The following is a 56,899-nucleotide window of genomic DNA, read 5'->3' as shown; positions in this document are numbered from 1 at the left end:
CTTGATGACCTTGGCGTCCACGCCCGGCATGACGATCATCGCCTTGCGCTCGGCGCCGAGGGCTTTGAGCATCTCGACCATCGTCTTGGTCTTGTAATCCTCGCTCGCGATCTTGTCGACCACGACCAGGTTGTTCTCCTGCACCTTGGAAGAGAGCGCCGACTTGATGGCCAGCCGCTTGACCTTCCGGTTGAGGGTGTAGCTGTAGTCGCGGGGCTTGGGGCCGAGCGCGATACCGCCGTGGCGCCACTGCGGAGCGCGGGTGGAACCCTGGCGCGCATGGCCGGTGCCCTTCTGTCTCCAGGGTTTCTTGCCACCGCCGCTGACCTCAGTGCGGGTCAGGGTGGACTGGGTGCCCTGGCGCTGGTTGGCAAGATAGTTCTTTACCGCATCGTGGAGAACGGACTTGTTGGGCTCGATCCCAAAGATGGCGTCCGAGAGGGTGATCTCGCCGACGCTCTTGCCGGTCATATCCACTACCTGTAAATTTGGCATAGTGCTTCCTCCTTCCCTTACGCCTTCACGCTGTCGGTGATGTACACCAGTCCGCCTTTCGGACCGGGCACAGCGCCTCTGATCGCGATCAGGTTATTTTCCGCATCCACCTTGGCCACCGTGAGGTTCTGGACCGTCACTCTTTCGGCGCCCATGTGGCCCGGAAGCTTCTTGCCCTTGAACACTCTCGACGGGCTGGAGGTCGCGCCGTTGGAACCCGCGTGCCGCGCAACAGGACCGGAACCGTGGGTTTCCTTGAGCCGGTGGTTGCCGTAACGCTTGATGGTGCCCGCGTAGCCTTTGCCCTTGGAAGTGCCGATCACATCGATTGCGTTGCCGCACTCGAAGGTATCCGCCTTGATCAGGTCGCCGACATTCAGCGCGGAGCAGTCATCGAGCCTGAATTCCTTGAGGTGTTTTTTCGCCGCAACATCCGCTTTCGCGAAATGGCCCTTCTGCGGCTTGTTGACTCTCTTGTCCGAAACGTCGCCATAACCGATCTGCACGGCTTCGTAGCCGTCGTTTTCGGTTGTTTTCTTGGAAACGACGATACACGGACCCGCCTCGATCACCGTGACGGGGATGACATTTCCCTTCTCGTCAAAGATCTGGGTCATGCCGACTTTTTTGCCGATGATACATTTTTGCATGGGTTTGGTTTACCTCCTTCGGTTATTGGTTGGCAGTGTGCCAACTTGACCTGCCGCCCCTCCTGAGCGGGCGGCGATGAGCGGCTGGACCTTAGAGCTTGATCTCGATGTCCACGCCGGCGGGGAGCTCAAGACTGGTCAGCGCTTCCACCGTCTTGTTGGACGGGCGCAGGATGTCTATGAGTCTCTTGTGGGTTCTCATCTCAAACTGTTCGCGGCTGTCCTTGTACTTGTGGACCGCGCGCAGAATGGTCACGATCTCCTTCTCGGTCGGCAGGGGAATCGGGCCGGATACCCTTGCCCCGGTGCGCTTCGCGGTCTCCACGATCTTCTGCGCAGACGCATCCACCAGAGAGGAATCATAACCTTTCAGTCTGATTCTGATTTTTTCCTTGACTGCCACTTGCCATCGCCTCCTAATTCTTTGTCGTGAGGCTCCTTTTAAATTCCGAACACGCCGCCGTGTGTTCAGTCGCTTTGCATAGAAAAACCGGATAAACCCTTCGCACGGGAGCCGAACCCTTCTGGGCGCGGCCCGCGCAGGTTTAGCCGGACTTCATGCCTGTCCCACCGCAGGCCAAAGAGCCTGTCGGACGGACCACGACACAACCTGTCGGTATTTAAAGTCGCCCGGTTTGAAATCGGACATACTCGGCGGAAATTACCCGCAAACTGCGGCAACCTCCCGCTTCAACGCATATCTTGTGCAGTCACGCTTAAATAATATACCATACCAAAGGAAAGAATACAAGTTTTTTCAAAATATTTTTCTTGAAACCCGTAATTTTATGAAAAAACGCCGTCCCGGGGGTGTTTTTTGTCCCCGGAACGGTCATTTTGCTGCAATATACGGCCTGTTTTCAGCATTCCCAGTCGCAGACCACCCGCTCGGTGATCACGGTATGGATGTATTCCTTCATCTTTAAATGCTCCGGGTGGTCCTGGTAGAAATCGAGCGCCGCCCGGTCCCGCAGCTCGGTATACAGGCAGAGGTCGTACCCGGCGGGGTTAAAATTGATCCCCACCTCGGCGCGCTGCAGCCCCTCCACCTTCCCCGTCAGGGCCTCGAGCCCCGACTTGATCTTCTCCGCGGCCTCCTGCCGCTCCCGCCCGCTGTCAAAAGCGCGCAGCTTCCACATCACAATATGCTTGACCATATGCTTCCTCCCTTTCTTCCCTTATCTTGGGGCGGCCGGCTCCGGTTTAATCCCGGTTCCGGCGCCAATATTTGCGGTCCAGGCTGCGGTACTGCACCGCCTCGGCGACGTGCCGGCGCTCGATTTTCTCGCTGCCGTCCAGGTCGGCGATGGTGCGGGACACCTTGAGAACCCGATCGTATGCCCGCGCCGAGAGGCCCATCCGCTCAAAGGCCCGGCGCAGGACCTCCCGCGCCTCGCCGCTCATCTGGCAAACCTCCCGTACCATGCCGGGGGCCAGATGTGCGTTGCAGTCGGCCCCGGTCCATTCCCGGCGGGCCAGCTGGCGCTCCCGCGCGGCGATCACCCGCGCGCGGATGTCGGCCGAGCACTCCGACTCGGCCCCCGCTGACAGGGTGTCGAACTCCACCGGCATGACCTCGACGTGCAGGTCGATCCGGTCCAGCAGCGGCCCGGAGACCCGCCCGATGTAGCTGTCGATCTTCTTCTCACCGCAGATACACTCCTTGGCCGGATGTCCATAGTACCCGCAGGGACAGGGGTTCATCGCCGCCACCAGCATGATCGTGCTCGGGTAGCGCAGCCGCGCGTTTGCCCGGGAAATGGTCACCGCGCCGTCCTCGATGGGCTGGCGCAGCACCTCCATCGCCGCGCGGGAAAACTCGGGCAGCTCATCCAAAAAGAGCACTCCGCCGTGGGCCAGGGAGACCTCGCCCGGGCGCGGGATGGGCCCGCCGCCCGAGAGCCCCGCCGGGCTGACGGTGTGGTGCGGCGCGCGGAACGGCCTCGTGCGCAGCAGCGGGGTATCCGGCGGCAGCAGCCCCGCCACCGAGTGGACCTTGGTGATCTCGATCGCCTCGGCGAAGGAGGGCGGAGGCAGGATGGACGGGATCCGTTTGGCGATCATGCTCTTCCCGGAACCCGGGGTGCCGATCATCAAAAGATTGTGCCCGCCCGCCGCCGCGATCTCGGCGGCCCGCCGCGCCATCGCCTGGCCCTTGACGTCCTTAAAGTCCGGCAGGAGCTGCGCCGGCGCCTGTGAAAGTTCGAGCGGCGGCGCGGGCTCGATCGGCTTTCGCCCGGCAAAGTGGTCGAGCAGCTGCATGACGCTTTGCACCGGGTAGATGTCGATCCCTCCGGCAATGGAGCCCTCCCGGGCGTTGGCCGCCGGAAGATACACCCCGCGCAGGCCCTGCTCCTTCGCCTTGAGCACCATCGGCAGTATGCCGGGCACCGGGCGCACCTCGCCCGAGAGGGAGAGCTCCCCCAGAAAGGCGAAGCCCTCGAAGGAGCCGGGCAGCTCCCCCAGCGCGCCGAGCAGTCCTATTAATATAGGAAGGTCGTAGAGGGTGCCGCCCTTGCGCAGGTCGGCCGGGGCGAGATTGACCACCACCCGGCCGGGGCGCAGCTCCAGCCCGCAGTTGCCCATCGCGGCCTTGACCCGGTCCCGCGCCTCCTTGACCGCCGCATCCGGCAGCCCGACGATTTCAAAGGCGGGCATCCCCCGGTGGTGGTCCACCTCCACGGTGACCGGGAACGCATCGATCCCCATCAGGCCCAGGCTCATGGTCTTTGCAAACATCCGCTCGTCCTCCCCAGCTGTCGAATCCTGTCGCCTTATTGTACCATGAACGGCGCGCAAATGGTATACCCTCCCACAGATATCCCGGCCCGCTTGCGGCTAGGACTCCGTCTCCTCCGCCTCGCAGCGGGGGACCGGACAGCGCCCGAGCAGGAAGAGCAGCAGCCCCACCGCCGGCAGCAGCGCCGCGGCCAATGCGAGATAGGCGCTGCCGATCCCGTGCCGCCCGCCCAGCGCCCCGGCGGCGGGGGAGGCGCCCATCATCAGCACGCTGAAGGTCATCGAGCCGATCGAGATCAAGGTGGCCCGCTGATCGGAGGGGATCATGGAATTGAGCTCCCGGTCGTTGACGGTGGCCAGCGCCTCGCTCCACATTGCGCTCAGGAAACCGCCCGCCACCCCGAGCAGGAGGCCATTTCCCGCGGCGAACAGCAGCCCCAGCGCCGTCCCGGCGCCGCAAAGCGCCAGGGTCTGCCGGTAGCTAATACGCTTTGCCAGCAGGACCGCCGCCTTCGCCCCCGCCATCCCGCCGAGGCTGACGCCCAGCAGCAACAGCCCCAGCAGATAGGAGGAGGCCCCCTGCTCGGTCAGCTGCTGCTGCAAAAAGAAGCCGCAGAGAATGCTCCCCGTCTCGACCGCCGACCCCGCCAGCATGCACAAAAAGGCGCGCGGGGTGCGGCGCAAAAAGCGCAGGGAGTCCTTTGTCTGCCGGGCCAGCAGCCTTGGCAGCTGACGCAGCCCCAGGCGGGGCCGCTCGCGCTGGCGCTCGGTGACTGCGGGCTCGCGCAGCGCCAGCGCTGCCAGCGCGCCGCAAAGCCCCAGCAAAACGTCGAGCCGGTAGCACCAGCGCCAGCCGATGAGGAGCGCCACGCCGCTGAGCAGGATCCCGCCGCCCTGTGCCAGGCGAAAAAGCAGATTTTGATTGGAGCACACCCGCAGATACCGACCCGCCTCGCGTTCCTGCAGCAGGGAATCGTAGGTGATCGCCTCCCGGGTGCCGGAGGCAAGGTTATACTCCATCGCGCAGAGCCCCAGCGACAGGCAGACGCCGAAGATGTTGGTGCTCATCAGCATGCCCAGCGCCGCCGCCCCGCTCATCAGCCGGCTGCAGACCAGGGTGCGCTTTCGCCCGAGCAGGTCGGCGAGCATGCCGCTGGGCACCTCGCAGCAGAAGCTGACCACATGGAAAAAGCCCTCGGCGATCCCGACCTCCAGCAGGGAAAACCCCCGCATGAGGAGGAAAATGACCCATACCCCCTCGCCCAGCGAGAAGCCGCTCAGGAGCTCATATAAATAGAGGCATTTGATCTGTTTGTTGAGATTCATCGCGTTTCCTTCCCGTCTTTCAAATATTTGTGAAAGCCGGGGCAGGAACGCCCTGCCGGCAAAACAAAAGGCCGCAGCGACGCTGCGGCCCAAAATTCCGATTGGAATTGCCGTCACCGTCTCAAAAAAGGCGCACCTGTCCCGTCGACGGCAAAAACGTTTCCTTTCTGGATCCGGACACAAACCATCTTCCAGCCCACCGCGGCGCGCCTCCCTTCCTTATAATAAAACCAATTATATCGGAATCGGGCGGGCATTGTCAAGCGCGGCGGCGGCAAACCGGACAAAAATTTGGATTATCCATTTCCAAATTCAGCAAAAAATGATAGAATAAAGGAGTAAGCTAACTCTTAACCACTATAACCGGAGGTGCTCGAGATGAGTGATTCTCATAAGCTGTATCAAACCTGGTGCGAGAAGGTGGACGATCCCGCGCTCAAAGCTGATCTGCTGGCCGTCGCAAACGATGAGCCGGAGATTGGCGACCGCTTCTACCGCACCCTGTCCTTTGGCACGGCCGGGCTGCGCGGCGTGCTCGGCGCCGGCACCAACCGGATGAACGTCTACACCGTGGGCGCGGCCACCCAGGGGCTCTGCCAGTGGCTGGGCAAGAAATATGGGGACGCCGCGGTCGCCATCGCCTACGACAGCCGGAACAACTCCACCCTGTTTGCGCAGCGTTCGGCAGAAATTTTGGCTGCCAACGGGATCAAGGTACATATCTTCGACGAGCTCATGCCCACCCCGGCGCTCTCCTTCGCCATTCTCCACCTGCACTGCCAGGCGGGGATCGTCGTCACCGCCAGCCACAACCCCGCCAAGTACAACGGCTACAAGGTCTATGGGCCCGAGGCTTACCAGCTCTCGCCCGAGGAGGCGGATGAGGTCCTGCGCGAGATCGAAACGGTGGACTATTTCGGCGGGATCAAGACCATCCCCTTCGAGGAGGGGCTGCGCACGGGAGTGATCCAGTACATCGGCAAGGATACGGTGGACGCCTACATCGACGCGGTGCTCAGCGAGCAGGTGGACAAGGACATCTGCCGCCAGTCGCCCATCAGCGTGGTTTACACCCCCTTAAACGGCGCGGGCAACCACTGCGTGCGCAAAATTTTGGACAGGATCGGGGTGGAAACGGTCGCGGTGGTGCCCGAACAGGAGCAGCCCGACGGCGACTTCCCGACCTGCCCCTACCCGAACCCCGAGGAGGCCACGGCGATGGAGCTGGGGCTGCGCCTCTGCGAGCGGCTGGGCTATGACATCCTGCTCGCCACCGACCCGGACTCCGACCGCGCGGGGGTGGCGGTGCGCCACCAGGGCAGGATCGTGCGCCTGAGCGGCAACGAGATCGGGGTGCTCATGCTCCAGTACATCGTGGAGCGCCGCCGCGAAACGGGCACCCTGCCAAAGGACCCGATCGTGGTCAAGTCGGTGGTCTCAACCAAGCTGTGCGACCGGCTGGCAGGGGAGCTCGGCGTGCAGGTGATCGACGTGCTGACCGGCTTCAAGTACATCGGCGAGCTGGTGGCCGAGCTCGAGCAGAAGGGCGAGGCGGACCGGTTCTTATTGGGCTTCGAGGAGAGCTCGGGCTATCTCACCGGGCCGCACGCGCGGGACAAGGACGCGGTCAACGCGGCGATGATCATCTGCGAGATGACCGCCTACTACAAGTCCAAGGGCAAGACCCTGCTCGACGTGCTCGACGGGATCTACAGCGTCTGCGGGCGGTACCTCAACGTGGTGGACAGCTACACCTTCGAGGGCGAGGACGGCAGCGTGAAGATGGCCGGGATGCTGCGCGCCCTGCGCGCCGGGGCGCCGAGCGAGATCGGCGGCCATGCGGTCGCGGCCACCGGGGACTATCTGAGCGGCAAGCGGGTGCTGGCGGACGGCGGGGAGGAGACGATCACCCTGCCCGAATCGGACATCCTCGAATACACCCTCGAAAACGGGGCCAGCGTGATCGTGCGCCCCTCGGGGACCGAGCCGAAGATCAAGGTCTACTATTCGCTGAGCGCCGCCACGTTGGAGCAGGCGCAGCAGCTCTATGAGCAGGTTTCGGCCGGTGTCAAGGCGCTTTTGGGCGTCTGAGTGGATTTCCTGAAACTTCTGCTTGCATTTTAAAATGAACTGTGCTATGATTAGTCGTACTACCGATATGGACGAGGTCAAGCTCCTCGTCGGCTGAAAGAGGTGAAAGATATGAAGAAGGGTATTCATCCGAAGTACGAGCCCACCACCATCACCTGCGCTTGCGGCGAGGTCATTGAGACCCGTTCCACCAAGAAGGACATCCGCGTGGAAATTTGTTCCAAGTGCCATCCGTTCTTCACCGGGCGGCAGAAGCTGGTCGACACCGGCGGACGTGTGGATCGTTTCAACAAGCGCTTCAACCTGGGCAAATAAGAATGATAAAATGGCGCGGAGGTTTCCGCGCCATTTTTGTTTTGCTGTCAAATTCATTCGGAGGAGGCGGGTTTTTGTGGATTACCGGACCATCCGGCAGGAGGCCAGCGATGAATTTACCGAGCGGCGCTCCCGCTTCATCGGCACCGCGAGACCGGTGCAGCATGAGGCGGAGGCGACCGAATGGATCGCCGGTCTTCGCCAGAAGTATTGGGACGCTTCCCACAACGTCTATGCCTATATTCTGCGTGAGGGGAACCTGCGCCGCTATTCGGACGACGGCGAGCCGCAGGGCACCGCCGGGCTGCCGGTACTCGACGTGCTGCAAAAGGAGGGGCTCTGTGACCTCTGTGTGGTGGTCACCCGCTATTTCGGTGGGATTCTACTGGGCGGGGGCGGGCTGGTGCGCGCCTACTCCCACTCGGCCAAGCTGGCGGTGGACGCCGCCGGGATCAAGACCATGCGCCCGTGCGCCGTGCTGGAGCTGGACTGCGACTACTCCCTCTACGGTAAGATCAGCTACCTGCTGCCCCAGTTCGGGGTAAAGACCCTCGGCAGCGACTTCGGCGCGGCGGTCCATCTGCGGCTGCTGATCGCCGCCGGGCGCAAGGAGGGCTTTGTAAAACAGCTCCAGGAGCTCAGTTCGGACACGGTGCACCCCTATCTCGTCGAGGAATGCTTCGCCGAGCTGGACTGAGATTCCCTTGACAAAAAAGCTGGAAGAGTTATGATAATACTGCCGCGATCGGAAACGCGGCAGTATTTCTGTTGATAGACCAATCGACGAGGAGAGGATCCTATTGCAGCGAGCCCCAAAACAGCCTGACCGCCACTCACTCCGGCAGCTCCAGCGGCGCACCGTGCTGCTGTGCTTTCTGGCTTACACCGTATCATACCTCTGCCGCACCAATCTCTCGGTGGTGCTCACCCCGCTGGGCCAGGACCTGGGCGCCAGCCGATCGATGCTCGGGATGGCCGGGACCGTCTTTTTCTGGACCTACGCGCTCGGTCAGCTGATCAGCGGCGGGTTCGCCCAGCGGCTCAACGCCAAGAACATGGTCTTTTTGGGGCTGCTCTGCTCGCTTTGCTGCAACCTGCTCATCGGGCTTTGCCGCAGCTACTTGCTTCTGACGGTGCTCTGGGGGCTCAACGGCTTCGCTCTTTCAATGATCTGGTCCTCCATCGTGCGCATCTGCTCGAGCTGGTTCACCTCCGGGCAGTACGGGCAAGTCTCGGTCATTATCTCGCTGCCGACCACCGTGGGGTACGTCCTCTCCTGGGGAATCACCGGACTGCTGATTAGCTTTGTCAGCTGGCGCTGGGCCTTCTTCCTGCCGGCCGCCTGCACGCTAATCTTTTTAATCTTCTGGATGTTCATGGTGCGCAATTTCCCCGAGGAGTTAGACCACTCCCTCGAAGAGCTGTGCACGGAGGAGGCCGAAACCGGCGGTCCCGGGGCGCCCGCCGCGGAGGCGCCCGCCAAGCCGGCAGTGGGGCTCTTAAAAATCCTGCTCAGCTTCACCATGGTCATCACCGCTATCATCTGCATGGTGCAGGGCGCTGTCAAGGAGTCGATCAATCTCTGGACACCGACCATTCTCGGCGACCTCGCGGGCGAGGGGGCAGGGGGGCTGGTGTCGATGTCCTCCATCCTGGTGCCGGTCATCGGCACGGTGGGGATCCTGCTCTCCTCTTGGATCGACAAGAAGTCGAAGGGCCGCTCGAACATCTCGCTCTTCCTGCTTTCGGCGCTGCTCCTGGCGCTCAGCCTCGGGCTGATCGTGCTGCAGCGCAGCTTCTTCGGATCGGTCGGGGTGATCAGCGCGATCATGGCGGTGCTCTATTGCATCAATGTCATCACCACTGCGATCGTCCCGCTCAAATTTGCCCACACCGGACGCAGCGCCCAGCTCTCGGGAATCCTCAACTTCCTCACCTATCTGGGCGCGGCCCTGGGCAGTATGTTCACCGGGATTTTCAGCGACGCCTTCGGCTGGAACGGCGCCTTCTTCCTCTGGGCCGGGCTATGCCTGCTCGCCTTCGCGGCGGTGGTCTTCTCTTTGTTCGAGCGAAAAAAAGTATAGCCAAAAGGACCGGAGCATGTGCTCCGGTCCTTTTGCTTATAATTCCAATTGGTCAATGACCTCTTTGAGCGCCCGGGCCGACTTCTCGAGCGCCTGCTGCTCGCCTTCATCGAGCGGCACATCGAGGGTCTGCTCGATCCCCCGCCGTCCGACGATGCTCGGCAGCCCGAGGCAGAGGCCGTCCAGCCCATAGTGCCCGCTGACCAGCCCCGAAACAGTGAGCACCGAATGCTCGTCGCGCAGGATGGCCTCGGCGATCCGCAGCACCGCCAGCGCAATGGCATAGTAGGTCGCCCCCTTCTTCTGGATGACCTCGTAGGCGCTGTTCTTGACCTCGTCGTAAATCTCCTTCATGCAGGCCATGTCCCCGCATTTCTGGCAGCTGCGGCAGAAGTCGGCGATGTCCACCCCCGAAACATTGGCGCTGCTCCAGACAGGCAGCTCGGTATCCCCGTGCTCGCCGATGATGAAGGCGTGCACGTTGCGGCTGTCCACCTCCAGGTGCTCGCTGAGCAGATACTTGAGCCGGGCGGTGTCCAGCACGGTGCCCGGGCCGATCACCCGCTCGGGCGGGAAGCCGGAAAGTTTCAGCGCCACATAGGTCAGCACGTCCACGGGATTGGCCACCACCAGCAAGATACATTCCCGGTTATAGCGCACGATCTGCGGAATGATCGAGCCGAAGATGCGGGTGTTTTTCTGTACCAGGTCGAGCCGGGTCTCGTTCGGGCCCTGGTTGGCCCCGGCGGTGATGATCACCAGCGCACAATCGACGAGGTCGCAGTAGTCCCCCGCCCAGACGTTCACCGGGCGCACGAACGGGTCGCAGTGGCTCAGGTCCATCGCCTCGCCCTCGGCCTTCTCGCGGTTTTGATCGATGAGCACCATCTCGGAAAAGAGCCCGCTGCGCAGCAGCGCAAAGGCGGTGGTCGCCCCGACGAACCCGGTGCCGATGATGGCGCATTTCTGGATATTCAGCATAACGGCAAAGCCCCCTTTTTCGGTTAGTTTTTCCGAAAAGGGGGGCTTTATGTTTATCGGCCCCCGTTCAATGCGATAAAGTGGGAGAAGGCCCGCAAGGCTGAAGCCCCGCTCTATCATCCCCCTGTCAAGAGGGTGACGATATATTTTTTACCCCAAGCAGGAACTCGCTCAACGTCCTGTTCATCCTGGCGCCCGAGTTATAGGGCATCTCCCCCGCGGCAAAACCGACATTGGCGCCGTAGTTCTGGATCCCGATCACCCGGCTCTGCAAATCCAGAATCGGCGCGCCGCTCTGCCCGTGGGAGATGTCGAGCCGGTAGAGCAGGTCGTCCTCCCGCACCAGCGAAAGCATCCCGTGCGCGAGCAGCGGGCTTTGCATGGCGCCGTCATACCCGGCGATGAGCGCCTCTGTGCCGGCGAGGGCCGAATCGGGATACGTCTCCCAATCGGCCAGCTGCAGCGGCTGCACCTCCTCAAAGGGCTCAAAAAACGCGATCACCCCGTAGTCGGAGCGCCAATCCCGGTCCTGCTTCCACCGCTCGGGCAGATAGAAGCCCGCGTTGTCCTCCCGTAATTCACGGCTGCCGAAGGGCGCCCCCTCCGCATTGAGTCCCGGGTAGACGGTGACCGACGCCACCTGCCCGCCCCGCCCGTAGCTGGTGTCATAGAGGCAATGTCCCGCCGTGGCGAGCAGCCCGGGGCCGTAGAGAAAGCCGGTCCCATCGCCGGTGGTTCCGTTTTGGTAGGTGATCTTCAGTTTGCAGATGGCGTTGTAGGGGGCCGCCGTGGTGTCCGCCACCGGCACACGGTCATCCTCCCCGAAGACGGTGCCCTCCTGTGCGGCGGCACCCTGGGAAAGAAAAAGAAAGGACAGAAGAAATGAGAAAATCAAAACCAGTTTTTGCATGGCTTCCTCCCGTTTTTCTCCATCATACCGGAAATTGCCGCCCGCTTACAAGCGGTAAATCCTGGGGGCAAAAAAATTGGCCCCGGAGTGGTAATCCGGAGCCCAGAGCAGAGAATTTGGTTTATCCAGCGGTTTTGGATCAGCAAAGTTTGGGCTGCCGGCGCTGCGGCAGCGCCCAGAAAAGGGAGCCGGCCGCGATCGGCAGATAGAAGGTCACCAGCCTCCAGAGCAGCACGGCCAGCGCCACGCTGCCCGCACTCGGGAAAAAGAGGCCAAAGAGGACGAAGAAGCTGCCCTCCGCCCCACCCGACGCGCCCGGAAGGGGCACGAATGAGGAGACCATCAACACAAAGGCGCTCGCGCAGATCACGGTAAAGGCCGAGACCTCCCGCGCGCCCAGCGCGAGACAAACGAAGTAGGAAGCCGCGAAGAAGGCGGTCAGCTGCAGCACGGTCATCACGACTAAGCCCAGCAGGATCCAGCCGCTGCGGCGCAGCAGGCGAAAGCTCTTGGTGAAGCCTTCGATTTCCCGGGAAAGCTTCTCCGTCATCTCCTGCGGGCGCTTGCAAAGGCGAGCCTTGCACAGCAGCCGGATGAGCGCCATCCCGAGCGCCTTTGCCGCCCTCGGGAAGAAGCAGATGCATACGAGCCCCACCACCACGGCAAAGTTGACGCAGAAGCCCACCAGCACCAAGACGGAAAACCCGCTCACCCGGCTGGCGAAGTAGGAGAAGCGAAAGAGAAGAGTAATTAAGGAGTAAACGCTCAGCACCGTCTGATAGACGATGAACTTGCACAGCAGCGCCGACGAGGCCTCGCCCAGCGGCATGCCGCAGCGCGCGAGCCGCCAGGCCTGGACCGGCTGTCCGCCGCTGGCGAACGGGGTGATGCAGTTGAAGAGCTGCCCGATCATCGAAACGCTGACGCTGTCCGACAGCCGCTGACCAGGATAAACCCGCTTGGCGGTCAGGTGGAGCGCCAGGCTCTCGAAGAGCCAGTAAAACAGCATGCAGCCCAGCGCCCCCCACAAAAAGACGGGGTGCACCCGGCGCAGAGCGCCGAAGATGGCCGCCGGGGTATCCACCAGGAAGAGGCACCCGACCACCACTGCCGCCGTGACCAGCAGCACCAGAAGGTTAAAGATGTTTTTGCGCTTCATAGGCTTTTCCCGCCCGGTGGGGCAGGCTCCTTTTCTGTTTCATGGTCTGCCGCTCGTAGACCGTTTCATAAAACTCGTTCCACATCCGCGCCACGCTCTCGCGGCTGTAGTATATATGCCCCTGATGGGACATCTCCCGCGCTGCCTGTAGTGCTGCGGGGGATTGGCGCAGCCGCTCGATCTCGCGCACGAAATCGTCGTTGTCGTGGCCCTTGAGATAGAAGTCGAAGAGAATGTTCTCATACAAGCTCAAGTCCCGCACCAGAATGGGGGTCGAGCAGTTCATCGCCTCCAGGATGGTCATGGGGAAGAGCTCGCCGTAGGAGGGGAGGAACATCACGTCGCTCAGGTTATACAGCCCGTTCATCTGCCCGCGCTCGACGAGCCCGAGCAGCCGCACATTTTCGGGCAGGTTCTTCGCCGCCTCGCGTATTTCCTTGTAGCCGTCCGAGATCGCCCCGAAGGCGAAGTCCCCGGCCCAGAGGAAGGTGACCTGCGGCAGCCTTTTTGCCACCTCGAGGAAGTCGAAGAAGCCCTTGCGCTTTTGCAGCTGCCCCACGCAGAGGACCACAAAGGCGTCGTTGTCGATGTCGTATTCCCGGCGAAGGCGCCCGCGCTCCTCCCCCGCCACCGGGTAAAACTCCTCGCTGCTGACAAAATTGGGGATATAGCGGATCTTTTCCTTCGGGATCCCGTATGCGGCCAGCTTTTCCACAAAGTCGGGATTGACCGTCACCAGATAGTCCATACTCTTGTAAAAGCGGATGACATAGCGGTAAAAGACCGCCTTGCAGAGCCCCGGGAGCTTAATGCTGCTCTCCAGCGTCTCGGGCAGGAAGTGCACATATCCCACCGCCGCGCCATGCAGCTTGACAAACGGCAGGGACAGGAAATAACCCAGGTTGATGGTGTGGAAATGCGTGATATCGTACCGGCCGCTTTGGTTTTCGCTGACCTGGAAGCGGCCGGCCAGCTCCCCGCTCACCAGCGAGACCTGTTCCTCATAGGCGGAGAGCACCCCCTGCCCTTTGATGGTGTCCGCCCGCGAACGCATATTGATCCGGATCAACGTCCTCACCCTCTCTTAGGTTTCCTCACTGTTTTTATCCTATCACGGAAAGCTCTAATTTTTCTTAAAACAATCCGTCAATTTTCTTACAATGTGGTTTAACTGTATTAACCGAACTAACTGTATTAATTCGATTAATACAGTTATACCATAGGTTTTTTCAATTTGCAAGCAAAACAAGGTGGAAATTTTTTAAAATTTTCCCGTGCATTTGTGAACAATGTGTGAAGTCCCGTTTGCAAAGCAAGGGGCGATTGATTATAATGGATTTATCTTTTACGGGAAGGGGGCTCGGCGATGGAACACGGTCAACCACTTGTGACGGTGATCATACCACTTTATAACGGGGCGCGCACCATTGTGGAGACCCTGCGCTCGGCCTGTGCGCAGACGGTGCGGGAGCTGGAAATCCTGGTGATCGACGACGGCTCGTCCGACGGCGGCCCGGCGCTGGTTGAAGACTTCTCCCGCGACGACGCGCGGGTGCGGCTGCTGCGCAATGAGAAGAACCTCGGCGTGGGGCGCACGCGCAACCGCGGTATGCGGGAAGCGCGGGGGGAGTATCTTGCCTTTTTGGACAGCGACGACCTTTGGAAGCCGCAGAAGCTGCAGCGTCAGCTGGCGCTGCTCGAAGAGACCGGAGCGGACCTGTGCTTCGCCGCCTATGCTTTCATCGACGAAGCCGGGAAGGAAACCGGGCGGGAATACCGGGTGCCGCAGTCGGTCGACTACGACGGGCTGCTGGGCGAGAATGTGATCGGCTGCTCGACCGTGGTGCTGCGCCGCAGCCGTACGCAGGGTTTTTGGATGGACCCGCACTACTTTCACGAGGATTACGTCTTCTGGCTCGAGCTGCTGAAATCTGGCTGCCGGGCCGTGGGGATAAACGAGGTACTGGTGCTCTACCGCACCGGCGGTCGTTCGGGCAACAAGCTCAGAGCGGCAAAAAACCGCTGGATCGTCTACCGGAAAAGCCAGCGTCTCGGATTCTGGCGCTCCTGCGGCTGCTTCTGGCGGTATGTGAAGGGGACGCGAAAAAAATATTTTTAGGTTTCATTTTTACAAGTATTGGGATTCTCAAGGGTTTACAACCCTTGAGCAGGTGCGGGCAGAGCCCGCGGCCTTTCCGGATTGTTGGCACTCGCGGTTACAAATCCTTCCAAAGATCAGGAAGGGGAGCAAAAAGCTCCCTGTGGGAGGTTTTTGTGTGGGGAAACCCTATCAAGGGGTTTCCCCATGACGGCAAAGCCGTCATCTTCTTGCGTAATACAAAAGTAAGGGCCCGGGGTTTCCCCCGGGCCCTTTTTATCAAAGAATAATACAGATCAAGCCGCCGCAGCCTTCGTTGATGATCCGCTCGATGGTCTCCTGCAGCCGCATGCGCGCGTCGGTCGGCATACGGTAGAGCTTGTTGTGCAGCCCCTCGTTGACCAGGTCATGCAGGGATTTGCCGAAGATGTTCGAGTCCCAGATCTTTTCGGGGCTCTCCTCAAACTCCTTAAGCAGATACATCACCAGCTCCTCGCTCTGCTTTTCGCTGCCCACGATGGGCGAGACCTCGGTGTTGATCTGGGCGCGCATCATGTGGATAGAGGGGGCGGAAGCCTTGAGGCGCACGCCGTAGCGGCCGCCCTGCTTGACAATCTCCGGCTCCTCGAGCTCCAGCTCATCCAGCGAGGGCATGACGATCCCGTATCCGGTCGCCGCCACCTCCTCGAGCGCCCCCTCGATCTTCTGGTATTTGCGCTTGATCTCGGCCAGCTCGATCATACAGGGCATGAGCGCCTCCTCGCAGGAGATATCCAGCCCCGTGGCCTCGGAGAGAATCCGGTAGAACAAGGTCGACGGCGTAACCACCCGCAGCCGCACGCAGCCGGTGCCGAGGTCCACCGAGGCCACCTTGACCTCGCGGATGTTCTCGCACTCCGCCATATCCTCGAAGCGCGGCCCCACCTCGCTGATCCGCTCGATGTCCTTGGCGCAGCCGCAGATCGCATCGTAGACCGAGGTTTTGAGCCAATGCCCCTTTTCGAGCGAGACGATCCAGCGCGGCAGGTCGAAGCGGATCTCCCGGATGGGGAACTGGTAGAGCACCAGGGAGAGGATCTCCTTGATGTCCGCTTCGCCGAGCTCCAGGCAGCTCTTGGCGATGACCGGCACCCCGTAGCGCTCGGAGAGCTCCTGCGCCAGCGCCTGGGTGCGCTCGGCGGTCGGGTGCACCGAGTTTAGGAGCACCACGAAAGGCTTGTTGATCGCCTTGAGTTCGGTGATGACCCGTTCCTCGGCCTCCTCATATTCGTCCCGGTCCAGGTCGGTGATCGTCCCGTCGGTGGTGACCACCAGCCCGATGGTGCTGTGCTCGTTGATCACCTTCTGGGTGCCGATCTCGGCGGCCATATTGAAGGGGATCTCGTTTTCAAACCAGGGGGTCATCACCATGCGGGGCTGGTCGTTCTCAACATATCCCAAGGAGCTCGGGATGATATACCCCACGCAGTCGATCAGCCTCACGTTCATCTGTACGTTGTCCCCGAGGGTGATCGCGACCGCGTCCTCGGGCACGAACTTGGGCTCGGTGGTCATGATGGTCTTGCCGCCCGCGGATTGAGGCAGCTCGTCGATCGCCCGCTCGCGCTTGAAGTCGCTTTCAATGTGGTCGATGACGACCTCCTCCATGAAGCGCTTGATGAAGGTGGATTTCCCGGTGCGCACCGGCCCCACCACGCCGATATAGATGTCGCCCCCCGTGCGGCGGGCTATGCTCTGATAAATGTTGGTCTGCATAGTTGTCCTCCCCTTGTGCTGTTTTCGAAGTTTCATCCCGCCGGCCGGGCGGGGGCACCGCGGCGCTTACACCACCGGGATCAAAAGCATCCTCTTCTCGCAAAGGCGGCCGCCCTCGAGCGAATTCTCGCTCATCACCGCCGCGAGCGAAGTGTTGTACCGCTTGGCGATGTCCCAGATGTCCTCGTCCCGCTCGGCATAATAAATGATCAGGGAGGCATCCTCGCACTCGCGCTCCTTGGGTTTCGTGGTGTCGCAGACAATGCTCGCCGCCACGCTGGGCCGCGTCACCGAATAGATGCACCCGCAGAGCAGCACGTCTGCGCGGCACTCGAGCTTATCGGCGCCCACCATGCTGTACGAGCAGGAAAGGACGGCGCCGCGCGGGGCGAAGATCACGCTGTCATAGCTCTCCTCGAGCGGGATTTTGTACTCGCACTCCTCGGGCTGCTCGTGATAGGTGATCTCACCCGACTCGCTCTGGCAGAACATCCCGTAGACCAGCTTGGCGGTGATCAGCACCGCTCCCCCCTCGTAGCGGGAGGAGGCGTCGGCCACGGTGCAGAACAGGTCGATCACCGAGCGCACATCCGAAGGCAGGTCGACCATCGCCTTGTGTGCGCAGGTCTCCTCCACCACCTTGATCAGGTTCATGCAGGCCATGGGCACCTTCTCCATGTGGCAGTCGAACTCGGTGGAATAGCAGTCGGTGATCAGCTGCAGCTGCTGGCGGCGGTGGGAGCGCACCCGTGCGTTCAGCGAACAATCCATCGCGAACAGCCGGCTCTCCCCCTCGAGGTTGACCTTGGGCGCAAATTCGCCCGAGATAACGCCCAGCTCCACCTCACACTGGCAATCCTCGTCCACCCCTTCCACATCCACGATCTGGCTGATGGGCAGGGAATACTCCATGATTTCGGGGGCCATGCCCTCGCCGTCGGGCTGGTAGAGCAGATGGACCATCAGCTCCCCCTTGACGACCACCTTGCCGCTGATCACCTTGTAGTCCCCGAGCCTTGCCACGCATTCCTGGCGGATCACACTCTGCACCGCCGGCTTTGCGGCGCCCAGCTGCAAGTCCTCATGCATGGTGAACTGGCAGGAGACATCCCCCGCGATCTCGGTGATCTCGCTGCTGGCGCTGCGCAGCTGGATCCCGGCCCCGTCCGCGTCGCAGACGACCTCCTCGCTCTTGCGCGAAAAGACCCGGCACTCCAGCGTGACGGCGCAGCGGATCTCAAACCGGCGCTGGTTGACCGCGCGGCAGTTGACATAATCGGTGCGGCAGCAGACGTCCACGATCGGGTCCTGCACCTGCATCTTCAGATCACAGCTCTTGGTATAGGGCAGCCTCTGCTCGCTGCAGCGGATGTTCCCGTCATTTCCCAGGTAATAGACCTTGAGCGCGCAGCTGAGATCCACCGTCAGCTTGTCGCCCACGATCTGGCTGGAGATCACCTTCGCCGTGCAGAAGCAGCGCAGGATTTTCACGATGTCCGGACAGTAATCGGGCAGCAGCACGTCGCTTTCCACGGACTGCTCGAGATTCCCTTCGTACACCATTTCGTTTATAACAACCGCCTGTCTCGAAACACTCAGCTCCATTCGGATGTTCTCCCCTTTTCCATTTTCTACTCAAATATATGAGGACACGCCATGCAATATACCCTTCTTTCTGCAAAACAGGGGGCGCAAAAGCGTAAAATACGCTTTTGCGCCCCCTGCAGGCGTTCCTATCCCGGGCATCCTCAGCGCAGCTGCGCCGCCCAGTTCCCGTTTTCAAAGACACAGATTTCATTGCCCAGCTGGTCGATCCCCACCACCGTCATATCGGCGGTGCCAATCATGAAATCGACATGCACCAGCGAATCGTTGGCCCCGGCCCTTACCAGCTGCTGCTTGCTCATCGCGGTCCCGCCCTGCAAGCAGGAGGCGTAGGCGCGCCCCAGCGCCAGGTGGCAGGATGCGTTCTCATCGAACAGGGTATTGTAGAAGAGTGTCCCCATGTCCGATATGGGCGAGCAGCTAGGCACCAGCGCCACCTCGCCCAGGCGGTAGGAGCCGTCGTCCACATGGATCAGCCGCCGCAGGGCCTCGAACCCCTTTTTGGCGGTGTAATCAAGCACATAGCCGTTTTCAAACATCAGCGAGAAGTCCTCGATCAGGGTCCCCTCGTAGTTGAGCGGCAGGGAGCCGGTCACCACCCCGTCCACCCGCTCGCGGTGCGGCAGGCAGAAAACCTCCTCGGTCGGCAGGTTGGGGAAGAACCCGACCCCGGAGCGGGTCGTTTGGGAGCCGCCGCCCCAGACATGCTTGCGCGGCAGGCCGAGCACAATGTCCGTCCCGCTGCCGTTATAAAAGTGCAGCGAATCGAACTGCTGCATATTGAGCCAATCCCGCCGCTTTTTAAGCTGGCGGCCGTGCTCCTTCCAGGCCTCCTCCGGGTCGGGCAGGTCGGCGCGCACCGCCCGGAAGATCGCCTCCCAGAGTCTGCGCACGGCCTCCTGCTCCTCACAGTCCGGAAAGACCTTGCGCGCCCAGGGCTTGGTGGGGGCGGAGATGATGCTCCACTGCACGCCGTTTACATCGAGTACATTATGGAATGGTTTATACGCTTTGAAGAGCGCGCGGGTATTGACCGCCTGCTTTTGGCTATCCACATCAGAAAAGATTTCGGGATCGCCCGCGGCGATTTGCAGCACGGCGGCGCCCTGTTCGGCATAAGAATTGCGGGAATCGGCGAGCCAGGCGGGCACTGTCTCGAAGACCTCGAGGGCAGCGTGCTGGAAGCGGATTTTCTGAAATTTTTCGTCCGAGTAATGGATGGTCACATCGCGCGCGCCCGCACGGTAAGCCTCCTCGGCGATCAGGCGCGCGAAGGGCGCGCAATCGACGGGGGACATGAGCAGCAGTTCCTGTCCCGGCTGGAGATTGACCCCGGTGCGCACGGCGAGGGTAGCATAATTTTTGAGACAGCTTTCAAAATTCATGAAACGACCACCTTTCCCGGTTTATCACGCTACTATTTTAACATGAACCGCCGGATTCAGCAAGCGGGCGGCGGGGCGCCGCAGCCGATTCGCGGTGGCGAGCCGCCACGCCCGATTCGCGAAAGAACCAGGTTGCAACGCAGACATGCTCAGCCCGCGCTTTTAATGAGAGCGCGACGAAGTGGGGTTACAAGGGGGCGACGCCCCTTTGGCGGGGCGTGGGGCAGCGCCCCACGGTCTTAAAAGCGTAGCGAGGCGCGGGGAGGGGAGGCCGAGCTTCCAGTGGAAGGTCGGACGGGGAACCCCCAAGAGGGGGTTCCCCCAAAGCGGCGAAGCCGCAAAAAATTCGCTAAATGACTGAACTCAGCACACTCTAAGTAAAAATATTATTTCGTATTATTTTATAATAAAATGCACTATTTTCTACCAATTACGATATTATTGTTTCATTAAGGAGTGAGCTATATGAGCCCGGTCACTAGCCCATTGAAAGAAAGGGTCAGCATCACACTGGATAGTGATGTTGTAAATAAAATTACTCAGTACGCCCGTATGGACGGAAGGAACTTTTCGCAGTACATAAATTTTGTTCTTATGCGGCACATCCGTGCAGTGGAGAAAAGACAGAATGAAAAGAAAACCCTTTAGGCTCTATGGCTCCTACGTCGCCGTCCTGCTCGAGCTCTTGGCCCTGCTCAGGGGCTGTACCATTCAGATTGAAAAGGAGGTATCCCCTTGCGTGCTTACCACCCGGGAGACGATTGCGGACGCATCGTCTTCGACCCCGACGAGATCATGCGCAAACGCGGCCTCACCGATGCCGGGCTCTGCCGCCGCGCCCAAATCCGCCCCGAACAGCTCCGCCGTTACCGCCAAAACAAAATAAGATTCGTAACCCTCGATGTGGCCGAACGCCTCTGCTTCGCACTGGAATGTCAGTTTACCGACATTTTCCACTATCTCCCGCCCGCGGAGGATTCCGCTGCCGGGGAGGATTCCGCCGCTGCCGGGGAGCAGGGTGCTCCCGGGAAGCAGGCTTTTTAGGGGAACCCCCTCTTGGGGGTTCCCCCTCGGCCCTCCACTGGAGGCCCGATTCCCCCTCCCCCGCGCCTCGCTGCGCTTTAAGACCGTGGGGCGCTGCCCCACACCCCGCTCAAGGGTCAGGAACCCTTGAGAATCCCTTTATACAGAACGCGGGCTGAGCACTTCTGCTTTGGATCTAGTTCTTTCGCGTATAGGGAGCGGCGACTCGCCGCACAGAAAAACGCGGTGGATTTCTCCACCGCGTTTTTTGTTCGTTTATTGCCGTATTTTTAGTTTTCCTCTTCATTCCAAGAGTACATCTTGCGCAGCTCGCGCCCGGTCTCGATGAGCTGATGCTCGCTCTCCCTGCGCCGCATGGCGTTGAAGTGCGGGCGGCCTACACGGTTTTCCAGAATCCAGTTGCGCGCAAAGGTGCCGTCCTGGATCTCGCTTAGCACCTTCTTCATCTCCTTCTTGGTCTCCTCGGTGATCATCCGCTTGCCGACCTCATAATCGCCATATTCCGCGGTGTCAGAAATCGAATAACGCATCCGCTCAAAGCCGCCCTGGTAGATCAGGTCAACGATCAGCTTCATCTCGTGGATGCACTCGAAATATGCGCTTTCCGGCTCGTACCCGGCCTCGACCAGGGTCTCAAAGCCCGCCTTCATCAGCGCGGTCACGCCGCCGCAAAGCACGCACTGCTCGCCAAACAGGTCGGTCTCGGTCTCCTGCTTGAAGGTGGTCAAGAGGCAGCCGGCTCTTGCGCCGCCGATCCCGGCCGCATAGGCCAGCGACAAATCGAGCGCGCGCCCGGTGTAATCCTGATACGCGGTCACCAGCACCGGCACGCCCTTGCCCGCCAGGTACTCGCTGCGCACGGTGTGCCCCGGGCCCTTCGGCGCGACCATGAACACGTCCACGTTCTTCGGCGGCACGATCTGGCCGAAGTGGATCGAGAAGCCGTGCGCAAAAGCCAGCGCCTTGCCCTCGGTGAGGTTGGGCTCGATGCTCTCCTTGTAGAGCGCCGCCTGCTTCTCGTCGTTGATCAGGATCATGATGATATCCGCCGCCTTGGCCGCGTCAAAAGCGGTCATGACGGTCAGCCCGGCCGCCTCGGCTTTGGCCCAGGACTTGCTGCCCTCGTATAACCCGACGATCACCTTGACCCCGCTCTCGTGCAGGTTGAGCGCATGGGCATGGCCCTGCGAGCCGTAGCCGATGATGGCTACCGTCTTGTTGTCGAGCAGTCCGAGGTTGCAGTCGCTCTCATAAAAAATCTTTGCCAATGGTAACATCTCCCTTTTTATAATTTCAGCAGATACCTACTTTTTCCCGTTTCCTATGGTGTCCGTGCCCTTTTGCAGGGCCACGGTGCCGGTGCGCACGATCTCCCGGATCGAGAAGGGCTTGAGCATCTCGATGATCAGCTCCACCCGCTCCGGGGTGTCGCTGAGCTCGATGGTCATGGTGCCCAGCGTGATGTCGGCGATCTTCGCGCCCATGATGTCGCAGATGTTCACAATATCCGGCCGCTCGCCCTGGCGCGCGGCCACCTTGATCATCAAAAGCTCCCGGCAGACCAGCTCCCCCTGGGGGATTCGCCGCACCTTGATGACGTCAATGAGCTTGTTGAGCTGCTTTTCCACCTGCTCGGCCACGTAGGAGTTGCCCTCCACCACGATGGTCATGCGCGAAAGGGTCTTGTCCTCGGTCACCCCGACGGCCAGGCTCTCAATGTTGTAGCCCCGCCGCGCGAACAGCCCGGAAATGCGGGAGAGGACACCGGCCTGGTTTGCCACCAGGATCGAAATCGTCTGTTTCATCTCCCCCACCTCCTAAATCGAGCTCTCATCGGGATCGACCACACATTCCAGCAGATACGGCCCCTCGCTTTGCAGCATCTCGCTGACCGCCAGCGGGATGTCCATTTCGTCGCTCAGCCGCGCGCAGGGGATGCCATAGGCCGCGGCCAGCTTGAGGAAATCGGGGCTCCCGTCGAGGAAAATCCCCGAGAGGGTGCCGCCATATTGATTCTGCTGCAGCTCGCGCACCATGCCGAGCCGCCCGTTCTTCATCACGACGATCTTGACGTCCAGGCCCTCCTGGCAGATGGTCGCCAGCTCGTTCATCTGCATCTGGAAGGAGCCGTCGCCGCAGATGACCACCGTCTGGCGGCCGGGGGCGGCGAGCTTGGCCCCCACCGCAGCGGGCACCGAATAGCCCATGGTGCCCATCCCGCCCGAGGTGAGGAACCGCCCGTTTTGAAACGAGAGGTGGTTGGCCGCCCAGATCTGGTTCTGGCCCACATCCGCCGCCACCACCGCGTCGGGGGACAGCTGCTGCGAAAGCCCGCGCACGAAGACGCGGGGATTGACGCTCCCCTGCCGGGGCGAAAGGTCGTAGCGCACCGCCTGGCGCTTTTCCTCCAGCAGCCGGATCCACTCCGCGCTCTCGCAGCGCCCGGTGCAGCCCAGCAGCTGGGTCACCACGTTTTTGGCGTCCCCCACCAGGGGAATGGCGGCCCCGACGTTCTTGCCGATCTCGGCGGGATCCACGTCGATATGTACCACCCGCGCGCGCTTCTCCACCACGCCCGGCGAGGTCATCGCCCGGTCGCCGGCCCGCGCGCCGATGATCACCAGCAGGTCGGCGTTGTGCACCGCGAAGTTGGCCGCGCTGTTGCCGTGCATGCCGAGCATCCCGTAAAAGAGGGGATGCCCGCTCGGCACCGCCGAGAGGCCCATCATGGTCGAGACCATCGGCACCTGGCACTGCTCGGCCAGAGACAGCACCTGCCCGCCCGCCCCGGCGGCGAGCACCCCGCCGCCCAGGCAGATGAGCGGGCGGTAGGACTCCATGACCGCGTCCGCCACCCGGCGGATCTGGGGCGGATTGCCGCTGACGGTGGGCTTATAACCCCGGATATTGACGGTATCCGGATAATTGAATTCGATCATTTCCTTCTGCACATCGATCGGGATGTCGATGAGCACCGGTCCCGGCCGCCCGGAGGAGGCGATATAAAAGGCCTCCTTCATGATCCGCGGGATCTGGGTGGGGTCCTTGACCAGCCAGCTGTACTTGGTGAAGGGCTCGGCCGCGCCGGTGATGTCCGCCTCCTGGAACACGTCCCGCCCGATCTGGTCGCGGCTGACCTGGCCGGTGATGGCCACGATCGGGATGGAATCCATATAGGCGGTGGCGAGCCCGGTGATCAGGTTGGTCGCTCCCGGGCCGCTGGTCACCACCACCACGCCAGGACGCCCGCTCACCCGGGCATAGCCCGAGGCGGCGTGGCCGGCATTCTGCTCCTGCCGCACCAGTACGTGGTGGATCGGGGAGCCCGCCAGACTGTCATAAAACGGACAGATCGCCGCGCCCGGATAACCAAATACGACCGATACGCCCTCGTGTACAAGTGCTTCCACCATGCCCTGTGCCACTGTGATCATCGTCTGTCGCGCTCCTTTCGAAAGGTTTATTTCAATAATTATACGCTTTCTGCTATGCTCCCGTCAAGATATTTCACCACTTTGCACTGTAAAACGGTGAAGCGGGCCGGTCAAAAGCGCTTTGGAGCCCTTTTCATTCCAGCGCCGCCACATTTTGCACATTGACTTCTTCGGGAGGGTGTTCTACAATATTTTTAGCTTATCCGACTCCGCCGCACTGACAGAACCTCAGCCGCTGCGCGACGCAAATAACCGGCAATCTTACATAGAAACAGGAGAACACTATGATGAACGACCCTCAGCAGCTACTCTTTTCCCTGCGTTCGATGACCGTCTACCGCGGGCTGCTCCAAGACCCCGCCGTCAAGAGCCTCTTGCAGCTGCTCGACAGCCGCGAGTGCCCGCCCGCCCAGGCGGCGAAGAGCTACGGCGACCTCTTCTGCACCCTGACGAAGGCCGGGATGTCCTTAAGCGACTACCTGTATGAGCAGGTAGTCTACGACGACAACCTCTATACCCGCCTGTGTGCCGGGAACAAGCCGGTTCCCGAGGCGCTGCTTGCGGCGGCGCGCCACGACCTTTCGGCCATCGGGAGCCTCGCGTACCTGGGCGCGCAGGAGCTGAAAAGTCACCTGCGCACCTGCTACCCCACCCTGGGCGATGCGGTGGACGCGCTGCCCGAATATTCCTGCGAACACGCCCGCTTCACCCTGCACGAGGGCGACTGGGCGGCCGAGGCCGAGGCGCTGCGCGAATTCTGCCGGGATAACGGCTACGGCAAGTTCGCCTGCCACCACGTCTTCGTACCGGACGAGGACGCCAACCTGGCGCCGCTCGAGAGCTACGACCCGGTGACACTCGAGGACCTGATCGGCTACGAGCAGCAGATCAACACGGTCAAGGAGAACACCCTGGCGCTGCTCGCCGGGAAGGGCGGGGCGAACATCCTGCTCTACGGCGACAAGGGCACCGGCAAGAGCTCCACCGTCAAGGCGGTGGCCAACTCCTACGCCGACCGCGGCCTGCGGCTGATCCTGGTCAAAAAGTCCCAGATTCTGCTGCTGCCGCAGGTCTTTTCCCAGCTGGCCCAGAACCCGATGAAGTTCATCATCTTCCTCGACGATCTGTCCTTCTCGGACATCGACGACAGCTTCTCCGCGCTCAAGTCGATCATTGAGGGCGGCGAGCAGGTGGCGCTTTCCAACGCGGTGATCTACGCCACCACCAACCGCCGCCACCTGGTGCGCGAGACCTTCTCCTCCCGGCTGGGGGACGAGGTCCATCTCTCGGACAGCCTGGACGAGGCGGTCTCCCTGTCCGACCGCTTCGCGATCACCCTGACCTATCTCAAGCTGGACCGGGCGGAATACATCGCGATGGTCTGCGAGATGCTCGCCCGCGCAGGGATCGCCGACAGCGACGAGCTGCGCGCCCAGGCGCTGGCCTACTCGGTGCGCAAGGGCGGCTACTCGCCGCGGGTGGCGCACCAGTTCGTCGCCCAGAAGCTGCGCGAGCTCTAAACAGATTTGACTGACATCCCGGAAAGGACGTGCCCGTTTGAAAGGACTGAAAATTTGCACCCTGGCGCTCACGCTGGCAACGCTGCTGTGCTCCTGCGCGCTGGTGGACTGGATCGACGGCTTCATGGAGCGCTTTCAAAAGGACGAGAAGCCCGCCGTCTCCTCGAGCGAGCCCGAGCCGGTGGACCCCAACTGGCCGGTGGAGATGGGGGACGTGACCATCGAAAAAAAGCCCAAACGGGTGGTTTCGCTGAACCCCTCGATCACCGAGCTGGTCTTCGACATGGAGCTGGACTCCGCCTTAAAGGGTGTGGACGACTACTGCGCCTACCCAGAGCAGGCAAAGGAGCTGCCCCGCTGCGGCACCGAGGCCATGCCCGAGGTGGAAGCCATTGCGGACGAGGACGCGCAGCTGGTGCTGGTCTTAAACGAGCTGCCGGCGGCGCAATACGAGGCGCTGCTGCAGGCGGACGCCGAGGTGATCGTGCTCGAAAAACCGCAGGAGATTGACAAGCTGCCAGAGTATTACGAGCAGATCGCGACCATCTTCCTGGGCAAGGAGGACGGGCCAAAGCGGGCGAAGGAATTTGCCGAGCCGCTGCTGGCGGCCTACGATGAGATCACAGAGGCGGTGCGGGAAGCGGACGCGCCCCGGCCGCTGGGGTGCTTCATGGCGCTGCTGCCGCTGACCATGGCGACGGGGGACAGCCTGCAAGGGCAGCTGCTGGAAGCGTGCGGGATCGAAAACGCGGCGGCAGAGAACAGCGACTGGCAATACCCGGAGGACCAGCTCCTGGCGTTCAATCCGGAGGTGCTGGTGTTTGACACCCGCACGGCGACGCTGGACGAGGTAAAGAATCATTATAATTATAAGACCACGCCCTGCGTGGTAAACGAGAGGCTGTTGGCGGTAGACGGTTCCGCAATTGAAAACGGAGGCAAGCGGTTGTTTGAGACGGTGCTGGAGATGGCACGGTTTGCCAACGCAAAACTCGATCTGCCCGAGCGGCAGCGGGGCGCTGCGGCCGATTCGCGAAAGGACTAGTATACAGGGCGGCCATGCTCAGCCCGCGTTCTAAATGTGAGCAAAGAGAAGAACAAATAAAAACGCGGTGGATTGCTCCACCGCGTTTTTCGTATTATTAAAAAATGGATTCCAAGGGGGCGACGCCTTCTTGGCGAGGAGTTTGAGGGCGAGGAGCCCTCATAAAGACGTAAAAGGTGCGGGGGCGGCGAGCCGCCGCGCCCGATTCGCGAAAGAGCCAGCGTGCGTGCGGTAACGCTCAGCCCGCGTCCTGAATAGGGGGATTCTCAAGGGTTCTCGACCCTTGAGCAGGGTGTGGGGCAGCGCCCCACGGTCTTTAGCGCCAGCGAAGCGCAGGGAGGGGAGGCAAACCTTCCAGTGGAAGGTTTGACGGGGAACCCCCAAGAGGGGGTTCCCCACTTATTCCTCGTTACTTTCGTCGGTTTCCTGAGAAAGCAATTTGTATTGCAGGCTCAAAAGTTGATTAGCGGTTGAAAGTAAGAATTGCTGCGTTTCAGGCAATAAACCTTCAAAGATTTCGCTAAATTCTTTAATATAGGGCGAAGAGGAAAACATTTCACCCTCCCCATTGCGAAGCCAACTTTCGCTAATATGAAAAACAGAACAAATTAATTTTATATTTTTGTCGGTCAAGGTATTCTTTCCGCTTTCTAACATGGAAAGTGTTGTCTGAGTCAAACCAATTTGATTGGCAAAATCAGTTTGATTAATCTGTAGCTGCTTTCTTATCGCTTTTATTCTATCACCAATGTCCATCTTTACACCTCCAATTTTTAATATTAATATATCAGAAATTTAATGAAATTGCAATGGTTATTAAAAAATTAATAAAATATCTTGACAAATTATTGTATAAATGATATATTAATATTAGAAAATTAATAAAGAGGTGACGAGCAGTGAAGAAAACCACCAAGGAAATGATTGACATTATGAAAAGGCTTTCACCACAAAACCAAATGTATGTGTTGACATTGGCACGGGTTGCTGAGGTTGCGGAAGAAGCTGCTAAAAGTAAAATTCCTCAAACAAATAAAAGAGGGAATAGGTAAATGTCCTCCTATCTTCTCTCCTCCTTGGAGTTCTTGGCGCGGGGAGGGGAGGCAAACCTTCCAGTGGAAGGTTTGACGGGGCACCCCCAAGAGGGGGTGCCCCACTATAGACTATATATGGTCCACATAGTTAGAATAAAAATTATAATTAAGGACAAGGGTATTCTCTAAAGAGCAATTAAAATTCTTCTATAGATGTAACCTTTCAATTTTTCATATGTTACCCTAATTTTGACAGTATTTTAGTCGACAGAGGTATTGCAATGGATATTGCCAAGCGTTTAAGACAACTTCGAGGAGAAAAAGGACTTTCAATCAACGGGCTCGCTTTAAGGGCGGGCCTTTCTCAAAGTTTTGTCCGGGACATCGAGCTTGGCAAAAAGAAACCGGGAGTCGAAAGTCTCCAGTTTTTGTGTGAGGCGCTTGGTATTTCACTCAGAGATTTCTTCAACGAAGAAGCTGAACCAGATCCAATCAGTCACAAGCTCAAGCAACAAATTTTTCGGTTGAGCCCCGAACAACAGGAGAAACTGTTAGAGTTTCTTAGTGAGATAAAGTAGGTGAATATGTTGTCCTCCTCCCCCCTCGCCTCCTACTACAGGGCTTTCCAGGAATTATGTGTGAATTCCGGCTGTGACCCCGAGGAATCACCGCTGCGCATAGTCGCTTATTTTCTCGTTCTCATTTTTATTGGCCTTCTTTTCTCTATCTCTAAAAAATATCTTTCCATCCTCGTCCCAGAAGAAGATGACCTCTATGCGGTATATGAGCTGATTATATTTTTGCTCGCATTGACCCTGATGCTTCTTGCCTTCGGCCTGTTCTCAAAGGCTGGGCCGGCTCCCGCGAAAAAAACAGTAAAAATTCGGGAGCCGGTACCGTATTCCTCTATACAGGAAGTCAGCGCGCCGGGAAATGGACTTTTAGGGGCACCCCCTCTTGGGGGTTCCCCGCGCTTAGAAGTCTTACAGGACGCGGGCTGAGCGTTACCGCACGCACGCTGGCTCTTTCGCGAATCGGGAGCGGCGGCTCGCCGCCTCCGCGCCTTTTGCGTTTTTATGAGGGCTCCTCGCCCTCAAACTCCCCGCCAAAGGGTCTTTAACCCTTTGGAATCCCTTGGCTTTTCACATAACATGAAGAGGCCCCGGACCAATCGGTCCGGGGCCTCTTTCCCAATGGGGAATTAGTCTTTGTTGTAGAGCTTGGACAGTCTGACCAGGTGCTCGTATTTGTCCGCCGCAACCTTGGTCGCCTTCTCGAACAGCTCCTCGGCACGCTCCGGGAAGGAGCGGGTCAGCGAGCTGTAACGTACCTCGCTCTCGATGAACTCCTTGTAGTCCGCCTTCGGCTCCTTGGAATCCAGCATGAACGGGTTCTCGCCCGCCTCAGCCTTGCGCGGATCGAAGCGGAAGGTGTGCCAGTAACCGGACTCCACCGCACGCTTCATCTCCATCTCGGACTGGGTCATGCCGCCCTTGATGCCGTGGTTGATACACGGAGCATAGGCAATGACGATCGACGGGCCGTGGTAGCTCTCCGCCTCGACCATCGCCTTGATGCACTGGTTGTAGTCCGCGCCCATCGAAACCTGGGCCACATAGACGTAACCATAGCTCATCGCAATCGCCGCCAGGTCCTTGTTCTTGACCTCCTTGCCGGCTGCCGCAAACTGCGCGACCGCGCCGACCGGGGTGGCCTTGGAGGACTGCCCGCCGGTGTTGGAGTAAACCTCGGTGTCGAAGACCAGGATGTTCACGTCCTCGCCGGAAGCAATGACGTGGTCCAGACCGCCGAAGCCGATGTCGTACGCCCAGCCGTCGCCGCCGAAGACCCAGACGGACTTCTTGCTCAGGTACTCCTTGTACTTCACGATCTCCTTGGCAAGGTTCGACTTGCTCTTCTGGAGCAGCTCCACCAGCTTGGCGGTGGCAACCTTGTTCTTGGAGCCGTCCTCAACAGTGGAGAGGTACTCCTCGCAGGCGGTTTTCAGCGCCGCGTCCTTGGTCTCCTTGGTAAGCTCGCAGACCTTGGCGATCAGGCTCTTGCGCACGGTGGCCTGCGCCAGGTACATGCCGTAGCCGTACTCGGCGTTGTCCTCGAACAGGGAGTTCGCCCAGGCCGGGCCGTGGCCGTCCTTGTTGACGGTGTAGGGGGTGGAGGGAGCCGAGCCGCCCCAGATGGAGGAACAGCCGGTCGCGTTGGCGATATACATCCGGTCGCCGAACAGCTGGGTGACCAGCTTGGCGTACGGAGTCTCGCCGCAGCCCGCGCAGGCGCCGGAGAATTCAAGCAGGGGCTGCTTGAACTGGCTGCCCTTGACGGTGGTCTCCTTGAACTTCTCGAGCACCTCGGGTTTCGGGTCGAGGCTCTGGCCGTAGGCGGAAACCTCCTGCTCGTGAAGCTGGGTGTCGAGCTTCTCCATGACCAGGGCCTTGTTGCCCTTCTTGCCCGGGCAGACCGTGGCGCAGACGCCGCAGCCGGTGCAGTCGAGGACCGAAACGGTCATCGCGAAGTTGTAGCCGGGCATGCCGGTCATCGGCAGGCTCTTGGTGCCCTTCGGGGCCTTCTTGAGCTCTTCGTCGCTCAGCACGGCCGGACGGATGACCGCGTGCGGGCAGACGTAGGAGCAGAAGTTACACTGGATACAATTCTCGGGCTGCCAGCAGGGAACGTCCACCGCAATGCCGCGCTTCTCGTAAGCCGCGCTGCCCTGCGGGAAGGTGCCGTCGGCAACATCCTTGAAGGTGGAAACCGGCAGCTCGTTGCCGTGCTGGGCGGTCGCCGGGTAGAGCACGTCGTTGACAAAGTCCACCAGGTCCTTGCGATCGCCCGTGGCGACATGCACCTTGGCGTCGTCCTTGGCGTCCTTCCAGGAAGCCGGGACCTTGACCTCTTTGTACTCCTTCGCGCCGGCCTCGATGGCGGCGTGGTTCATCGCAACGACCTTCTCGCCCTTGCGCCCGTAGGTCGCGGTGGCGGCGTCCTTCATGTATTTGATCGCGTCGTCGGCCGGGATGATGTTGGCCAGCGAGAAGAACGCGGACTGCAGCACGGTGTTGATCCGGCCGCCCAGGCCGATCTTGCGGCCGATGTCGATGCCGTCGATGATGTAGAACTTGATGTCGTTGTCGGCGATGAATTTCTTCATCTTGCCGGGCAGATGCTTGTCAAGCTCCTTCTCATCCCACGGGCAGTTGAGCAGGAAGGTGCCGCCCTTCTTGAGGTCCTGAACCATGTCGTACTTGTCGACATAGGCCGGGTTGTGGCAGGCGACGAAGTCGGCCTTGTTGATCAGGTAGGTGGACTTGATCGGGTTGTGGCCGAAGCGCAGGTGGGAAACGGTCAGGCCGCCCGACTTCTTGGAGTCGTAGTCGAAATAGGCCTGCACGTACATGTCGGTGTGGTCGCCGATGATCTTGATCGAGTTCTTGTTCGCGCCCACGGTGCCGTCCGAGCCGAGGCCCCAGAACTTACACGCGGTGGTGCCCTCGCGCTGGGTGTCCGGCGCGTTCGGGTCGCGCATGAGCGAGAGGTTGGTCACATCGTCGTTGATCGAGACGGTGAAGCGCGGCTTCTCGTTGTTCTTGGCGTTGTTGTACACCGCGAAGATGTCCGCCGGGGTGGTGTCCTTCGAGCCCAGGCCGTAGCGCCCGGAGAAGGTCTTGACGCCCGCGAACCTGGAGTTCTGCAGCGCAAGGATCACGTCGAGGTAGAGCGGCTCGCCCAGGGAGCCGGGCTCCTTGGTGCGGTCAAGCACGGTGATGGTCTCCACCGTCTCGGGGATGGCGCGCAGCAGGTGCTCTTTGGAGAACGGGCGGTACAGGCGGACCTTGACCAGTCCCACCTTGTCGCCGTGGCCGTTCATGAAGTCGATGGTTTCCTCGATGGTATCGCAGACCGAACCCATGGCAATGATCACATGCTTGGCATCGGGAGCGCCGTAGTAGTTGAAGAGGCTGTAGTTGGTGCCGATCTTCTCGTTGACCTTGCCCATGTAATCCTCAACGATCGCCGGGAGGGCGTCGTAGTAGGGGTTACAGGCTTCTCTGGCCTGGAAGAAGATGTCCGGGTTCTGGGCGGTGCCGCGCAGGACCGGGCGCTCGGGGTTTAAGGAGCGGTGACGGAAGGCATCGACCGCATCCCAGTCGAGCATGTCGGCGAGATCCTTGTCGTCCCAGACCTCGATCTTCTGCAGCTCGTGGGAGGTGCGGAAGCCGTCGAAGAAGTGCAGGAAGGGGACGCGGCCCTTGATCGCGGCCAGGTGCGCCACGGCGCCCAGGTCCATGACCTCCTGCGGGTTGCCGGAGGCCAGCATGGCGAAACCGGTCTGGCGGCAGGCGTACACGTCGGAATGGTCGCCGTAGATGTTCAGCGCATGGGTGGCAACGCAGCGCGCGGAGACGTCGATCACCGCGGGAAGCAGCTCACCGGCCATCTTGTACATATTCGGGATCATGAGCAGCAGGCCCTGGGAAGCGGTGAAGGTGGTGGTCAGCGCGCCGCCCTGCAGGGAGCCGTGCACCGTACCGGCGGCGCCCGCCTCGGACTGCATCTCGATGACGTTGACCTCCTGGCCAAACAGGTTCTTACGGCCGCCGGCCGCCCATTTGTCGGTCACCTCGGCCATAACTGAGGACGGAGTGATCGGATAGATCGCAGCAACATCGGTAAACGCATAGGATACATGCGCCGCGGCATTGTTGCCGTCCATGGTTTTCATCTTTCTTGCCATGTTTTTTTATTTCCTCCCTTTGGATTTTTTTGCCATTTTCCTGTCAGATAAACTCTGATTATCCACCTGAGATTTTATCACGTTTACCACCTTCTGTAAAGGGTGCGAATCCCGTTTTTTACCGGGTATGACAAGATTTTATCATTTTTTCGGCAATCTTTTGGGAAACACCCAAAGGGTGCCCGCAACCGGGGAGGAATAGTCAGCTTTTCCCCCAACAATTCGTTTTTTTCGCGCCGCGCCCCGGGGTGCAAAAATCCCCCTTGTTATGCGCGGCCGGCTTGACAGTCCTTTCCAGATGGCCTAGAATCAAAATCAGGTTGGAATTTTGAAAGGAAGATGACGATGAAACGACGGCTGCGAGCATTTTTGCTTATCTGCCTCCTGCTTGTCTTTGCCCTCCCCGCCGGGGCGGCGCAGGTCGCGGCAAGCGGCAATCTATCCTTGAGCATAACCGAGGACCAGATGGCCTTCGGGCTGGACCACTGGCTGGGGCGCGGCGACTTTTTCGGGGACCTGCTCAGAGAGAGCACCCCCAACGTGCGCACCAAGCTGGAAAGCAGGGCGCTCCCCGCTAAGGCAAAGCGCCTGGAGATCAGCGCCGACTACTGCGGCGTGCTGGTCGAGCCCTCCTCCACCGGCAAGCTGGAGCTGCTCCTCGCCGGGGTGAAGGAGGCCGACCGGGACAAGTTTTCCGTCAGCCTGAGCACCGGGGCCGACGGGGTGCTCCGGCTCACGGCCAAGGGGGACGAGTCGCTGCACTTCATCAGCATGAAGGAGGGCGCCCTGGTCAACACGGTGGTGCTGCAATTCCCCGCCGCCCGGCTGGCAGAGCTCAAGCTGAGCGCCGGGTACGGCATGGTGCGCTCCTTCGACCTCGCCGAAGAAACCACCGGGAAGACCGGCAGCGGCACCCTGGAAATCCGGGATGAGACGGTGCGTGGGAACTGCACCATGGAGAGCGAGAGCGGGGATGTGAAGGTGAGCGGCAGCGCCGACGTCAGCGGAAAAATCCGCCTGACCACCGAAAACGGGGACGCGCAGCTCAAGGGCGGCGCGGTGGGCGGGCCGGTCGAGCTGCGCTCCAGCAACGGGGACGCCCTGCTCTTCGCCGACTCAGTGGGGCAGGCGGCGCTCAGCACTGCCAACGGCGACGCCCTTCTTGAAACCGGCGCCATGCAGGGGGACGTCACCCTCACCAGCGGCAACGGGGACGTGGCCGTGCGCTTTCGGAAGGCGCCGGAAAACCTGGGGCTGACGCTCAAAGCCGGGAACGGCGACCGTATCCTGCCTCCCGGCTGGAAGAACGGCTACTCCCGCGGCAGCGGGAGCCCCTCTCTCACCCTGGAATCGGGCAACGGGGACATCCTGGTCCGGATCGGCCAGGGCAAATAAAGCCGGGAAGGATATCATTTTATGAAAACCATTCTTTTTGTTCTCTTGGACCAATGGGCGGACTGGGAAGCCGCCTATCTTTCCTCCGCGCTGCGCATGCTGGGACAGGGCCGCTATGTAGTTAAGACGGTCTCGCTGACCCGCGATCCGGTCGAGTCGATCGGCGGCTTCCGGGTGCTTCCCGATTACGATATCCATTCCCTCCCGGCGGATTACGAGGCTTTGATCCTGGTCGGGGGCCTGTCCTGGCGGCAGGAGGCCGCCCGGCAGGTCGGGCCGCTGGTGGAGCGCTGCCTCAGTGAGCGCAGGCTCCTGGGCGGCATCTGCGACGCCTCGGGCTTCCTGGGCACGCTGGGCGTTTTGAACGACGTTTGCCACACGAGCAACGAGCTTTGCGACCTCGAGGCCTGGGCGGGGGACGCCTACACCAACCGGGAAAACTATGTCATGGAGCCGGCCGTGCGCGGACGAAACGTCATCACGGCCAACGGGACGGCCTCTCTGGAGTTCGCCCGCGAGGTCCTGCTGGCGCTGGAGGCAGCGCCCCGGGAGAAGATTCTGGAGTGGTACGAATTCCACAAGCGCGGCGTCTATGAGGTCCCGATCCCCAAGATGTGAACAAACGGCAAAGCGCCCGCCGGTTCCCCGGCGGGCGCTTTTTTATTCGAGCGGCAGCACACTTTTATAGAGCGCCGCGTGCCGCGGGGGAATCCGCCGGTCCAGATGATAGCAACCGAACACCCAGAGCCTAAAGCGGCAAGCGTCCGAGACCTCCTGCAGGAAGACATGCAACAGGTTCTGCCGGTCGGTCTCCATGTCGATGAAGCCGCGCATCCGGCTCGCGCAGTCGTGGGTGACAATGAAGTCCACCTCGTTTTGGCAGCGCGCGAGGCTTTGCCTGGCATGGGCGAGCTCCCGCTCATCCGGCAGCTCGCTTTCCCACCAGGAGACGCCGGGGATGCGCATGTCCACGTCCGGGCTCTCCCCGCCGCCGAAGGTGAACACCCGCCTGCCCTCGATGGTGTACACCTCGCCCCGCGGCAGGTAGTAGAGCCGGCCGCTGATGCTCTTCGCCTTCCCGCCGCAAAAATCGACCTGCGGATACCGCGCGAGCAGCTCGAGGTTGTCGTGGGTCCCCTCGACAAAGCAGATGTTGTACCGCTTTTTCCCGAGCCGGCGCAGGATGCGCTGCTCGCGCTTCGAGCCGTCCCACACAAAGCCGAAGTCCCCGCAGACGAAGAGGGTGTCCCCCTTGCGCAGCCGCCGCAGCTCCCTGCTTTTGAACCGCCCGAGATCGCCGTGCAGGTCCCCGGTCGCGTAAAGCATGGCGTTTTCCTCCTTCTCGCGCTAGCGCACCGCCTGGCGGATGGCCCCGTCCAGATCGTCGATCAGGTCCTGCGGCTCCTCGAGCCCCACCGAGAGGCGGACCGTCTGGGCCGAAATCCCGGCAGCCTTCAGCTGTTCGTCGCTCAGCTGCGAGTGGGTGGTGGTGGCCGGATGGATCACCAGCGAGCGGGCGTCCCCGACGTTGGCCACATGCATCCAAAGCTTCAGGCTGTCGATGAAGCGCATACCGCTGTCCCGCTCGCCCGACAGGCCGAAGGTGAAGACGCCGCCTGCCCCCTTGGGCAGCAGCTCCTGCTGCAACGCGTGGTACTTATCCCCCTCGAGCGAGGGGTAATTGACGAAGGACACCTTGGGATGGCCCTGCAAAAATTTTGCGACAGCCAGCGCGTTGTCGCAATGGCGGCGCATGCGCAGGGAGAGCGTCTCGATCCCCTGCAAAATCAGGAAAGCGTTGAACGGGCTTAAGCACGCGCCCACATCCCGCAAAACCAGCGCGCGCAGACGGGAGATGAAGGCGCCCTCGCCGCAGTCCTTGCCGAAGACCACCCCGTGGTAGCTCGGGTCGGGCTGGTTATAGAGCGGGTAGCGCTCGTTGCCGTAAAAACGGAATTTCCCGCTGTCCACCACCACCCCGGCCATCGAGGTGCCGTGCCCGCCCAGGAACTTGGTGGCCGAGTGGATTACCAGATCCGCCCCAAGGTCGATGGGCCGCTGCAGGTAGGGGGTGGTGAAGGTCGAATCCACCGCCAGGACGACGCCATGCTTATGGGCGATGGCGGCGATCTTCGGGATGTCGGCCACGTTGCAGTTGGGGTTGCCCACCCCCTCGACGAAGAGCAGGCGGGTGCGCTCATTGATGGCCGCCTCCCAGGCTTCGAGGTCGTCCGGGTCGACGAAGGTGACCTTGATCCCCAGGCGGCGCAGGGTGGTGTCCAGCATATTGATCGCCCCGCCGTAGATGCAGATTGAGGAGACGATCTCATCCCCCTCTTCGGCGAGGTTTAAGATGGTCTGGAAGATGGCGGCATGCCCCGAGGAAACCGCCAGGGCTCCGACCCCGCCGTCCAGGTCGGCCACCCGCCGCTCGAGCAGGTCGACGGTGGGGTTGCCGAGCCGGGAATAGATGTTCCCCGCCTCCTTGAGCTCGAAGAGGGCCTTCGCGTGCTGCGAATCGTTGAAGGTATAGGCGGTGGTCTGGTAGATGGGGGCCGCCGCCGAGTGGGTGTCAGTATCGGGGGCCTGCCCCGCGTGGATCATCCGGGTGTCAAACCCCCAGTTTTCCTGCGCCATGCTTGATTTCCTCCCTTATCATTCGGTCTTGATGGGTGAATAAACTGTAAAATTTTGCGCCGTATGCACCAAAAAACGCCCCCGGCACTGTACAAAAATCAAATTTCGACTATAATAATTAGTATCTGGTGCAAAGTTCTGCCCGGCCGTCGGCGCATATACCCGGCCGCGACGGCCATCCTAATTTTTTGCGGCTCCCGGCGGCTAAGGCCGCGGGAGCGGGGAACGTTATTACTATACTCAGCTTTTCAAAAAACTTTTTTGAAAAGTTGAGCCCCGCCCAAGGCGGGGATTCCGCTCGTAAACTCGCTCAAATGTGGTAGGGAACCACTGGTTCCAAAGGGAATCAAAGATTCCCTATACACAAAACGCCCCCCTCCTCCCTACAGCCCGGGGCTATCGTTCTTTACAGGAAGCCTTATTACTATACTATAACATCCACAGGAGTTTGTCCATATGCGTAAACTTGCTTTTTCCCTCTGTCTTCTCCTCTCTTTGAGCCTGTGCCTGTCCTCGCTCGCCTCGGCGGCCTACATGCCGGACGAGAACAAGGACTTCAAAACCAATTCGCAGGCGGTGTACCTCTACAACACCGATACCGGCACGGTGATCTACCAAAAAAATGAGCAGATGAAGCTGCAGCCCGCCTCCACCGCCAAGATCATGACCGCGGTGCTGGCGCTGGAGAACACGGACGATCTGGACGAGGAATTCACCTACCCGTCCTACATCTTCAATATGCTCGAGCCGGGGGTCTCCCAGGCCGATGTGCGGGTGGGAGAGACCATGACCATGCGCAAGGCGCTCTATGCGCTGATGCTCCAGTCCGACTGCTTCTCGGCCCTGGCCATCGCCGACCGGATCGGGGACGGGGACATCGACGCCTTCATCCAGATGATGAACGACAAGGCCAAGGAGCTCGGGGCGGTCAACACCAATTTCGCCAACCCCCACGGGCTGTATGACGAGAACAACTACACCACCGCCTACGACCTGTTTTTGATCACCAAGTACGCCGTCGACGTGGACGGGTTCATGGAGATTGCCTCCACCCCGGTCAAGGACATCGGTCCGACCAACATCCATTCGGAAGGGTACAACATGATCACCACCATCCTGCCGATGATCAAGAGCAGCGAGTACTACTACGAGCCCATCCGCGGGATCAAGACCGGTACGCTGGACGAGGTGGGGCGCAACTATGTGTCGATGGCCTCCAAAAATGGCTACACCTACATTCTGGTGCTGCTGGGCGCGCCGATCTACGACAGCTCCTCCACCGGCGAGGACGGCAGCCCGGTGCCGCTCGCGCAGAATACCGTCTTCCAGGATGCGATCAATATCTACGAATGGGCCTTCAACGGCTTCGAGAGCAAGATGCTCCTCGAAAAGGGCAAGAGCGCGGGCGAAGTCAAGGTGCGCCTGTCCAAGGACGCCGACCACGTCGGCCTGCTCGCCTCGGAGGACTTTTCGGCCCTGGTTCCCAGCGAGTACGCCTCGGGTGTAGTGCTCCAGCCCCACATCCCCGAAACGGTGGACGCGCCGGTCAAGCGGGGAGACAAGATCGGCACGGTGGACATCGTGCTGGCCACCGAGGTGCTCGGCACGGTGGACCTGCTGGCCGAGGCGGACATCTCGCGCAGCCAGACGCTCTATATCCTCGACTACATCAAAGGGCTCTTCAAATCCTTCTGGGTCAAGTTCGCGGTGATCCTGGTGATCCTCATCATCGCGCTTTATATCACGCTCATGGTACTGCGCAACCGCTACCGCAAGCGGTACCGCCGGGCGCACCGGCACCGCGGCTAATGGTTGCCGGGAAAAACATCTGGGGTGCTTAACATCCGCTCTTAGCGGAAAATGAGGGGGAGCAAACATCATGTATATCCTGTCAGTTTGTCTGCTGGCGCTGAGCCTGCTGCTTTCCATCGCGGTGCTGGTCTTCCGCATCCGTGGCCTGATCCGCCAGGACGAAACGCTGCTGTCGGTCCTTGTGATTGTGCTCACCGTGATCTATTACATCGCGGTGGCCTTCCAGATCCTCAACACCTGGTGGGTGATGGGTGAAAACCTGCTGGCGAGCCCCGAGCTGATGGGCCGCTGGCAGAACGTCGTCGTCTATCTGCTGGCCTTCGTCGCCTATGCGGTGCTGCTGGTGCTGGCGCTCCTGCCCTCGTCCGGGGGCGGCCAGAAGAGCGAGAGCGTCGAGGCGGTGCTGCTCGGGCTCGACGGGGTGCTGCTCGACGACGAGCGCGCCATCCGCGAAGCGGCCATCATGGCGCTGCGCCTGCACGGGATCGAGGCGACGCCTGCGGATTTCGGCGACTTCGTCGGGATGGGCGAGGACCGGCTGATCGGCGGGGTGGCCGAAAAGTACGGCAAGCCTTACAGCGTAGACATGAAGCGGATGGCCTATGAGTTCTACGACCGCGACTGCCGAAAGTACATCACGGTGTATGACGGGGTGGTGGACATGATCTATAAGCTCAATGAGCGCGGCTACCGCCTGGCGGTCTGCTCGGACGGGGATGGGCGCAAGGTGTCGATCGACCTGGAGTGCATGGGGATCGACCGCGAGGTCTTCGACGCCGTGATCAGCGGCAACGACATCGTCAACAAGAAGCCGCATCCGGAAATCTACATCACCGCCGCGCGCAAGGTGGGCGCGGCGATCGGCAAGTGCGTGGTGGTCGAGAACACCGTGGCCGGCGTGCAGGCCGGGCGGGCCGCCGGGGCGATCGTGGTCGGCGTGACCACCGCCTTCAGCGCGGACCAGCTGATCAGCGCCGGGGCGGATTACATCATGACCAACACGGTCGAGCTGCCCGAGGTGGTCTCCAAAATCCGCTGACACCCTTCGCGTGAATTCGCCAAATAAAGAGATGCTTGCGGGCAGCAGACCGGATCTGCTGCCCGCAAACTTATGAAAGGCGGGGGACGGCCGGGGCAATTTTTGTAGAATCCACCGAAATTTTATTTTTCCGGAAGGGATTGCGCCAAAAAAGAAGTATTACTAGTTACAATCTATTATTTTACAGAAAAAGGGGGAGTGAACATGACCATCCGGGAAAAGAGCGAGCGCGAGGAGCGCGAACGCCTGAGCCCCTACGCCAAGTGCTGTCTGGACAGTGCGGGCCGCCAGCGACCCGAGGAGCCCTGCCCCATGCGCACCGACTTCCAGCGGGACCGGGACCGGATTTTGCACTGCAAGTCCTTCCGGCGCCTCATGCACAAAACCCAGGTGTTCCTCTCCCCCGAGGGAGACCACTACCGCACCCGGCTGACCCACACGCTCGAGGTCTCCCAGATTGCGCGCACCATCGCACGCAGCCTGCGCCTCAACGAGGACCTGACCGAGGCGATGGCCCTCGGGCACGACCTGGGGCACACCCCCTTCGGGCACGCCGGGGAGTACGCGCTGCGCGAGGTCTGCGAGCACGGCTTCGTCCACGCGCAGCAGAGCGTGCGGGTGCTCGAGCGCCTGGAAAACGACGGGCGCGGCCTCAACCTCTGCGCCGAGGTGCTCGACGGGGTGCGCTGCCACTCCTCCGGGCAGCGCGCGCAGACTTTGGAGGGACGGGTGGTGCGCTACGCCGACAAGATCGCCTATATGAACCACGACATCGACGACGCCATCCGCGCCGGGGTGCTGGGGATCAGCGACATCCCCTGGGATTTGCAGTACATATTGGGGCGCACCAAGTCGCAGCGGATCACCGCCATGGTCGTCTCGCTGGTGGAGAATTCCTCGGACGACATCCGCATGAGCGAGGATATCCAGGGTGCCTTCGACAAGCTGCACAAGTTCATGTTCGAGGCGGTCTACACCAATCCCGCCGCCAAGGGCGAGGAGGGCAAGGCCAAGGAGGTCGTCAAATCCCTCTTTTCCTATTTCGTCACCCATCCGGACAAGCTGCCCGGCGAGTACCACGGCATTTTGGAAGAGGAGGGCGCGCATCGCGCGGCGAGCGACTACATCTCCGGCATGAGCGACCGCTATGCGGTGAGCACCTTCCAAAGCCTCTTCATTCCCAAGTCCTGGAGCCTCTAGTGACAGGCTGTCGCCCCCGATTCGCGGTGGCAGGCTGCCACCCCCGATACGCGAAAAGACTTTTGCGGTCTCGGCCATGCTCAGCCCGCGGCGGCAGGCTGTCGCCCCCGATTCGCGAAAGAGCTAGTTTGTAAAGCGGCAGTGCTCAGCCCGCGTCCTGAATTGCGGGATTCCCAAGGGGCTAAGGCTCCTTGGGCGGGGCGTGGGGCGGCGCCCCACGGTCTTTAGCGCCAGCGAAGCGCGGGGAGGGTGAATCGAGCCTCCAGTGGAGGCTCGAGGGGGAACCACCAAGAGGGGGTTCCCCAAAAGCCCGAGCGTAAAGCTCCCCTGTCGAAACGGCGCTGCGAAGCCGGGGCGTACAGCGTGAAAAAACGCATAAAATTCGAGAATCCCGCGAAGGCGGGCACCGAAAAAAATTTTGATGTCTAAAGCCGCCAAAAGCAGCTATACTAATTTTAGAAGGACCCGAAAATCGGGCGCAAAGGAAGGAGGAATGCCGGTTTGATCCCGGAGTCGTTTATACAGGAACTCAAGTTTTACAGCGACATCGAACAGATCGTCTCCTCCTATGTCCATCTGAGTAAGCGGGGCAAAATCTCGGTCGGGCTCTGCCCTTTCCACAACGAGAAAACCCCTTCCTTCACCGTCTACCCCGACACCCAGTCCTTCTACTGCTTCGGCTGCGGGGCGGGCGGGGATGTGGTCAGCTTTATCCGGCGGATCGAAAACCTCGAATACGTCGAGGCGATCCGGCTGCTCGCGCAGCGCGCGGGGCTGCAGATGCCCGACGATACGCAGAACGACGAGGCCGCCCGGCTCAAAATGCGCATTCTCGAGCTCAACCGCCAGGCCGCGCGCTTCTTCCATCACAACCTGACCACCCCGGCGGGCGCCACGGGACTGCGTTACTTCCGGGAGCGGGGCCTTTCCGACGACACCATCAAGCGCTTCGGGCTCGGCTACTCCCTCGAAGGCTGGAGCTCGCTGTGCGACCACCTCAAGGGCCAGGGCTTTACCGAGCGCGAGCTGCTCGAGGCGCGGGTCGCCGCGCAGGGGAAGAGCGGCAAGGGGTGCTACGACCTCTTCCGCGGGCGGGCGATGTTCCCCATCATCGACCTGCGGGGGAACGTGATCGGCTTCGGCGGCCGGGTGATCGGCGAGGGCGGGCCCAAATACCTCAACTCCCCCGACACCCCGGTCTTTAAGAAAAGCCGCAACCTCTTCGCCTTAAACCGGGCAAAGTCTTCCAAACTTGATGGGCTGATCCTCGCCGAAGGGTATATGGACGTGATCGCCCTGCACCAGGCGGGGTTCGACAACGCGGTGGCCACCCTGGGCACGTCGCTGACGGCTGAGCAGACCCAGCTGATAGCCAAATACTGCAACGAAGTCACCATCGCCTACGACTCGGACGGCGCCGGGCAGAACGCCACCCGCCGCGCGATCAACCTCTTCGCCGACGTGGGGGTGAAAATCCGGGTGCTCAAGATGGAGGGCGCCAAGGACCCGGACGAATACATCAAAAAGTTCGGTGCTACCCGCTTCAAGCTGCTGCTGGAAAATTGCAACAACGCCATTGAATTCGAGATCTCCAAGCTGCGCGCCAAGTACGACATAGAGACCGCGGACGGGAAGGTCAACTTCCTAAACGAATTTTCCAAGCTGATGGCGGGGATCCGCAACCCGGTGGAGCGGGACGTCTACGTCAAGAAGGTCAGCGGCGAGCTCGCCGTCTCTCCCGAGGCGGTGCTCCAGCTCATCGGCACCAACGTCAAGCGCAAGGTGGGCAGCGAACGCAAGAAGCAGCAGCGGGACCTTAAAATGTACGTCGGCGCGGGGGCGATGGGCAAGAGCAACCCGCAGCGCGAGCGCAACCTGCGCTACGCCCTGGCCGAGGAGCGCCTGATCGCGCTGCTGCTCAAAAACCCCGACTACTACGAATACATAGCCGCCAAAATCAGTCCCGGGGATTTTGTGACCGACTATAACCGGGAAATCTTTGAAAAAATCAGCGAGCGGCTGCAACAGAACCAGTCCATCGAGATGATCTCGCTCTCCTCGGTGCTCGACATCGAGGACATGGCCTTCGTCTCCGGGCTGTTCGCATCCCAGGTCAGTGAAAAACATCCCTTAAGTGAAGCGGATGATTATATAAAGACGATCCTGCAAAAGAAGAATGAGAAATCCAGCAGTGAGGTCGCGGCGATGGATGAGCGGGAGCTCGGGGAGTACCTGCGCACCATCGCGGCGAGAAAGAAATAGGGGGAAATGAATTTGGCAGACAAGAAACAGGTTATCAAGGAACTGATCGACAAGGGCAAGGAGAAGGGCCGGGTTACCACCAAGGAGCTCAACGACGTGCTCGAGGAGCTCGACTTCGACGTCGAGCAGGTAGATAAGCTCTACGACACCCTGGAGAGCTACCATATCGACATCGTGGAGGACATGGCCTCCCCGCTCGAGGAGGACTTCAAGGCCCCGATGGCCACCAACGAGGATTTGGAAAGCTCCCTGTCGGCTGAGGGGATCAATATCGACGACCCGGTCAAGGTCTACCTCAAGGAGATCGGCCGGGTGCCGCTGCTCACTCCGGAGGAGGAAATCGACCTGGCTACCCGCATGGCGGCGGGCGACCCTTATGCGCGCAAGCGCCTGAGCGAAGCCAACCTGCGCCTAGTGGTGAGCATTGCCAAGCGGTATGTCGGGCGGGGCATGCAGTTTTTGGACCTGATCCAGGAGGGGAACCTCGGGCTGATCAAGGCGGTGGAGAAGTTCGACCACACCAAGGGGTTCAAGTTCTCGACCTACGCAACCTGGTGGATCCGCCAGGCGATCACTAGGGCCATCGCCGACCAGGCGCGCACCATCCGTATTCCGGTGCACATGGTCGAGACGATTAACAAGGTCAAGAAGGTATCCAGCCAGCTGCTGCACAAAAACGGGCACGACCCGAGCGCCGAGGAAATCAGCGAGGTGCTGGAGATGCCGGTGGAAAAGGTGCGCGAGATCATGCGTGTCGCGCAGGAGCCGGTCTCGCTGGAAACCCCCATCGGCGAGGAGGAGGACAGTCATCTCGGGGACTTCATCCCGGATGACGACGCCCCCGCCCCCTCGGACGCGGCCAGCCACATCCTTCTCAAGGAGCAGCTTTCCGACGTGCTCTCCACCCTGACCCCGCGCGAGGAGAAGGTTTTGCGCCTGCGCTTCGGGCTGGAGGACGGGCGTAGCCGCACTCTGGAAGAAGTTGGAAAGGAGTTCGACGTCACCCGCGAACGAATCCGCCAGATCGAGGCCAAGGCGCTGCGCAAGCTGCGTCACCCGTCCCGCAGCAAGAAGCTCAAGGATTATCTCGATTAGTTGACAAAATTAGTATATTATTCTATAATAGATCTCATCGAAGCCCACGGAGGTCTATTATGCACATCACGCTGGAAGCGGATTACGCCATACGCATTGTATATTGCCTATCCCACGCCGGGAAGCGCACCGACGCGAAGTCGATTTCGGAGCAGACGGGGGTAACCCTGCGGTTTGCGCTGAAGATTCTGCGCAAGCTGGTGGCGGCGGGGATTGTGAAGTCCTATAAGGGCACGCAGGGCGGATATGAGATTGCGAAGGACCCGTCCGAGATCACGCTGCGGGCGGTGATCGAGACGGTGGAAGGGCCCTACACGCTTTCGCGCTGCGTGTCACCGGATTTTGTCTGCTCGCATCCGGGCGAGGGGCCCTGCCGGTTCAATGCGGCGTTTGCGGAAATATCGAAGATGGTCAACGAGAAGCTGGAGACGGTGACCTTTGAGCAGCAGGCTGCTGCACCCGATTCGCGAAAGGACTAGTGTGCAGGGCGGCAGTGCTCAGCCCGCGCTGTAAATATGAGCGCGGCGAAGAACGGATAAAAAACGCGGTGGATTTCTCCACCGCGTTTTTCTGTTGCGTAAAGAAGTGGGATTCCAAAGGGTTAAAGACCCTTTGGCGGGGAGTTTGAGGGCGAGGAGCCCTCATAAAGACGTAAAAGGCGCGGGGGCGGCGAGCCGCCGCTCCCGATTCGCGAAAGAGCCAGCGTGCGTGCGGTAACGCTCAGCCCGCGTCCTGTAAGACTTCTAAGCGCGGGGAGGGGAGGCCGAGCTTCCAGTGGAAGCTCGGACGGGGAACCCCCAAGAGGGGGTGCCCCCAAAAGGCCATTTCCCGGCGCGCTGACTTCCTGTATAGAGGAATACGGTACCGGCTCCCGAGTTTTTACTGTTTTTTTCGCGGGAGCCGGCCCAGCCTTTGAGAACAGGCCGAAGGCAAGAAGCATCAGGGTCAATGCGAGCAAAAATATAATCAGCTCATATACCGCATAGAGGTCATCTTCTTCTGGGACGAGGATGGAAAGATATTTTTTAGAGATAGAGAAAAGAAGGCCAATAAAAATGAGAACGAGAAAATAAGCGACTATGCGCAGCAGTGATTCCTCGGGGTCACAGCCGGAGCTCTCCAAAAATTTTCGGAACGCCCAGTAGTAGGAGGCGAGCGGGTAAGAAGTCATAGCGTGGCTCCTGTTTCTTTTGTTGTTTTTGGGGAACCCCCTCTTGGGGGTTCCCCTTCGGCCCTCCACTGGAGGCCCGATTCCCCCTCCCCGCGCCTCGCTGGCGCTGAAAGGTCGTGGGGCAATACACTCACCTATTTTATTTCATTTAGAAAATCTAAAAGTTTTTTCTGTTGTTCCACGCTTAGCCGGTAAATTTGTTTTTTCAGCTCACTACTTACCAATGTGTAATCCTTTTCTTCGCTGAAAAAATCCTTTAGACTTATATTAAGCGCCTCGCATAAAAATTGGAGGCTTTCGACTCCCGGTTTCTTTTTGCCAAGCTCGATGTCCCGGACAAAACTTTGAGAAAGGCCCGCCCTTAAAGCGAGCCCGTTGATTGAAAGTCCTTTTTCTCCTCGAAGTTGTCTTAAACGCTTGGCAATATCCATTGCAATACCTCTGTCAACTAAAATACTGTCAAAATTAGGGTAACATATGAGAAAAAGAAAGGTTACAGCTATTGAGTTACTTTCTAAACTCTTTTGTGGGGAACCCCCTCTTGGGGGTTCCCCGTCAAACCTTCCAGTGGAAGGTTTGACTCCCCTCCCCGCGCCTTTTCGTCTTTTTGAGGGCTCCTCGCCCTCAAACTCCCTGCCAAGGGGGCGTCGCCCCCTTGGAGCCCTGCATTGCAAGCAATTCCCCTAACCTAACCAGTATAAATAACTCAAAAGAAAAATATACCAACGATTGATTGTATTTTAAAAAAATTTTGTCTGTTCATTTCCCGCACAATGTGCTATAATGACAAAAATGCAAATTTTCCGCCTTTAAAAGTGTGCCCTGTGAGGTCATAAGGCAAAGCCGGTTCCGGCGTTTTTTGCGTGCGTTACCGTGCCCGCGTCCTCACTTTGGACAGCGGGCTTTTTTGCGGCAAAACAAGAGAGAGAGGGAAGTCAAATTGAGAGAAGTTAAATTTAACAGCAAAAACCTTTTGCTGGGCGTGCAGCACCTGTTCGCCATGTTCGGTGCAACCGTCCTCGTCCCGGCCATCACCGGCCTCAATCCCGCCGTCGCCTTGATTACCGCCGGTATCGGCACCATCATCTTCCACCTGTGCACCAAGGGCCAGGTGCCCGTCTTCGTCGGCTCCTCCTTCGCCTTCATCGCCGGCGTCCAGATCGTTATGCAGGGCGATCCCGCCCGTATCCCCATCGTGCAGGGCGGCATCATCTGCGCCGGGCTCGTCTATGTCGTCCTCTCCATCCTGGTCAGGCTCCTCGGGCCCGACCGGATTTTAAAGCTCTTTCCGCCGGTTGTCACCGGGCCGGTCATCGTCGTCATCGGCCTTACCCTCGCCCCGAACGCCCTGGGCAACGCCTCGCAGAACTGGATCGTCGCCATCATCACCCTGGCCACCGTCATCGTGGTGAGCATCTTCGCCAAGGGCTACTTCAAGCTCGTCCCCATCCTGCTCGGAATCGTCGTGGGCTACGCCGCCGCGATCGGCTATGACCTGATCGCGCACCCGGAAGTGGCCCTCGTCTCCTTCTCCCCCATCCTGGAGGCCGACCTGATCAGCCCGTTCTGGAAGATCGGCGAGTTCTTCACCCTGCCAAAGTTTGACCTCTCCGCCATCCTCACCCTCGCCCCCATCGCGCTGGTCACCTTCATGGAGCATGTCGGCGACATCACCACCAACGGCGCGGTGGTCGGCAAAAACTTCCTCAAGGACCCGGGGCTCCACCGCACCGTGCTCGGCGACGGCCTGGCGACCATCGCCGCCGGATTGCTCGGTGGTCCGGCCAACACCACCTATGGCGAGAATACCGGCGTGCTCGCGGTCACCAAGGTCTACAATCCCTTCGTGCTGGAGCTGGCGGCGGGATTCGCCATCCTGCTCGGACTGTTCGGCAAGTTCGGCGCCACGCTGCAGACCATCCCGGTGCCGGTGATGGGCGGTGTGTCCATCCTCCTGTTCGGGATGATCGCCTCGATCGGAATCCGCACCCTGGCGGAGTCCAATCTCGATTTCAGCCACTCGCGCAACCTGATCATCGTGGCGCTCATCCTGGTCGTCGGGCTCGGCCTCTCCGCCGGGGTTTCGATCGGCGGCTTCCAGATTTCCGGCCTCTTCCTGGCGGTCGTGCTCGGCGCCGTCGCCAACCAGCTCTTCCCGGCCGAGGTATAAGCAAAACATACAACGGGTATTTTCCGCCCCGGCGGGAAATACCCGTTTCTTATCTTGACATTTCTCTGCCATGGTACTATGTTAAAACCATCCGATCGAAAGAAGGGGTCCCCGTGTCAAAAACAGAGCTAAAAGACGAGGTGTCCGCCCTGGCCCAAAGCCTTGGGGCCAACCTCTGCGGGGTGGCCGACCTGGGCGCGCGAAAAGACTTCATCGCCGAAACCTACGGCGAAAAGTGGGCGGCGTATCCCCGGGCCGTGTCGCTGGCGGTGTTCTTCCCCCGCGAGGTGGTGCTCGAGCAGCTTGACGGCCCGACGCGCAGCTACAGCTATTTCTATGCGGCGATCAACCGGCAGCTGGATACCATCGGGCTGGCGGTGTCCAACCTGCTGCAAACAAAGGGCTGCCGGGCCTATCCGGTGCCGACCTCGGACTACCGGCTGGCCGGGGAGGCGAAGGGGCTGCACGAGCGCCTAGCCGCCGGGGAAAGCCCCGAACCCTTTCACACCGAGCGCGTCGGGATGTTCAGCCACCGGCTGGCCGCCGTCTTGGCGGGGCTGGGATGGGTGGGCAAGAACTGCTCGCTGATCACTCCGCAGGCGGGGCCGCGGCTGCGCCTGACCACCGTGCTCACCGACGCGCCCCTCCCGCCCGGGAAGCCCATTGAAAACCGCTGCGGCAGCTGTACCCGCTGCCGGGATATCTGCCCGCCCCGGGCGCTCAAGGGCGTGGCCTTCCGGGAGGAGGACCCGGTGGACGTGCGGCTGGACCGGGAGAGGTGCAACGCCTATCTCGACCGTGTGGCTTCGGTTTTCGGGCGGCACACCTGCGCGCGGTGCCTCGCCGTCTGCCCCTGGGGAAGAAAATAGCCGGCCACGGGTTTCACTGGGAATGAAAATGTGTTAAAATGATCTTTATCGAATCTTATCCCAAACGACGGGAGGAACCATTATGTCCTTAGAATTCCCTGAGCAATACATTCCGCGCCTGGACGTGCTGGAGACCGAGATCGCCATCAAGCTCGCCAAGGACACCTTCGAGCGGGAGCTCGCGCGCGAGCTCGGGCTCATGCGGGTTTCGGCCCCGCTCTTCGTGCGGCCCGAGACCGGGCTCAACGACGACCTCAACGGGGTCGAACGCCCGGTGCAGTTCGACGTGCTGGACATCCATTCGGACGTGCAGATCGTGCATTCCCTGGCCAAGTGGAAGCGCCTGGCTCTAAAGCGCTACGGCTTCAAGCCCGGGACCGGGCTGTACACCGACATGAACGCGATCCGGCGGGACGAGGAGCTGGACAACATCCACTCGGTCTACGTCGACCAGTGGGACTGGGAGAAGGTCATCACCGCCGCCGACCGCACCCTTGCCACCCTCTATTCGGCGGCAAAATCGGTCATGATCGCGCTGCGCACCACCGAGCGGCTGCTCGTCTCCCGCTTTTCACCCCTGACCCCCTTCCTGCCCGAGGAGATCACCTTCCTCACCTCGCAGGAACTTGAGGACCGCTATCCCGCCCTCACGCCGAAGGAGCGGGAGGACGCCGCCGCCAAGGAGTTCGGCGCGGTGTTCATCTCCCAGATCGGCGGGCCGCTGCGCTCCGGGCTTGCGCACGACGGGCGAGCGCCCGACTACGACGACTGGCTTCTAAACGGCGACATCCTGGTGTGGTATCCCCTGCTCGGGCACGCCCTCGAGCTCTCCTCGATGGGGATCCGGGTGGACGCCGCGGCGCTGAGCCGGCAGCTGACCGCCGCCGGGTGCGACGAGCGGCGCAGCCTGCCCTTCCACCGCATGCTGCTGCAGGACAGGCTGCCGCTGACCATGGGCGGCGGGATCGGCCAGTCGCGCATCTGTATGCTGCTGCTGTACAAGGCACACATCGGCGAGGTGCAGGCCTCGGTCTGGCCGGACGGGATGATCGAGGCGTGCGAGGCGAGAGGGATTCATCTGCTGTAAGAAACGACTCACAACTGGAAAGGGGAGCCCCGATTGGAGAGTAAAAAGATTTTCGGACGCAGGGTTTTCAGCGACAAGGTACAGCGCCAGCGGCTGCCGGCGGACATCTACGAAAGCCTCAAAAAGACCCGCCAGCAGGGGCTGGAGCTCGACCCCCATGTGGCCAAGGAGGTCGCCCGGGCCATGATGGAATGGGCGATCGAGCAGGGCGCCACCCACTATACCCACTGGTTCCAGCCGATGACCGGGATCACTGCGGGCAAGCAGGACGCCTTCCTCTCGCCGAGCGGGGACATGGAGGTCATCGAGGAGTTTTCGGCCACCGCGCTGATCAAGGGCGAGCCGGACGCCTCCTCCTTCCCCTCGGGCGGGCTGCGCGCCACCTTCGAGGCGCGGGGCTACACCACCTGGGACCCGACCTCGCCCGCCTTCGTCAAGGACGGGACGCTCTATATCCCGACCGCCTTCTGCTCCTATACCGGCGAGGCGCTGGATCAAAAGACCCCCCTGCTGCGCTCGATGGAGGCGCTCTCCGCCACCGCCCTGCGCACCCTGCGCCTGCTGGGAAACACGACCTCAAACGCGGTTATCCCCACCGTCGGGTGCGAGCAGGAATACTTCCTCATCGACCGCGAGAAGTATGAGCGCCGCCTCGACTTAAAGCTCTGCGGGCGCACCCTGCTGGGGGCCAGGGCCCCCAAGGGCCAGGAGCTCGACGACCACTACTGCGGGCGGATCCGCCTGCGGGTGGCGGCCTTCATGCGGGAGCTGGACCGGGAGCTGTGGAGCTACGGGATCGTGAGCAAGACCCGCCACAACGAGGCCGCGCCCGCCCAGCACGAGTTCGCCTGCGTCTACGACACGGCGAACATCACCTGTGACCACAACCAGCTGGCGATGGAGCTGACGCGCATCGTCGCCAAGAAGCACGGCCTCGCCTGCCTGCTGCATGAAAAGCCCTTCGCCGGGGTCAACGGCTCGGGAAAGCACGACAACTATTCCCTCTCGACCGACGACGGCAGGAACCTCCTTTCGCCGGGGAAGGACCCGCAGCACAACCTGACCTTCCTGCTGTTTCTGGCCGCCTTCATCCGGGCGGTGGATAAATACGCCGACCTGCTGCGCCTGTCGGCCGCCTGCGCGGGGAACGACCACCGCCTGGGCGCCTGCGAGGCGCCGCCGGCCATCATCTCGATGTTTTTAGGCTCGGCGCTGACCGAGATATTGGAGAACATCGCCGCCGAAACGGCCGGCAACGGCTACCGCCTCGGCTCGATGAGCACCGGGGTCTCGGCGCTGCCCACCTTTGAAAAAGATGACAGCGACCGCAACCGCACCTCCCCCTTCGCCTTCACCGGCAACAAGTTCGAGTTCCGGATGGTCGGCTCCTCCCAGTCGATCGCCATGGCCAACACGGTGCTCAACACCATCCTGGCCGATTCGCTCCACTGCTTCAACACCCGGCTGTCGATGGCCGACGACGTCGAGCTGGAAATCGCCGCCATCGTGCGGGACACCATGCACGACCACGGGCGGATCATCTTTAACGGCAACAACTACTCCCCCGAGTGGATCGTCGAGGCCGAGCGGCGGGGACTGGAAAACATGAGCAGCTCGCAGGCCGCCTTCCCCGCCTTCACCCGCAAAAAGAACGTGGAGCTGTTCGAGCGCTTCCACGTCTTCTGCGAGGCCGAGTGCCGCGCGCGGCAGGAGATCATGTTGGAAAATTACAACAAGGTCCTCTCGATCGAGGCGGCCACCATGATCACCATGGTCTCCCGCCAGCTCTATCCCGCCGCCGTGCGGTACGTGGGCGCGGTCGCCTCGGCCTATCGGAGCGTCCAGGAGGCGGGGGTTCCCCTGCCCAGCGCCAGGGCCCACCTGGAGGACGCCGCGGGGGAAGCCGACCAGATCGCCGCCGCGCTTCATGCGGTGGAGGAGCGCTACCGGAAGCTCTCCTCCATCGGCGACCCGATGGAGGAGGGAGCCTTCATCCGCCAAGAGCTGATCCCGGCGATGGAGGAGCTGCGCCGCCACTGCGACCGGTTCGAATCCATCTCGGACAAGGAGTCCTATCCCATCCCCGACTACATCGACCTGATCCACAGGGTCTGATCCGAAATATCGCCTGCGGGCCGCCGGTTTTACCGGCGGCCCGCAGCTTTTCTATTTGCATTCTAATGTCGTATTCTCCGTCATTTAAAAAGGACAAGTCGCATATACATGGAACAAATCCATCAAAAAGGAGCGAGAGAGTATGGGACATGAAGCAATCGGGTCCATCATCAACAGCCTTCCGATCGGGACGATGGTCGCAGCGCCTGTCCTTGCCGCCGTTGAAGCGCAAAAGAGCATCTCCAAGGGCCTGGCCGAATACGTCAACGAGGTCGGCCTGGATTCCAACGGCAATGTGCGGATGGTCACCTTCCAGTATAAAGAGCAGGTCAAGGACAACCAGGGGCAGGTCAGCGATGCGGACCGTTACATCCAGGCGCCCTTCCTCGCCTTGACCGGGCTGCCCAACTTCGCCATGGAGGAGGTCAACGTCAGCTTCGATCTCGAGGTGAACACCGCCGAGGCCGAGAAGAGCGAAACCACGGCCGGCTCGAGCTCCGACGGTAAGATCGGCTTCTTCTTCGGCCCCAAGGTGAACTTCAGCGCCAGCGTCAGCCACAAGTCGGAGCAGACCCGCACCACCGACACCCGCGCGAAATACTCCTTCAATGTCTGCGCCCGCAGGCAGGGCCCGCCCGAATCCTTTATGCGCCTGATCGACGCGGTCACCGCCACGGTCGCCAACCCCAGCCAGACCAAGCCCGCCCTCTCCGACAACCTGCTCCAGGATCCGTCCTCAGGCGGCGGTGGCGGCGGCCAGAGCTGATCGCCGACCGGGCAGAACAAGATGATCAAACCGGCATACAGGAAAGGAACGTGCAGACAAGATGTTTGAAAAATGGAAAAAATCGCCCCTCAAAGGGAAGGGCGGGACGCTCGAAACCACCCTGGCGGACATTGTGAGGGGGATCCAGTACTGCGTCAACTCGGCCTCCGAGATCGTGGACCGGCAATACGTCGCCCAGCTGGACCAGTATTTCGAGAATGGGAGGCCGCTGGTCTATCCGGTGGAGCTCCCCGACGGCTCCAGGATGGAACTTCCGCTCTTCACGCTGATGAACCACTCCGCCCTGGCGCTGGACAAAATGAAGGTTTCCATGACGGTGGGGGTCGACGAGGTGAACACCAAATCCACAGACGTTCCGATCGCGAACAACGAAAATTTCAAGCTGGAGCGCGCCTCCTTCCAGGTGCGCATGGGCGCGCCCGCAAAGAAGAACGGCGGACAGGGGGTGCGCCTGGAAATGACCTTCAAGGCGGGAGAGCAGCCCGAGGCGGTGGCGCGCCTGGCCGAGCAGCTCTGCAACGGGATCAAGCTGTATGCGGGCCCGCCCGAATCCGCCGAATAAATACTCCTGAAAGGGGGAAGCGGGATGCCCCGGCCACTGTTCGTTACCCAACCCAACGGCCGCGACGCCGGACCGCCTGCACGGCGGGCCCGCGAGCGGGCCAATCCCGGAATCAGCATCTGCTGCTACGCCTACGCCACCTTTAACGCGCTCCACCGGTTGGTGCCTCCCCCGGTGGGTTTTGCCGCCGCCTTTCCGAATACCGCCGCGATCGACGCCTTCATCAGGCAGAACTTTTGCGCCGGGCGCAACGCCCGCATGGGCGGCAACATGGCGACCGTGTTGAACGCGCTCCAGGCGCAGGGCATCGGCGCAGGGCTGCAGCTCGCCTCCTGGCAAAGCACCCTCAGCGCCCAGCAGGTCTTTAACCGGCGCGCCCGCGCAATGGTGTTCGGGGTTTCCTTCGGCGCCGACCGCCACTGGATCTTCCTGGACAATGCCTGGCAGATCGGCGCCGCGCCAAACCAGCAGGTCCTGATCCATGCAATCGACCAGCAGAACACCGGGCGGGACTACACCCTGCTGCTCGATCCCGGCATCAACGTCATCGGGCAGACCTTCGACACCTGCGAGGCGGTGACGGGGACGCCGATGTCCCCGGCCAACTACGCCGCCCTCAGGGCGGGGCCGGCCCTCGCCCCGCGCAATTATGTCATCAACCGCGTCGAAACCCTGCATTAGACAAAATAAACCCCCGGCGCCCCAAAGCGCCGGGGGTTCTTTTATCCGTTATTCCTCTTCCTCGTCGTCCGGCTGGGGCTCCTGCGCCTCACCGGGCTCCTCGGGTTCCCCGGCCGCGCCCGCCTCGTCCGGGTCGACCGACTCCATCTCGGCGGCATAGTAGTCCACGTCGTTGGGCTCCTCCGCCATCAGGTCGTCTTCAAAATCATCAAAATCGTCGCACAGGACGCATTTCTTCTTGCCAAAATAAGCCAGGAACGCAACGACCGCGCCGACAGCAGCGATCAGCAGCGCCAGGATCGAGATAAATGTGCTCTTTTTCATGGGTCCATACACCTCCACATCGTTACAGGCCGCGCGGACAGAAGGCCCGCGCACACACCAGTAGCTTTTCCATATTCCTCATTATAATACGATCCCCGGGAAATTACAACCGGATAACTTGTAAATATTTCATATGCAGTCTATGAATAAAGCATGTTGCCCCGCCGCGCCCGGAAAGTGCCGCATAAAAGCGGGTATCCTAATAGACAAAGCGTAAAAAGCTCTTTTAATCTTATCCAAAACATGGTATGATTCTATATTATGGCGGTCCGTGCGCCAAGGGGCGGACCGAAAACGAATGAAGGCTGCTAAAAGGGGCAAGCGAAGATGAAACAGGAAAAATCATGCGGCGCCATCGTGTACCGCAACTTGCAGGGCGCTACCCAGCTCCTGCTGATAAAGCACCGCTTCTCCGGGCACTGGTCCTTCCCGAAGGGCCACGTCGAGCCGGGGGAGCACGAAAACGAGACCGCCCTGCGGGAGGTCAAGGAAGAGACCGGGCTGGACATCCAGCTGGTGGACGGCTTTCGGGAGAGCGTGGAGTACTGCCCCTCGCCCGACGTAAAAAAGCAGGTGGTCTATTTTCTCGCCACCCAGTGCGGCGGAACCCTGCAGCGGCAGGAGAGCGAGGTCAGCGAGGTGTGCTGGCTGGACCTCGAGCGCGCGCAGCGGGAGGTCACCTTCAACAACGACAAGATGCTCATCCGCAAGGTGAGCTCCTTTTTGGGCAAAGCCCAGAATAAAAGAGGGTAAGGAAACAACATGAAGGACAAGGCGCAGCGGCGCAAGAGCATTATGGCCCTTTCGCCGCGGGTCATCATATTCAGCTTTTCGGGGATCATCCTCGCGGGCACCCTGCTGCTCATCCTGCCCTTTTCCAGCAGGACCGGAGCCTATACCCCCTTTTGGGATGCCCTCTTCACCGCCACCAGCGCCACCTGTGTGACCGGGCTGGTGGTCTACGACACCTATCAATATTTTTCCCCCATCGGGCAGGGAATCATCCTCTGCCTGATCCAGATCGGGGGGCTCGGGCTGCTGACCTTCACCACCTTTTTCAACATCCTGGTAGGCAAGAAGCTGGGGCTGCGCGGCATGCAGGTGGCGAGCGACGCCATCAACGCCGACACCTTCGAGGGGCTGCAAAAGCTCATCCAGACGGTGGTCGCCGTCGCGCTGATCGTCGAGGCGATCGGCGCGCTGATGCTCTGTGCCACCTTCATCCCGCGCTATGGGCGGGAGGGGGTCTGGATCTCGGTCTTCCTCGCGGTTTCGGCCTTCTGCAACGCCGGGTTCGACATCCTGGGGCGGGAGGGGACCTTCGCTTCGCTTAGCCACTACAACGGCAACTTCACCGTGATGTTCACCATCATGGCGCTGATCGTGATCGGAGGCCTCGGCTTCGTGGTCTGGCGCGACCTGCTGGAGTACCGGCGCACCCGGCATCTCAAGCTGCACACCAAGGTGGTGCTCGGCATGACCGCCGGGCTGATCATTGCCGGTTTTTTCCTCTTCCTGCTTTTGGAGTGGAACAACCCGCGCACGCTGGGGGACATGGAGTTCGGCAACCGGCTCTCGGCCGCCCTCTTCCAGTCGGTCACCACCCGTACGGCGGGCTTCAACTCGATCGACATCGCGGGGATGGAGGACATCACCAAGCTGGGCGCCTGCCTTTTGATGTTTATCGGCGCGGCGCCGGGCTCGACGGCGGGCGGCATCAAGGTGACCACCCTGGCGGTGATCATCATGACGGTGATCGCGGTCATCCGGGACAAGGACGACCCGATGGTCCTGCACCGCCGGGTATCCAAAACGGTGGTCTTCAAGGCGATCGCCGTGATGGCGCTGAGCTTTATGGCGGTGGTGGTCGCCTTCGCGGTCATCCTCTTCACCTCCCACCTGCGCGGCACCGGGGTGAGCAGTATAGACGCGCTCTTCGAGTCGGTGTCGGCCTTCGCCACGGTGGGGCTTTCGGCGGGGGTGACGGGGATCGCGAGCATCCCCTCCAAGATCGCTCTGAGCCTCACGATGTTCATCGGCCGGGTGGGGCCTGTCACCTTTGTGCTGTCCCTTGCCCTGCGCCCGAGCAAGAACCGCAAGGAAGTCATCCCCGAGGGGAAAATATATCTTTAAAGCAGGACCTCCCGTGTTTGGGGAGGCGCGGAAAGGACGTTTCATATGAAGCTGGGTATCGTCGGGCTGCCGAACGTCGGCAAGTCCACCTTATTTAACGCCATCACCAACGCCGGCGCGGGGAGCGCCAATTACCCGTTCTGCACCATCGAGCCGAACGTCGGGATGGTCAGCGTACCGGACAAGCGGCTGGATAAGCTCGCCGAGATGTACGAGCCGGAAAAATTTACCCCCGCGACCATCGAGCTGGTGGACATCGCGGGACTGGTCAAGGGCGCCTCGAAGGGCGAGGGCCTGGGCAACAAGTTTTTATCGAACATCCGCGAGGTGGACGCGATCATCCATGTGGTGCGCTGCTTCGAGGATGGCGAGATCGTGCATGTGGACGGCTCGATCGGCCCGAAGCGGGACATCGAGACGATCAACCTCGAGCTGATTTTCTCGGACATCGACATCCTCGAGCGGCGGATCGACAGGAGCGCAAAGGCCGCCAAGGGGGACAAGAAATTCCTGCAGGAGGTCGAGCTGCTGGGAAGGCTCAAAACCTTCCTCGAGGAGGGCAACAGCGCGCGGGGCTTCGTCTGCGAGAGCGACGAGGAGCGCGCGATCCTCGCAGGCCTCCCGCTGCTTTCGGCAAAGCCGGTGATCTACGCGGCCAACCTCAGCGAACAGGATTTTGGCGGTGGGCTCGACGGGAATCTCTTTTATCAGGAGGTCTGTGCGCTCGCACAGGACGAGGGCGCCCAGGTCATGCCGATCTGCGCCAAGCTCGAGGAGGAGCTGGTGGACATGTCGCCCGAGGACAAGATGCTCTTTTTGCAGGAGCTCGGGCTCCAGGAGTCGAGCCTGGACCGGCTGATCCGGGCCAGCTACAGCCTGCTCGGGCTGATCTCCTACCTCACCGCGGGCAAGCCGGAGGTGCGCGCCTGGACCATCAAAAAGGGGACCAAGGCGCCCCAGGCGGCGGGGAAGATCCATTCCGACTTTGAAAAGGGCTTTATCCGCGCCGAGGTGATCTCCTTCGACGATCTGATGGCCTGCGGCACCATGGCCGCCGCCAAGGAGAAGGGGCTGCTTCGCCTGGAGGGCAAGGACTACGTCATGCAGGACGGGGACATCGTGCTCTTCCGCTTCAACGTG

Annotated in this window: 53 protein-coding genes (2 of these 53 cut by a window edge); 30 read left to right on the top strand and 23 right to left on the bottom strand. The window is 60.8% G+C overall.

Annotated elements, in window-relative coordinates; translation table 11 throughout:
- The 6 genes from rplD to EDD78_RS02095 form a co-directional block, all read right to left on the bottom strand.
- Positions 1-495: the 5' portion of a 50S ribosomal protein L4 gene (gene rplD, locus EDD78_RS02120; RefSeq protein ID WP_079698136.1), read on the bottom strand. It extends 129 nt beyond the left edge of the window; the window shows 495 of its 624 coding nt (coding positions 1-495); its start codon is at positions 493-495; the stop codon falls past the left edge of the window.
- Between the two features lie 17 nt (positions 496-512).
- Positions 513-1,145, bottom strand: a complete 633-nt coding sequence (rplC, locus tag EDD78_RS02115; protein WP_132083784.1) for a 50S ribosomal protein L3 — start codon at positions 1,143-1,145, stop codon at positions 513-515.
- Positions 1,146-1,236: 91 nt separating this feature from the next.
- Complete coding sequence (gene rpsJ, locus EDD78_RS02110) at positions 1,237-1,548, bottom strand: 30S ribosomal protein S10 (RefSeq protein WP_079698138.1); 312 nt, start codon at positions 1,546-1,548, stop codon at positions 1,237-1,239.
- A 457-nt stretch (positions 1,549-2,005) separates the two neighbouring features.
- Positions 2,006-2,302, bottom strand: coding sequence for a Dabb family protein (locus EDD78_RS02105; protein ID WP_132083782.1), 297 nt, complete (start codon positions 2,300-2,302; stop codon positions 2,006-2,008).
- 46 nt (positions 2,303-2,348) lie between these two features.
- A complete protein-coding gene (locus tag EDD78_RS02100; RefSeq protein ID WP_132083780.1) occupies positions 2,349-3,884 on the bottom strand; it encodes a YifB family Mg chelatase-like AAA ATPase in 1,536 nt (511 codons plus the stop codon).
- Positions 3,885-3,983: 99 nt separating this feature from the next.
- Positions 3,984-5,210, bottom strand: coding sequence for an MFS transporter (locus EDD78_RS02095; protein ID WP_132083778.1), 1,227 nt, complete (start codon positions 5,208-5,210; stop codon positions 3,984-3,986).
- Here EDD78_RS02095 and EDD78_RS02090 point away from each other — a divergent pair.
- The 5 genes from EDD78_RS02090 (at position 5,197) to EDD78_RS02070 (ending at position 9,700) form a co-directional block, all read left to right on the top strand.
- On the top strand, positions 5,197-5,544 hold the full coding sequence (locus EDD78_RS02090; protein ID WP_165873075.1) for a hypothetical protein: 348 nt from the start codon (positions 5,197-5,199) through the stop codon (positions 5,542-5,544). The two genes, EDD78_RS02095 and EDD78_RS02090, sit on opposite strands and share 14 nt — an antisense overlap.
- A gap of 44 nt (positions 5,545-5,588) precedes the next feature.
- Positions 5,589-7,301, top strand: coding sequence for a phospho-sugar mutase (locus EDD78_RS02085; protein ID WP_132083774.1), 1,713 nt, complete (start codon positions 5,589-5,591; stop codon positions 7,299-7,301).
- A 111-nt stretch (positions 7,302-7,412) separates the two neighbouring features.
- Positions 7,413-7,616 carry a 50S ribosomal protein L31 gene (gene rpmE / locus EDD78_RS02080; protein WP_079698142.1) on the top strand — a complete coding sequence of 68 codons (204 nt, stop codon included), beginning with the start codon at positions 7,413-7,415 and terminating at the stop codon, positions 7,614-7,616.
- A 76-nt stretch (positions 7,617-7,692) separates the two neighbouring features.
- The gene (locus EDD78_RS02075) at positions 7,693-8,313 is read left to right on the top strand and encodes an IMPACT family protein (RefSeq protein WP_286170666.1); all 621 of its coding nucleotides are present in this window, start codon (positions 7,693-7,695) and stop codon (positions 8,311-8,313) included.
- A 103-nt stretch (positions 8,314-8,416) separates the two neighbouring features.
- Positions 8,417-9,700: an MFS transporter gene (locus EDD78_RS02070; protein ID WP_165873074.1), complete on the top strand. Its 1,284-nt coding sequence runs from the start codon at positions 8,417-8,419 to the stop codon at positions 9,698-9,700.
- A gap of 36 nt (positions 9,701-9,736) precedes the next feature.
- Here the strand turns inward: EDD78_RS02070 and EDD78_RS02065 are convergent, their stop codons facing one another.
- The 4 genes from EDD78_RS02065 to EDD78_RS02050 all read right to left on the bottom strand — a co-directional run bounded on the left by EDD78_RS02065 (position 9,737) and on the right by EDD78_RS02050 (position 13,819).
- Positions 9,737-10,681, bottom strand: a complete 945-nt coding sequence (locus tag EDD78_RS02065; RefSeq protein WP_132083768.1) for an L-lactate dehydrogenase — start codon at positions 10,679-10,681, stop codon at positions 9,737-9,739.
- Between the two features lie 127 nt (positions 10,682-10,808).
- Positions 10,809-11,591: a trypsin-like serine peptidase gene (locus tag EDD78_RS02060; RefSeq protein WP_132083766.1), complete on the bottom strand. Its 783-nt coding sequence runs from the start codon at positions 11,589-11,591 to the stop codon at positions 10,809-10,811.
- Positions 11,592-11,730: 139 nt separating this feature from the next.
- Positions 11,731-12,750: a lysylphosphatidylglycerol synthase transmembrane domain-containing protein gene (locus EDD78_RS02055; RefSeq protein ID WP_132083764.1), complete on the bottom strand. Its 1,020-nt coding sequence runs from the start codon at positions 12,748-12,750 to the stop codon at positions 11,731-11,733.
- Positions 12,728-13,819, bottom strand: coding sequence for a glycosyltransferase family 4 protein (locus EDD78_RS02050; RefSeq protein WP_117507640.1), 1,092 nt, complete (start codon positions 13,817-13,819; stop codon positions 12,728-12,730). The genes EDD78_RS02055 and EDD78_RS02050 overlap by 23 nt, the downstream gene beginning before the upstream one ends.
- Before the next feature lie 297 nt (positions 13,820-14,116).
- Between EDD78_RS02050 and EDD78_RS02045 the strand changes: the two genes are divergently transcribed.
- Entirely contained in the window at positions 14,117-14,869 is a 753-nt protein-coding gene (locus tag EDD78_RS02045) for a glycosyltransferase family 2 protein (RefSeq protein WP_132083762.1), read from the top strand.
- Positions 14,870-15,127: 258 nt separating this feature from the next.
- Here the strand turns inward: EDD78_RS02045 and spoIVA are convergent, their stop codons facing one another.
- From spoIVA to EDD78_RS02030, 3 genes are all read right to left on the bottom strand, one after another.
- Positions 15,128-16,603 (bottom strand): stage IV sporulation protein A, encoded by a 1,476-nt coding sequence (gene spoIVA / locus EDD78_RS02040; protein WP_079698149.1) that lies wholly within the window; start codon positions 16,601-16,603, stop codon positions 15,128-15,130.
- A gap of 66 nt (positions 16,604-16,669) precedes the next feature.
- A complete protein-coding gene (locus EDD78_RS02035; RefSeq protein ID WP_132083760.1) occupies positions 16,670-18,208 on the bottom strand; it encodes a DUF3794 domain-containing protein in 1,539 nt (512 codons plus the stop codon).
- A gap of 143 nt (positions 18,209-18,351) precedes the next feature.
- Positions 18,352-19,593: an aminopeptidase gene (locus EDD78_RS02030; protein WP_132083758.1), complete on the bottom strand. Its 1,242-nt coding sequence runs from the start codon at positions 19,591-19,593 to the stop codon at positions 18,352-18,354.
- A 735-nt stretch (positions 19,594-20,328) separates the two neighbouring features.
- On the opposite strand from EDD78_RS02030, the gene EDD78_RS02020 reads away from it, so the two are divergent.
- A complete protein-coding gene (locus EDD78_RS02020) occupies positions 20,329-20,637 on the top strand; it encodes a helix-turn-helix domain-containing protein (protein WP_132083756.1) in 309 nt (102 codons plus the stop codon).
- A gap of 269 nt (positions 20,638-20,906) precedes the next feature.
- Here the strand turns inward: EDD78_RS02020 and ilvC are convergent, their stop codons facing one another.
- From ilvC to ilvB, 3 genes are read right to left on the bottom strand one after another with little or no spacing between them, the layout of a single operon-like run.
- Positions 20,907-21,905, bottom strand: coding sequence for a ketol-acid reductoisomerase (gene ilvC, locus EDD78_RS02015; RefSeq protein ID WP_079698154.1), 999 nt, complete (start codon positions 21,903-21,905; stop codon positions 20,907-20,909).
- Between the two features lie 36 nt (positions 21,906-21,941).
- Positions 21,942-22,442 (bottom strand): acetolactate synthase small subunit, encoded by a 501-nt coding sequence (gene ilvN, locus EDD78_RS02010; protein WP_079698155.1) that lies wholly within the window; start codon positions 22,440-22,442, stop codon positions 21,942-21,944.
- 12 nt (positions 22,443-22,454) lie between these two features.
- Positions 22,455-24,071, bottom strand: coding sequence for a biosynthetic-type acetolactate synthase large subunit (gene ilvB, locus EDD78_RS02005; RefSeq protein WP_079698156.1), 1,617 nt, complete (start codon positions 24,069-24,071; stop codon positions 22,455-22,457).
- Between the two features lie 284 nt (positions 24,072-24,355).
- Between ilvB and EDD78_RS02000 the strand changes: the two genes are divergently transcribed.
- Positions 24,356-25,591: an ATP-binding protein gene (locus EDD78_RS02000; protein ID WP_132083754.1), complete on the top strand. Its 1,236-nt coding sequence runs from the start codon at positions 24,356-24,358 to the stop codon at positions 25,589-25,591.
- Positions 25,592-25,628: 37 nt separating this feature from the next.
- Complete coding sequence (locus tag EDD78_RS01995; protein ID WP_132083752.1) at positions 25,629-26,636, top strand: ABC transporter substrate-binding protein; 1,008 nt, start codon at positions 25,629-25,631, stop codon at positions 26,634-26,636.
- A 399-nt stretch (positions 26,637-27,035) separates the two neighbouring features.
- Here EDD78_RS01995 and EDD78_RS01990 read toward each other — a convergent pair whose 3' ends face one another.
- Positions 27,036-27,392: a helix-turn-helix domain-containing protein gene (locus EDD78_RS01990; protein WP_207739345.1), complete on the bottom strand. Its 357-nt coding sequence runs from the start codon at positions 27,390-27,392 to the stop codon at positions 27,036-27,038.
- A 143-nt stretch (positions 27,393-27,535) separates the two neighbouring features.
- Between EDD78_RS01990 and EDD78_RS13890 the strand changes: the two genes are divergently transcribed.
- The 3 genes from EDD78_RS13890 to EDD78_RS01980 all read left to right on the top strand — a co-directional run bounded on the left by EDD78_RS13890 (position 27,536) and on the right by EDD78_RS01980 (position 28,671).
- A complete protein-coding gene (locus EDD78_RS13890; RefSeq protein WP_165873073.1) occupies positions 27,536-27,688 on the top strand; it encodes a hypothetical protein in 153 nt (50 codons plus the stop codon).
- A 263-nt stretch (positions 27,689-27,951) separates the two neighbouring features.
- On the top strand, positions 27,952-28,248 hold the full coding sequence (locus EDD78_RS01985; RefSeq protein ID WP_079698159.1) for a helix-turn-helix domain-containing protein: 297 nt from the start codon (positions 27,952-27,954) through the stop codon (positions 28,246-28,248).
- Positions 28,249-28,308: 60 nt separating this feature from the next.
- Positions 28,309-28,671, top strand: coding sequence for a hypothetical protein (locus EDD78_RS01980; RefSeq protein WP_165873072.1), 363 nt, complete (start codon positions 28,309-28,311; stop codon positions 28,669-28,671).
- A 200-nt stretch (positions 28,672-28,871) separates the two neighbouring features.
- On the opposite strand, the gene nifJ is transcribed toward EDD78_RS01980, so the two are convergent.
- Positions 28,872-32,420: a pyruvate:ferredoxin (flavodoxin) oxidoreductase gene (gene nifJ, locus EDD78_RS01975; protein WP_079698160.1), complete on the bottom strand. Its 3,549-nt coding sequence runs from the start codon at positions 32,418-32,420 to the stop codon at positions 28,872-28,874.
- A gap of 345 nt (positions 32,421-32,765) precedes the next feature.
- On the opposite strand from nifJ, the gene EDD78_RS01970 reads away from it, so the two are divergent.
- Together EDD78_RS01970 and EDD78_RS01965 are read left to right on the top strand one after the other, a co-directional pair.
- The gene (locus EDD78_RS01970; RefSeq protein ID WP_165873071.1) at positions 32,766-33,815 is read left to right on the top strand and encodes a DUF4097 family beta strand repeat-containing protein; all 1,050 of its coding nucleotides are present in this window, start codon (positions 32,766-32,768) and stop codon (positions 33,813-33,815) included.
- Positions 33,816-33,836: 21 nt separating this feature from the next.
- Positions 33,837-34,433 carry a DJ-1/PfpI family protein gene (locus EDD78_RS01965; protein ID WP_132083746.1) on the top strand — a complete coding sequence of 199 codons (597 nt, stop codon included), beginning with the start codon at positions 33,837-33,839 and terminating at the stop codon, positions 34,431-34,433.
- A gap of 42 nt (positions 34,434-34,475) precedes the next feature.
- On the opposite strand, the gene EDD78_RS01960 is transcribed toward EDD78_RS01965, so the two are convergent.
- Together EDD78_RS01960 and EDD78_RS01955 are read right to left on the bottom strand one after the other, a co-directional pair.
- On the bottom strand, positions 34,476-35,141 hold the full coding sequence (locus EDD78_RS01960) for a metallophosphoesterase (protein ID WP_132083744.1): 666 nt from the start codon (positions 35,139-35,141) through the stop codon (positions 34,476-34,478).
- A 21-nt stretch (positions 35,142-35,162) separates the two neighbouring features.
- Positions 35,163-36,452, bottom strand: a complete 1,290-nt coding sequence (locus tag EDD78_RS01955) for an O-acetylhomoserine aminocarboxypropyltransferase/cysteine synthase family protein (protein ID WP_132083742.1) — start codon at positions 36,450-36,452, stop codon at positions 35,163-35,165.
- Between the two features lie 456 nt (positions 36,453-36,908).
- On the opposite strand from EDD78_RS01955, the gene EDD78_RS01950 reads away from it, so the two are divergent.
- From EDD78_RS01950 to EDD78_RS01925, 6 genes are all read left to right on the top strand, one after another.
- Positions 36,909-38,261, top strand: coding sequence for a D-alanyl-D-alanine carboxypeptidase family protein (locus EDD78_RS01950; protein ID WP_132083740.1), 1,353 nt, complete (start codon positions 36,909-36,911; stop codon positions 38,259-38,261).
- A 70-nt stretch (positions 38,262-38,331) separates the two neighbouring features.
- Positions 38,332-39,303: an HAD family hydrolase gene (locus EDD78_RS01945; protein WP_079698166.1), complete on the top strand. Its 972-nt coding sequence runs from the start codon at positions 38,332-38,334 to the stop codon at positions 39,301-39,303.
- Positions 39,304-39,507: 204 nt separating this feature from the next.
- The gene (locus EDD78_RS01940) at positions 39,508-40,503 is read left to right on the top strand and encodes a deoxyguanosinetriphosphate triphosphohydrolase (protein ID WP_132083738.1); all 996 of its coding nucleotides are present in this window, start codon (positions 39,508-39,510) and stop codon (positions 40,501-40,503) included.
- A 501-nt stretch (positions 40,504-41,004) separates the two neighbouring features.
- Positions 41,005-42,765, top strand: a complete 1,761-nt coding sequence (dnaG, locus tag EDD78_RS01935; protein WP_165873070.1) for a DNA primase — start codon at positions 41,005-41,007, stop codon at positions 42,763-42,765.
- Positions 42,766-42,771: 6 nt separating this feature from the next.
- Positions 42,772-43,860 (top strand): RNA polymerase sigma factor RpoD, encoded by a 1,089-nt coding sequence (gene rpoD, locus EDD78_RS01930; protein WP_079698169.1) that lies wholly within the window; start codon positions 42,772-42,774, stop codon positions 43,858-43,860.
- 59 nt (positions 43,861-43,919) lie between these two features.
- Complete coding sequence (locus EDD78_RS01925; protein ID WP_079698170.1) at positions 43,920-44,339, top strand: RrF2 family transcriptional regulator; 420 nt, start codon at positions 43,920-43,922, stop codon at positions 44,337-44,339.
- Between the two features lie 122 nt (positions 44,340-44,461).
- Here EDD78_RS01925 and EDD78_RS01920 read toward each other — a convergent pair whose 3' ends face one another.
- Together EDD78_RS01920 and EDD78_RS01915 are read right to left on the bottom strand one after the other, a co-directional pair.
- Positions 44,462-45,031: a hypothetical protein gene (locus EDD78_RS01920; protein ID WP_132083734.1), complete on the bottom strand. Its 570-nt coding sequence runs from the start codon at positions 45,029-45,031 to the stop codon at positions 44,462-44,464.
- A gap of 134 nt (positions 45,032-45,165) precedes the next feature.
- Positions 45,166-45,462 carry a helix-turn-helix domain-containing protein gene (locus EDD78_RS01915; protein ID WP_132083732.1) on the bottom strand — a complete coding sequence of 99 codons (297 nt, stop codon included), beginning with the start codon at positions 45,460-45,462 and terminating at the stop codon, positions 45,166-45,168.
- Between the two features lie 509 nt (positions 45,463-45,971).
- Between EDD78_RS01915 and EDD78_RS01910 the strand changes: the two genes are divergently transcribed.
- From EDD78_RS01910 to EDD78_RS01880, 7 genes are all read left to right on the top strand, one after another.
- Positions 45,972-47,201: a uracil-xanthine permease family protein gene (locus EDD78_RS01910; protein WP_278335616.1), complete on the top strand. Its 1,230-nt coding sequence runs from the start codon at positions 45,972-45,974 to the stop codon at positions 47,199-47,201.
- 113 nt (positions 47,202-47,314) lie between these two features.
- The gene (locus EDD78_RS01905) at positions 47,315-48,070 is read left to right on the top strand and encodes a 4Fe-4S double cluster binding domain-containing protein (RefSeq protein WP_079698172.1); all 756 of its coding nucleotides are present in this window, start codon (positions 47,315-47,317) and stop codon (positions 48,068-48,070) included.
- A gap of 82 nt (positions 48,071-48,152) precedes the next feature.
- The gene (gene asnA, locus EDD78_RS01900; RefSeq protein WP_132083730.1) at positions 48,153-49,157 is read left to right on the top strand and encodes an aspartate--ammonia ligase; all 1,005 of its coding nucleotides are present in this window, start codon (positions 48,153-48,155) and stop codon (positions 49,155-49,157) included.
- 33 nt (positions 49,158-49,190) lie between these two features.
- The gene (locus EDD78_RS01895) at positions 49,191-51,272 is read left to right on the top strand and encodes a glutamine synthetase III family protein (protein WP_079698174.1); all 2,082 of its coding nucleotides are present in this window, start codon (positions 49,191-49,193) and stop codon (positions 51,270-51,272) included.
- A 142-nt stretch (positions 51,273-51,414) separates the two neighbouring features.
- Positions 51,415-52,038, top strand: a complete 624-nt coding sequence (locus EDD78_RS01890) for a DUF2589 domain-containing protein (protein ID WP_079698175.1) — start codon at positions 51,415-51,417, stop codon at positions 52,036-52,038.
- Positions 52,039-52,099: 61 nt separating this feature from the next.
- Positions 52,100-52,621 (top strand): DUF2589 domain-containing protein, encoded by a 522-nt coding sequence (locus EDD78_RS01885; RefSeq protein ID WP_079698176.1) that lies wholly within the window; start codon positions 52,100-52,102, stop codon positions 52,619-52,621.
- 174 nt (positions 52,622-52,795) lie between these two features.
- Positions 52,796-53,302 (top strand): hypothetical protein, encoded by a 507-nt coding sequence (locus EDD78_RS01880; RefSeq protein ID WP_165873069.1) that lies wholly within the window; start codon positions 52,796-52,798, stop codon positions 53,300-53,302.
- A gap of 48 nt (positions 53,303-53,350) precedes the next feature.
- Here the strand turns inward: EDD78_RS01880 and EDD78_RS01875 are convergent, their stop codons facing one another.
- Positions 53,351-53,626 carry a hypothetical protein gene (locus EDD78_RS01875; protein WP_132083725.1) on the bottom strand — a complete coding sequence of 92 codons (276 nt, stop codon included), beginning with the start codon at positions 53,624-53,626 and terminating at the stop codon, positions 53,351-53,353.
- Positions 53,627-53,953: 327 nt separating this feature from the next.
- Between EDD78_RS01875 and EDD78_RS01870 the strand changes: the two genes are divergently transcribed.
- The 3 genes in view from EDD78_RS01870 to ychF are tightly spaced (at most 45 nt apart) and all read left to right on the top strand, a layout consistent with a single transcriptional unit that may run on beyond the window.
- On the top strand, positions 53,954-54,379 hold the full coding sequence (locus tag EDD78_RS01870) for a bis(5'-nucleosyl)-tetraphosphatase (protein ID WP_079698179.1): 426 nt from the start codon (positions 53,954-53,956) through the stop codon (positions 54,377-54,379).
- Positions 54,380-54,388: 9 nt separating this feature from the next.
- Positions 54,389-55,759 (top strand): TrkH family potassium uptake protein, encoded by a 1,371-nt coding sequence (locus tag EDD78_RS01865; protein ID WP_132083723.1) that lies wholly within the window; start codon positions 54,389-54,391, stop codon positions 55,757-55,759.
- Positions 55,760-55,804: 45 nt separating this feature from the next.
- Positions 55,805-56,899, top strand: partial view of a redox-regulated ATPase YchF gene (gene ychF / locus EDD78_RS01860; RefSeq protein ID WP_132083721.1) — the 5' portion only. It continues 3 nt past the right edge of the window; 1,095 of the gene's 1,098 nt are visible here — the first part of the coding sequence; its start codon is at positions 55,805-55,807; its stop codon lies beyond the right edge, outside the window.

The sequence above is a fragment of the Harryflintia acetispora genome (genome assembly GCA_004340125.1).
GTDB lineage: Bacteria > Bacillota > Clostridia > Oscillospirales > Ruminococcaceae > Harryflintia > Harryflintia acetispora.
Note: the sequence above shows the minus strand (reverse complement) of the source record. Positions and strands in the feature narration are given on the sequence as shown.

Excerpts from the sequence above, each read along its gene's own strand:
- EDD78_RS02030 (WP_132083758.1), bottom strand. The coding sequence starts at position 19,593 with ATGAATTTTGAAAGCTGTCTCAAAAATTATGCTACCCTCGCCGTGCGC.
- ilvB (WP_079698156.1), bottom strand. The coding sequence starts at position 24,071 with ATGATCACAGTGGCACAGGGCATGGTGGAAGCACTTGTACACGAGGGC.
- EDD78_RS01985 (WP_079698159.1), top strand. The coding sequence starts at position 27,952 with ATGGATATTGCCAAGCGTTTAAGACAACTTCGAGGAGAAAAAGGACTT.
- EDD78_RS02035 (WP_132083760.1), bottom strand. The coding sequence starts at position 18,208 with ATGGAGCTGAGTGTTTCGAGACAGGCGGTTGTTATAAACGAAATGGTG.
- EDD78_RS02000 (WP_132083754.1), top strand. The coding sequence starts at position 24,356 with ATGATGAACGACCCTCAGCAGCTACTCTTTTCCCTGCGTTCGATGACC.
- EDD78_RS02055 (WP_132083764.1), bottom strand. The coding sequence starts at position 12,750 with ATGAAGCGCAAAAACATCTTTAACCTTCTGGTGCTGCTGGTCACGGCG.
- spoIVA (WP_079698149.1), bottom strand. The coding sequence starts at position 16,603 with ATGCAGACCAACATTTATCAGAGCATAGCCCGCCGCACGGGGGGCGAC.
- nifJ (WP_079698160.1), bottom strand. The coding sequence starts at position 32,420 with ATGGCAAGAAAGATGAAAACCATGGACGGCAACAATGCCGCGGCGCAT.
- rpmE (WP_079698142.1), top strand. The coding sequence starts at position 7,413 with ATGAAGAAGGGTATTCATCCGAAGTACGAGCCCACCACCATCACCTGC.
- EDD78_RS01950 (WP_132083740.1), top strand. The coding sequence starts at position 36,909 with ATGCGTAAACTTGCTTTTTCCCTCTGTCTTCTCCTCTCTTTGAGCCTG.
- EDD78_RS01870 (WP_079698179.1), top strand. The coding sequence starts at position 53,954 with ATGAAACAGGAAAAATCATGCGGCGCCATCGTGTACCGCAACTTGCAG.
- EDD78_RS01885 (WP_079698176.1), top strand. The coding sequence starts at position 52,100 with ATGTTTGAAAAATGGAAAAAATCGCCCCTCAAAGGGAAGGGCGGGACG.
- EDD78_RS01920 (WP_132083734.1), bottom strand. The coding sequence starts at position 45,031 with ATGACTTCTTACCCGCTCGCCTCCTACTACTGGGCGTTCCGAAAATTT.
- EDD78_RS02095 (WP_132083778.1), bottom strand. The coding sequence starts at position 5,210 with ATGAATCTCAACAAACAGATCAAATGCCTCTATTTATATGAGCTCCTG.
- ilvN (WP_079698155.1), bottom strand. The coding sequence starts at position 22,442 with ATGAAACAGACGATTTCGATCCTGGTGGCAAACCAGGCCGGTGTCCTC.
- EDD78_RS02060 (WP_132083766.1), bottom strand. The coding sequence starts at position 11,591 with ATGCAAAAACTGGTTTTGATTTTCTCATTTCTTCTGTCCTTTCTTTTT.
- EDD78_RS01915 (WP_132083732.1), bottom strand. The coding sequence starts at position 45,462 with ATGGATATTGCCAAGCGTTTAAGACAACTTCGAGGAGAAAAAGGACTT.
- EDD78_RS01960 (WP_132083744.1), bottom strand. The coding sequence starts at position 35,141 with ATGCTTTACGCGACCGGGGACCTGCACGGCGATCTCGGGCGGTTCAAA.
- asnA (WP_132083730.1), top strand. The coding sequence starts at position 48,153 with ATGTCCTTAGAATTCCCTGAGCAATACATTCCGCGCCTGGACGTGCTG.
- EDD78_RS02085 (WP_132083774.1), top strand. The coding sequence starts at position 5,589 with ATGAGTGATTCTCATAAGCTGTATCAAACCTGGTGCGAGAAGGTGGAC.
- EDD78_RS02065 (WP_132083768.1), bottom strand. The coding sequence starts at position 10,681 with ATGCTGAATATCCAGAAATGCGCCATCATCGGCACCGGGTTCGTCGGG.
- rpoD (WP_079698169.1), top strand. The coding sequence starts at position 42,772 with ATGAATTTGGCAGACAAGAAACAGGTTATCAAGGAACTGATCGACAAG.
- EDD78_RS02100 (WP_132083780.1), bottom strand. The coding sequence starts at position 3,884 with ATGTTTGCAAAGACCATGAGCCTGGGCCTGATGGGGATCGATGCGTTC.
- EDD78_RS01940 (WP_132083738.1), top strand. The coding sequence starts at position 39,508 with ATGACCATCCGGGAAAAGAGCGAGCGCGAGGAGCGCGAACGCCTGAGC.
- EDD78_RS02045 (WP_132083762.1), top strand. The coding sequence starts at position 14,117 with ATGGAACACGGTCAACCACTTGTGACGGTGATCATACCACTTTATAAC.
- EDD78_RS01945 (WP_079698166.1), top strand. The coding sequence starts at position 38,332 with ATGTATATCCTGTCAGTTTGTCTGCTGGCGCTGAGCCTGCTGCTTTCC.
- EDD78_RS01955 (WP_132083742.1), bottom strand. The coding sequence starts at position 36,452 with ATGGCGCAGGAAAACTGGGGGTTTGACACCCGGATGATCCACGCGGGG.
- EDD78_RS01965 (WP_132083746.1), top strand. The coding sequence starts at position 33,837 with ATGAAAACCATTCTTTTTGTTCTCTTGGACCAATGGGCGGACTGGGAA.
- rplC (WP_132083784.1), bottom strand. The coding sequence starts at position 1,145 with ATGCAAAAATGTATCATCGGCAAAAAAGTCGGCATGACCCAGATCTTT.
- EDD78_RS01890 (WP_079698175.1), top strand. The coding sequence starts at position 51,415 with ATGGGACATGAAGCAATCGGGTCCATCATCAACAGCCTTCCGATCGGG.
- EDD78_RS01925 (WP_079698170.1), top strand. The coding sequence starts at position 43,920 with ATGCACATCACGCTGGAAGCGGATTACGCCATACGCATTGTATATTGC.
- EDD78_RS01875 (WP_132083725.1), bottom strand. The coding sequence starts at position 53,626 with ATGAAAAAGAGCACATTTATCTCGATCCTGGCGCTGCTGATCGCTGCT.
- EDD78_RS01990 (WP_207739345.1), bottom strand. The coding sequence starts at position 27,392 with ATGGACATTGGTGATAGAATAAAAGCGATAAGAAAGCAGCTACAGATT.
- EDD78_RS01970 (WP_165873071.1), top strand. The coding sequence starts at position 32,766 with ATGAAACGACGGCTGCGAGCATTTTTGCTTATCTGCCTCCTGCTTGTC.
- EDD78_RS02105 (WP_132083782.1), bottom strand. The coding sequence starts at position 2,302 with ATGGTCAAGCATATTGTGATGTGGAAGCTGCGCGCTTTTGACAGCGGG.
- EDD78_RS01865 (WP_132083723.1), top strand. The coding sequence starts at position 54,389 with ATGAAGGACAAGGCGCAGCGGCGCAAGAGCATTATGGCCCTTTCGCCG.